The 57,671-nt window shown below is 70.9% G+C and carries 41 protein-coding genes and 2 pseudogenes (1 of these 43 running past the window's edge); 24 read left to right on the top strand and 19 right to left on the bottom strand.

The genetic code is table 11. The annotated features are described in order from the left end of the window. The 10 genes in view from P3T35_RS33880 to P3T35_RS33835 are tightly spaced (at most 60 nt apart) and all read left to right on the top strand, a layout consistent with a single transcriptional unit that may run on beyond the window. Window positions 1-1,308, top strand: partial view of a lantibiotic dehydratase gene (locus tag P3T35_RS33880; protein WP_101384296.1) — the 3' portion only. The gene continues 1,038 nt to the left of window position 1, outside the view; 1,308 of the gene's 2,346 nt are visible here — the last part of the coding sequence; the start codon falls outside the window, past its left edge; its stop codon occupies window positions 1,306-1,308. A gap of 60 nt (window positions 1,309-1,368) precedes the next feature. After that, the gene (locus tag P3T35_RS33875; RefSeq protein ID WP_101384297.1) at window positions 1,369-1,644 is read left to right on the top strand and encodes a phosphopantetheine-binding protein; all 276 of its coding nucleotides are present in this window, start codon (window positions 1,369-1,371) and stop codon (window positions 1,642-1,644) included. Window positions 1,645-1,676: 32 nt separating this feature from the next. Then, window positions 1,677-2,462, top strand: a complete 786-nt coding sequence (locus P3T35_RS33870; RefSeq protein ID WP_101384298.1) for an HMG-box domain-containing protein — start codon at window positions 1,677-1,679, stop codon at window positions 2,460-2,462. Window positions 2,463-2,489: 27 nt separating this feature from the next. Then, on the top strand, window positions 2,490-4,292 hold the full coding sequence (locus tag P3T35_RS33865) for a non-ribosomal peptide synthetase (protein ID WP_101384299.1): 1,803 nt from the start codon (window positions 2,490-2,492) through the stop codon (window positions 4,290-4,292). 38 nt (window positions 4,293-4,330) lie between these two features. Further along, on the top strand, window positions 4,331-5,290 hold the full coding sequence (locus tag P3T35_RS33860) for a TauD/TfdA family dioxygenase (RefSeq protein WP_101384300.1): 960 nt from the start codon (window positions 4,331-4,333) through the stop codon (window positions 5,288-5,290). Window positions 5,291-5,324: 34 nt separating this feature from the next. Beyond that, a complete protein-coding gene (locus tag P3T35_RS33855) occupies window positions 5,325-5,537 on the top strand; it encodes an MbtH family NRPS accessory protein (protein WP_101384301.1) in 213 nt (70 codons plus the stop codon). Window positions 5,538-5,569: 32 nt separating this feature from the next. Beyond that, window positions 5,570-11,170 (top strand): non-ribosomal peptide synthetase, encoded by a 5,601-nt coding sequence (locus P3T35_RS33850; RefSeq protein ID WP_101384302.1) that lies wholly within the window; start codon window positions 5,570-5,572, stop codon window positions 11,168-11,170. 4 nt (window positions 11,171-11,174) lie between these two features. Then, entirely contained in the window at window positions 11,175-15,776 is a 4,602-nt protein-coding gene (locus P3T35_RS33845; protein ID WP_101384303.1) for a non-ribosomal peptide synthetase, read from the top strand. A gap of 47 nt (window positions 15,777-15,823) precedes the next feature. After that, window positions 15,824-18,988: a non-ribosomal peptide synthetase gene (locus tag P3T35_RS33840; protein ID WP_180356803.1), complete on the top strand. Its 3,165-nt coding sequence runs from the start codon at window positions 15,824-15,826 to the stop codon at window positions 18,986-18,988. Next, window positions 18,985-20,328, top strand: coding sequence for an MFS transporter (locus P3T35_RS33835; RefSeq protein WP_101384305.1), 1,344 nt, complete (start codon window positions 18,985-18,987; stop codon window positions 20,326-20,328). Before P3T35_RS33840 ends, P3T35_RS33835 begins: the two co-directional genes overlap by 4 nt. Window positions 20,329-20,371: 43 nt before the next feature. Here the strand turns inward: P3T35_RS33835 and P3T35_RS33830 are convergent, their stop codons facing one another. After that, window positions 20,372-22,708, bottom strand: a complete 2,337-nt coding sequence (locus P3T35_RS33830; RefSeq protein WP_180356804.1) for a BTAD domain-containing putative transcriptional regulator — start codon at window positions 22,706-22,708, stop codon at window positions 20,372-20,374. Window positions 22,709-23,666: 958 nt separating this feature from the next. On the opposite strand from P3T35_RS33830, the gene P3T35_RS33825 reads away from it, so the two are divergent. The 4 genes from P3T35_RS33825 (at window position 23,667) to P3T35_RS33810 (ending at window position 27,219) form a co-directional block, all read left to right on the top strand. Beyond that, on the top strand, window positions 23,667-24,413 hold the full coding sequence (locus P3T35_RS33825) for a lytic transglycosylase domain-containing protein (protein ID WP_101384307.1): 747 nt from the start codon (window positions 23,667-23,669) through the stop codon (window positions 24,411-24,413). A 492-nt stretch (window positions 24,414-24,905) separates the two neighbouring features. Continuing rightward, window positions 24,906-25,085, top strand: a complete 180-nt coding sequence (locus tag P3T35_RS33820) for a hypothetical protein (RefSeq protein WP_101384308.1) — start codon at window positions 24,906-24,908, stop codon at window positions 25,083-25,085. 254 nt (window positions 25,086-25,339) lie between these two features. Next, on the top strand, window positions 25,340-26,800 hold the full coding sequence (locus P3T35_RS33815; protein WP_280709003.1) for an MFS transporter: 1,461 nt from the start codon (window positions 25,340-25,342) through the stop codon (window positions 26,798-26,800). Further along, the gene (locus P3T35_RS33810; RefSeq protein WP_101384310.1) at window positions 26,797-27,219 is read left to right on the top strand and encodes a MarR family transcriptional regulator; all 423 of its coding nucleotides are present in this window, start codon (window positions 26,797-26,799) and stop codon (window positions 27,217-27,219) included. The genes P3T35_RS33815 and P3T35_RS33810 overlap by 4 nt, the downstream gene beginning before the upstream one ends. Before the next feature lie 282 nt (window positions 27,220-27,501). Here P3T35_RS33810 and P3T35_RS33805 read toward each other — a convergent pair whose 3' ends face one another. The 3 genes from P3T35_RS33805 to P3T35_RS33795 form a co-directional block, all read right to left on the bottom strand. Then, window positions 27,502-29,028: an FMN-binding glutamate synthase family protein gene (locus tag P3T35_RS33805; RefSeq protein WP_101384311.1), complete on the bottom strand. Its 1,527-nt coding sequence runs from the start codon at window positions 29,026-29,028 to the stop codon at window positions 27,502-27,504. Between the two features lie 201 nt (window positions 29,029-29,229). Further along, window positions 29,230-30,468 carry a low temperature requirement protein A gene (locus tag P3T35_RS33800; protein WP_101384312.1) on the bottom strand — a complete coding sequence of 413 codons (1,239 nt, stop codon included), beginning with the start codon at window positions 30,466-30,468 and terminating at the stop codon, window positions 29,230-29,232. A gap of 48 nt (window positions 30,469-30,516) precedes the next feature. Next, a complete protein-coding gene (locus P3T35_RS33795) occupies window positions 30,517-30,984 on the bottom strand; it encodes a nuclear transport factor 2 family protein (protein ID WP_101384313.1) in 468 nt (155 codons plus the stop codon). A gap of 85 nt (window positions 30,985-31,069) precedes the next feature. Between P3T35_RS33795 and P3T35_RS33790 the strand changes: the two genes are divergently transcribed. Beyond that, window positions 31,070-31,213, top strand: a complete 144-nt coding sequence (locus P3T35_RS33790; RefSeq protein WP_101384314.1) for a zinc-binding dehydrogenase — start codon at window positions 31,070-31,072, stop codon at window positions 31,211-31,213. 115 nt (window positions 31,214-31,328) lie between these two features. Here P3T35_RS33790 and P3T35_RS33785 read toward each other — a convergent pair whose 3' ends face one another. After that, window positions 31,329-32,156, bottom strand: a complete 828-nt coding sequence (locus P3T35_RS33785) for a phytanoyl-CoA dioxygenase family protein (protein ID WP_101384315.1) — start codon at window positions 32,154-32,156, stop codon at window positions 31,329-31,331. Window positions 32,157-32,584: 428 nt separating this feature from the next. On the opposite strand from P3T35_RS33785, the gene P3T35_RS33780 reads away from it, so the two are divergent. Further along, window positions 32,585-33,727, top strand: a complete 1,143-nt coding sequence (locus tag P3T35_RS33780) for a serine hydrolase domain-containing protein (protein WP_280708999.1) — start codon at window positions 32,585-32,587, stop codon at window positions 33,725-33,727. A 218-nt stretch (window positions 33,728-33,945) separates the two neighbouring features. Here P3T35_RS33780 and P3T35_RS33775 read toward each other — a convergent pair whose 3' ends face one another. Both P3T35_RS33775 and P3T35_RS33770 read right to left on the bottom strand, forming a co-directional pair. Next, window positions 33,946-36,522, bottom strand: coding sequence for an ABC transporter permease (locus P3T35_RS33775; protein ID WP_101384317.1), 2,577 nt, complete (start codon window positions 36,520-36,522; stop codon window positions 33,946-33,948). After that, the gene (locus P3T35_RS33770) at window positions 36,519-37,277 is read right to left on the bottom strand and encodes an ABC transporter ATP-binding protein (RefSeq protein WP_280709025.1); all 759 of its coding nucleotides are present in this window, start codon (window positions 37,275-37,277) and stop codon (window positions 36,519-36,521) included. The genes P3T35_RS33775 and P3T35_RS33770 overlap by 4 nt, the downstream gene beginning before the upstream one ends. A gap of 385 nt (window positions 37,278-37,662) precedes the next feature. Here P3T35_RS33770 and P3T35_RS33765 point away from each other — a divergent pair, with 385 nt between their 5' ends. Both P3T35_RS33765 and P3T35_RS33760 read left to right on the top strand, forming a co-directional pair. Continuing rightward, entirely contained in the window at window positions 37,663-37,998 is a 336-nt protein-coding gene (locus P3T35_RS33765) for a hypothetical protein (protein ID WP_143677025.1), read from the top strand. Window positions 37,999-38,027: 29 nt separating this feature from the next. Beyond that, window positions 38,028-39,008 (top strand): LysR family transcriptional regulator, encoded by a 981-nt coding sequence (locus P3T35_RS33760; RefSeq protein ID WP_101384319.1) that lies wholly within the window; start codon window positions 38,028-38,030, stop codon window positions 39,006-39,008. Between the two features lie 321 nt (window positions 39,009-39,329). Here the strand turns inward: P3T35_RS33760 and P3T35_RS33755 are convergent, their stop codons facing one another. The 7 genes and pseudogenes from P3T35_RS33755 to P3T35_RS33725 all read right to left on the bottom strand — a co-directional run bounded on the left by P3T35_RS33755 (window position 39,330) and on the right by P3T35_RS33725 (window position 47,247). Beyond that, the gene (locus P3T35_RS33755; protein ID WP_101384320.1) at window positions 39,330-40,508 is read right to left on the bottom strand and encodes a M6 family metalloprotease domain-containing protein; all 1,179 of its coding nucleotides are present in this window, start codon (window positions 40,506-40,508) and stop codon (window positions 39,330-39,332) included. A 33-nt stretch (window positions 40,509-40,541) separates the two neighbouring features. After that, window positions 40,542-41,825: an alpha/beta fold hydrolase gene (locus P3T35_RS33750; protein WP_280708995.1), complete on the bottom strand. Its 1,284-nt coding sequence runs from the start codon at window positions 41,823-41,825 to the stop codon at window positions 40,542-40,544. Beyond that, window positions 41,822-42,874: an ABC transporter ATP-binding protein gene (locus tag P3T35_RS33745; protein WP_101384321.1), complete on the bottom strand. Its 1,053-nt coding sequence runs from the start codon at window positions 42,872-42,874 to the stop codon at window positions 41,822-41,824. Before P3T35_RS33745 ends, P3T35_RS33750 begins: the two co-directional genes overlap by 4 nt. Before the next feature lie 41 nt (window positions 42,875-42,915). Then, a pseudogene (locus tag P3T35_RS33740) lies at window positions 42,916-43,683 on the bottom strand (ABC transporter ATP-binding protein); the annotation flags it as partial. Continuing rightward, the gene (locus P3T35_RS33735) at window positions 43,680-44,672 is read right to left on the bottom strand and encodes an ABC transporter permease (RefSeq protein ID WP_101384323.1); all 993 of its coding nucleotides are present in this window, start codon (window positions 44,670-44,672) and stop codon (window positions 43,680-43,682) included. The gene P3T35_RS33735 and the pseudogene P3T35_RS33740, both read right to left, overlap by 4 nt. Next, window positions 44,669-45,568 carry an ABC transporter permease gene (locus P3T35_RS33730; protein ID WP_101384324.1) on the bottom strand — a complete coding sequence of 300 codons (900 nt, stop codon included), beginning with the start codon at window positions 45,566-45,568 and terminating at the stop codon, window positions 44,669-44,671. Before P3T35_RS33730 ends, P3T35_RS33735 begins: the two co-directional genes overlap by 4 nt. Then, window positions 45,565-47,247 carry an ABC transporter substrate-binding protein gene (locus tag P3T35_RS33725; protein WP_280708992.1) on the bottom strand — a complete coding sequence of 561 codons (1,683 nt, stop codon included), beginning with the start codon at window positions 47,245-47,247 and terminating at the stop codon, window positions 45,565-45,567. The genes P3T35_RS33730 and P3T35_RS33725 overlap by 4 nt, the downstream gene beginning before the upstream one ends. 1,077 nt (window positions 47,248-48,324) lie before the next feature. Here P3T35_RS33725 and P3T35_RS33720 point away from each other — a divergent pair. After that, window positions 48,325-49,956 carry a restriction endonuclease fold toxin-2 domain-containing protein gene (locus tag P3T35_RS33720; RefSeq protein WP_143676946.1) on the top strand — a complete coding sequence of 544 codons (1,632 nt, stop codon included), beginning with the start codon at window positions 48,325-48,327 and terminating at the stop codon, window positions 49,954-49,956. Between the two features lie 33 nt (window positions 49,957-49,989). Then, on the top strand, window positions 49,990-50,370 hold the full coding sequence (locus P3T35_RS33715; protein WP_101383030.1) for a hypothetical protein: 381 nt from the start codon (window positions 49,990-49,992) through the stop codon (window positions 50,368-50,370). Between the two features lie 266 nt (window positions 50,371-50,636). On the opposite strand, the gene P3T35_RS33710 is transcribed toward P3T35_RS33715, so the two are convergent. Next, entirely contained in the window at window positions 50,637-51,662 is a 1,026-nt protein-coding gene (locus tag P3T35_RS33710) for an IS630 family transposase (protein WP_280708989.1), read from the bottom strand. A gap of 273 nt (window positions 51,663-51,935) precedes the next feature. Between P3T35_RS33710 and P3T35_RS33705 the strand changes: the two genes are divergently transcribed. Together P3T35_RS33705 and P3T35_RS33700 are read left to right on the top strand one after the other, a co-directional pair. After that, the gene (locus P3T35_RS33705; RefSeq protein WP_280708987.1) at window positions 51,936-52,811 is read left to right on the top strand and encodes an acyl-CoA thioester hydrolase/BAAT C-terminal domain-containing protein; all 876 of its coding nucleotides are present in this window, start codon (window positions 51,936-51,938) and stop codon (window positions 52,809-52,811) included. Between the two features lie 672 nt (window positions 52,812-53,483). Next, window positions 53,484-53,840 (top strand): hypothetical protein, encoded by a 357-nt coding sequence (locus P3T35_RS33700; protein WP_101383029.1) that lies wholly within the window; start codon window positions 53,484-53,486, stop codon window positions 53,838-53,840. A 185-nt stretch (window positions 53,841-54,025) separates the two neighbouring features. On the opposite strand, the gene P3T35_RS33695 is transcribed toward P3T35_RS33700, so the two are convergent. The 3 genes from P3T35_RS33695 to P3T35_RS33685 all read right to left on the bottom strand — a co-directional run bounded on the left by P3T35_RS33695 (window position 54,026) and on the right by P3T35_RS33685 (window position 56,542). Beyond that, on the bottom strand, window positions 54,026-54,856 hold the full coding sequence (locus P3T35_RS33695; RefSeq protein ID WP_101383028.1) for a nuclease-related domain-containing protein: 831 nt from the start codon (window positions 54,854-54,856) through the stop codon (window positions 54,026-54,028). 212 nt (window positions 54,857-55,068) lie between these two features. Continuing rightward, entirely contained in the window at window positions 55,069-55,791 is a 723-nt protein-coding gene (locus P3T35_RS33690) for a DUF6221 family protein (protein ID WP_101383027.1), read from the bottom strand. A gap of 73 nt (window positions 55,792-55,864) precedes the next feature. Further along, window positions 55,865-56,542 carry a hypothetical protein gene (locus P3T35_RS33685; protein ID WP_280708984.1) on the bottom strand — a complete coding sequence of 226 codons (678 nt, stop codon included), beginning with the start codon at window positions 56,540-56,542 and terminating at the stop codon, window positions 55,865-55,867. A 197-nt stretch (window positions 56,543-56,739) separates the two neighbouring features. Between P3T35_RS33685 and P3T35_RS33680 the strand changes: the two genes are divergently transcribed. After that, window positions 56,740-56,844 carry an LPFR motif small protein gene (locus P3T35_RS33680; protein ID WP_280708983.1) on the top strand — a complete coding sequence of 35 codons (105 nt, stop codon included), beginning with the start codon at window positions 56,740-56,742 and terminating at the stop codon, window positions 56,842-56,844. Window positions 56,845-56,871: 27 nt separating this feature from the next. On the opposite strand, the gene P3T35_RS33675 is transcribed toward P3T35_RS33680, so the two are convergent. Then, window positions 56,872-57,279 carry a hypothetical protein gene (locus P3T35_RS33675; RefSeq protein WP_101383025.1) on the bottom strand — a complete coding sequence of 136 codons (408 nt, stop codon included), beginning with the start codon at window positions 57,277-57,279 and terminating at the stop codon, window positions 56,872-56,874. Between the two features lie 132 nt (window positions 57,280-57,411). Between P3T35_RS33675 and P3T35_RS33670 the strand changes: the two are divergent. Next, window positions 57,412-57,573: pseudogene (locus P3T35_RS33670) on the top strand (class I SAM-dependent methyltransferase); the annotation flags it as partial. Window positions 57,574-57,671 lie beyond the last annotated feature (98 nt).

Below are 57,671 nucleotides of genomic sequence, written 5' to 3'. Positions count from 1 at the left end.
CAGGACCCGGCACGCCGGGCGGGGCAGGCCTACGGCGGTCGGCGCGTGGTGTACGAGGACACGGTCCGCGACACCGCAGTGGCGCTGGGGACCGACCTGCTCGGACAACTCGCCGCGCCGTTGGGCCTGTTGCTCGACAGTGCGCGCTGGTTCGTCGGCCAGGTGGGCGAGGCGTACGGCAGGCGCCTTATGCAGGTGTACGAGAGGCTCCGCTCGGTCTCCGCGGACGGCGAGGTGTCGCTGAACGCCGTCCTCAACGCGATGACACCTGATCTGGTCTACTCGTTCCAGGACCTCGCGCCGCCGGTCGCGGCGGTCGTCCCGGAGCTCCAGCGGCGCTGGGCGGAGATCCTTGCGGTCCCGGACGGCGTCCGCCGCCACCAGGTGTCGGCCGCCGACCTGGCCGGCCGTGTGCGTGAGCTGTTCCCGGCCTGCGAGCCGCCGTGGTCGTCGGCGGTCCACCAGTGTCCGGACATCATGATCACCGGCCGCGACCCGGAGGCGATCGCCGCCGGCGACTACGAGTTCGTCCTCGGAGAGCTGCATCTGGCGATCAACACGCAGGACAGCCCGGCTGGGATCGCGCAGTGCCCGGACCCCGGCCGGTTCGCCGCGACGGACGCGGCCGACCGCCGGACGCCGCGCGTGCTCCCGCTGCCCGCACGGGAATCCCCGGCGGTCAACTCCCGCACGTACCCTCCGGTGCTGGTCGGCCCGCAGGACCTGGTGTGGACCATGCATGCCCGTAACACCGGGACGACGGGCCGGGTCATCCCCGGCGCGTCCATGACTGTCCACCGCGATGGTGAGCGTCTGATCGTCAAGTCCCCCGAGGCGCCGGACCTGGACATCCTGGAGGTGCTGGGGGAGTACCTGTCCGGCGCCGCCATGAACGGCTTCAAACCGCTGCCGTCGGCCGCATACCGTCCCCGCGTCACGATCGACCGGCTCGTGATCTCCCGCGAGTCCTGGAGCATCGGCGTCACCGAACTGGCCTGGGTGCGGCGTTCCGACCGCGTCGAGCGGCATCGGGCCGCAGTGCGCTGGCGCGACTCGGTGGGGCTGCCGCGGCGCGCCTTCTACCGGGTCGCGGTGGAGGCCAAACCGATCTACGTCGACTTCAGCAGCATCGCGTTGGTGGAGTTGCTCGCCGCCGCGGTCCGGAGCGCGGCCGAGGACGATCCCGCGTCCCGGGTCTCGTTCTCCGAGATGCTGCCTGACCTGTCCGGACACTGGCTCCGCGACGGCGCGGGCGCGGCCTACGCGTCCGAGCTGCGGCTCGTCGCGATCGACGGCGCCGGCGCGTAACTCCCAGCCGGCGATGGCGACATCAGACTCACCGCTACCCCTGACCTAAGGACACGACACATGAACACCGCATCAGACCTGACGTCCAACGAGCCCACCGCCGAGCTGTTCGCACCGCAGGTCGCGGAGGTCTTCCAGGAGGTCCTCGGCGGCGACGCACCCGTGAACGGCGAGAGCGACTTCTTCGAGCTCGGTGGGAACTCGATGCTCGGCGCGCGCCTGGTCGCCCGGCTGCGCCAGGTCTTCGACGTCAAGGTGACGATCCGCGACGTCTTCCGGGCCAGGACGGTCGACGGCGTGGCCGAGGCCGTGGCCGTTCGAACCGCTCAGGGCTAGGGCACCGCCGGACACTGGAGACAGGTACGCGAATGACCTCAGCATCGCAGGGGTGGGACCGACTCGGCGGGGGCGGCCAGGGCGCCCTGGTCCTGGCCGTCGACTTCGACGGAAGCACCCGCCAGGAGGCCACCTTCCGGGACCTGGCCCGACTGCTGCCCGATCGGCTGGACGTGTGGCACGCGGTCCCGCCGACAGCGGATCTCGAGCACGCCGACCAGTACCTGGCCTGGTGGCTGGAGACCCTGCCGCGCTCCGGCGAGCGCGTCTCGGCGGTCCTCGGCTACTGCGCGGGCGGCGTGTACGCGGCGGCGCTGTCCGACGCGATCGAGCTCAGGCAGGAGGTTCGGCCCGAGGTCGTCCTCTTCAACCCGGGATCGCCGAACACGGCGACCCTCAGCCGCGATCTGTTCGGCGCGTTGGGGTCGATGACCGCGCTGAACGAGGACGAGCGGCAGCGGTTCCGGCAGCGCGCGGAGGAGATCGTCGAGCACTGCGCCGGCGACTTCGCGGCGCTGGCCGACGAGTTCTGCGCCGTCTACGTCGACGCCAGCCGGATCGCGTTCGAGCGGTGGGGCATCGAAGGCGAGGTCGGCGACGAGCTCATGGGTCTGTTCCGCGCCTACACGCGCTACCTGTCGGCGGCGCGCCAACTGGAGCGCCGGCCGCGGTGGGTGGACGCGTTGTCCCTCAACTCGGCTGACCACGAAGGCGGTTTCACGGGTCGTGAGACCTCGTTCGACAGCAGCCGCGCCGATCTGCTGCGCAGCCCGGCCGTCGCCGCCGCCGTCACGGCCACGCTCACGGTCAGCAGCTGAAAGGCCATCACCATGTCAACCCGAACCATGTCATCCCGACTTCCGACGGACGTGCGGCGAACGGTCCCCGAGCTGTTCGCTGAGCAGGTCCGCGCGACTCCCGACGCGGTCGCCGTCGTCCATGACGGCCGCGAGCTGACCTACCGGGAACTCGACGACAGGGCGGCCCGGCTCGCCGGAGTGCTCGCCGCCAAGGGCGTGGGGCCCGGCGCGCTCGTCGCCGTGATGCTCGACAGGTCGACCGACATCGTCGCCGCGCTGCTCGCGGTGCTGAAGACCGGCGCCGGGTACGTGCCGATCGCCATCGACGACCCGGCCCGGCGAATCGCGCACGTCCTCGCCGACTCCGCCGCGCCGATCGTGGTGGCGTCGGGCGAGGCCGCTCGCACCGTGCTCGCCGGCACCGACACCGGGGCCCGCGTCCTGCACCTGGAATCTCCGGAGACCGAAGGACTGCTGGACGCCTGCGACCCGGCTGGATCGGTGTACTCGGCGTTCTCGACATCCGCGGCCCCGCCGCCCGAAGACGACAGCACCGCCTACGTGATCTACACGTCCGGCTCCACAGGCATGCCCAAGGGCGTCGTGATCGAGCACGGAGCCCTGAACACCTACCTCGACTACGCGCGCACGCACTACCCCGCCGCGGCCGGCCGGACCCTGCTGCATTCCTCGGTCTCCTTCGACCTGGCCGTGACGAGCATCTTCCCCCCGCTGATCGCCGGCGGATCGGTCGAGGTCGTCGATCTGGTCTCGCTGGCCGACGGCGGTGCCCTTCCGCCGGGATTCCGCAAGCCGAGCTTCCTCAAGGTCACGCCGTCGCACCTGGCGCTGCTGCGTCGGCTGCCCGGTGAGTGTTCGCCGAGCGAGCAACTGGTGATCGGCGGCGAGGCCCTGCTCGGCGCGGCGGTGGAGGCATGGCGGGCGGCACACCCCGGGGTGAGCGTCGTCAACGAGTACGGCCCCACCGAGGCGACCGTCGGCTGCTGCGTGTACGTGGTCGAACCCGGTCGCCGGTTGGAGCCGGGAGCCGTGCCGATCGGGCGCGCCATCGAGGGCACCCGGCTGTACGTCCTCGACGACGCCCGGCGGCCCGTCCCCGATGGCGAGATCGGCGAACTGTTCATCGGCGGGGCCCAGTTGGCGCGCGGATACCTGAACCGTCCGGCGCTCACCGCAGAGCGGTTCATCGACGATCCGTTCGGCGAACCGGGCCCGGGGAGGACGTACCGCACCGGCGACCTGGTCCGGACGCGGCCGGACGGCGAGCTCGAGTACCTGGGCCGGGCCGACGACCAGGTGAAGGTCAACGGCTACCGGGTCGAGCTCGGCGAGATCGAGGCGGCGCTCGCGGGGTCCCCGCTGGTGGACCGGGCCGCCGTGGTGCCGAGCCCGGACGACGCCGGCAACACCCGGCTCACGGCCTACGTCGTGGGCGCGGCCCAAGCCGACGTCGACGCCGTCGAGTTGCGCCGGTTCCTGGCGAAGACGCTGCCCCAGTACATGGTCCCGGCCGTCTTCGTACCGATGGCCGATCTCCCGCTCACGGCCAACGGGAAACTCGACCGCGCGGCGCTACCCGGGCCGGAGACGGCCGAGCCCACCCGGTCCGGGGTCGGGCCGATGACCCCGGAGCAGGAACTGCTCTGCCGGATCATCGGGGAGACCGTCGGCGCCGAGGAGGTCGGTATCGACGACGACTTCCTCGCCCTGGGCGGCACGAGCATCGCCGCCGCCCGCGTGGTCACCCGCGCCCGCAAGGCCGGACTGCAGGTCGGTCTGATGGACGTGCTGCGCAAGCGCACCGTCCGGGACATCCTCGCCGACTGACCGGTCCCCGGTCTCCCGTTCAAGGAACAGGACTCTCCATGCTCCGCACTGAAGGCAGCACGCTCGGCGGCGTGCCCGCCGACGTTCACGACAACGGCCACACCGCCGCACTGGTCTACGATCTCGCCACCGTCGAGGATCCCCTGGAGTGGGTCACCGCCCACCGGGAGCCGCTGCGCGCCGCGCTCCGAAGCAGCGGGTTCGTCCTGCTGCGCGGCGCCGCGGGCGATGTCGGGGCGTTCCACGAGGTGGTCAGCGCGGTGGGCGGCGACCTGCTCGAGTACACCGAGCGCTCCACCCCGCGCAGCGCGGTCAGCGGCAACATCTACACCTCCACCGAGTACCCCGCCGACCAGGCGATCCCGATGCACAACGAGAACTCCTACGCGAGCCGTTGGCCGCAGCTGCTGTTCTTCTCCTGCCAGACCCCGCCCGCGACCGGCGGCGCCACCCCGATCGCCGACAGCCGGTCGGTGCTCGCCCTGCTGCCCGCGGATCTGCGGGCGCGCTTCGCCGACGGCGTCGTCTACACCCGCACGTACCGCGACGGGCTCGGCCTGAGCTGGGAGGAGGCGTTCCAGACCGCCGACCGCGGAGCGGTCGAGCAGTACTGCACCCGCCACGGCATCGAGTTCGAGTGGGTCGAGGACGGGCTGCGCACCCGGCACCGCCGGCCGGCCACCGCCCGGACCGCGCACACGGGTGAGGAGGTCTGGTTCAACCAGGCCAACCTGTTCCACGTCTCGAGCCTGGAGCCCGAGGTGCGCGAGGCCCTGCTCGGGGTGTACGAGGAGGCCGACCTGCCCCGCAACGCCTACCTCGCGGACGGCGGTTCGATCACCGATGAGGACCTGATGACGATCGCGTCGGTCTACGACCGCGTCGCGCTGGCGCTGCCGTACGGGCAGGGCGACGTCCTGATGATCGACAACATGCTGATGGCTCACGGCCGCGAGCCGTACACCGGCGACCGCCGGATCCTCGTCGCGATGAGCTGACCGGTCGCGACACCCCGACAAGAAGGAGGAAGCCATGGCCGACGGCCATGAGGCGCAGTTCAAGGTAGTCGTCAACCACGAGGAGCAGTACTCCGTCTGGGCCGCGGACCGGCCGAATCCGCCGGGGTGGTTCGACGAGGGGACGGCGGGTTCGAAGCAGGACTGCGTCAAGCACATCGAGCAGGTGTGGACGGACCTGCGGCCGCGCAGCCTGCGCGACCGGATGGCCGCTGCGGCGGACGCCTGATCCTGTGATCTTCTGAGCGAGGCTGATTGGTGATGGCGATGAATCAACGGTTCCGGCCGACCCCCGAGCAGTTCCCCGAGGCCGATCTGGATGCGGATGGTCTGGACAGCGTCCTCGACCGGTACCTTCCGGACACGGTCGTGGACATCTATGCCCTGTCGCCGCTGCAGGCGGGGATCCTCTTCGAATCGACGCACCGCCCGGGCAACGGGAACTACTTGACCCAGACGGTGTTCGAGATCCGGGGCCGGCTTGACACCGAGGCGTTCATCGCCGCGTGGCGGTACGTCATCGATCGGCACCCGATCCTGCGGACGACCTTCGTCACGGACGGCGTCACGCACCCCGTCCAGGTCGTCCACCGGGGCTTCCCGCTGCCGCTGCGGACCCTGGACTGGCGCGGCCGCGATGACGAGGCGATACACGCGGCGACGACCCGGCTGCTCCTCGACCGGCGCCACCGCGGCATGGACCTGGCCGCCGCGCCGCCGCTGGCCTTCGACCTGATCCGGCTCGACGGCGAACGCCGGCTGCTCGCCTGGCACCAGCACCACATCCTCATGGACGCCTGGAGCGGATCCATCGTCCGGGGCGAACTCGGCGCGGCCTATTCCGCGTTGGCCGCGGGCTCGCTCCCCGACCTTCCCGAGCCAGTGCCGTTCGGCCGCCACGTCGAGTGGCTGCGGCGGCGCGACGAGCAGGCCGACGAGGACTTCTGGGCGGGCCTGCTGGGCGGTTTCGACTCGCCGACGACGCTGCCGTTCATCGCCGCTGCCGCGCGCGAGGCGAGTTCGAGCAGCGCGTCGGTCGTCCGCACCGTCTCCCCGGCCCTCACCCAGCAGGTGGCCGAACTCGCCCGGCGCCACCACTGCACCGTCCACACGGTGGTGCAGGGCGCCTGGGCGATCGCGCTGAGCCTGTACAGCGGACAGCGGGACGTGTGCTGGGGCACCATCCTCTCCGGCCGCTCCGCGGACCAGGCCGACCTGGAGCGGATCGTCGGCCTGCTGATCAACACGGTGCCGGCCCGGGTCACGGTCGATGCCGACGCGGTCGTCGCGAACTGGCTTGCGGCGCTGCACTCCTCCCTCAACGGGATGCGCAAGGCGGAGCACATCGGCATCGCCCGTATCCAGCGGCACACCTCGGTGCCCAGCGGGACGCCGCTGTTCGAGAACCTGTTCCAGTTCGTCGACCTCCACCAGGATGCCGATGCGGAGGCCACCGGGCTCGATCTGCAGGTCATCCGGAGCTACGAGCAGACCGGATTCCCGCTGGACCTCAGCGTGGTGGCCGGCGACGAACTGCTGCTCCACCTGACCTACGAGCCCTCGCGGGTGAGCGCGGCCGACGCGGAACGCGTCCTGGGGGTCTACGAGTTGATCCTCGGGCAGCTGGCCGAGCGGCCCGAGGCCCGCATCGGCGAGCTCGAGGTCCTCACCGCCGCCGACCGCCGGGAACTGCTCGACTGGGGTCTGGGCACCCTGGGCAGCACCGTCGAGACCACGGTGCCAGAGCTCTTCGCCGCCATCCTGCCCACCGTCTCCGACGCGACGGCCGTCGTCGGGGTGGACCGGACCATGACCTACGCCGAACTCGATGACGGCTCCAGCCGGTTGGCCCGGGTGCTGCGCGCGCGGGGCGTGGGGGCCGACACCGTCGTCGGGGTCGCGATTCCCCGGTCGGCCGCCCTCATCATGGTGCTGCTCGCGGTGTTCAAGGCCGGTGGCGCGTACCTGGCGCTCGATCCGGTCGCGCCGCCGGAGCGCAACCGGCTGCTCGTCGGTGACAGCGGGGCCGAGGTCATCGTGGCCACGACCGAGTCGCTGGCCGGGATCGGTGCGGCGGCGCAGGGACGCAGGGTCGTCGTGCTCGACGACCCCGAGGTCCGGGCACTGCTCGCCGCGGAATCCGCCGAGGCGTTGGCGACGGCCGCGCATCCGGACTCGTTGGCGTTCGTGACCTTCACCTCGGGTTCGACCGGGGTCCCGAAGTGCGTCGGCATCACCCACCGCAACATCGTCCGGCTGGCGCACCGGCAGACCTACCTGTCGTCCGGCCCCGGATACACCGCCCTGCACACCGTCCCGCTCGCCTTCGACGTCTCCCTGGAGGAGATCTGGGTTCCGCTGGTCAACGGCGGCACCGTCGTCGCGCCCGCGCCCGGGCGGCTGGACGTTCCCGAGATCGCGGCGCTGATCCGGGAGCACTCGATCACCAGCTTCAGCCCCACCACGGGGCTGTTCCACCAGATCGCCGAGCAGGACATGGCGGCGTTCACCGGCCTGCGGCAGCTGCTCATCGGGGGCGACGTCGCGTTGCCCGCGCCCTGTGCGAGCGTCGTCCGCGCCCATCCGGAACTGACCCTGATCAACGCCTACGGCCCGACCGAGAACACCTGCGTCACGACCGCGGCGGTGCTCGGCCCCGAGCAGGGGCCGCGGGTGTCGATCGGTGGTCCGATCTCGGGGACGTCGGTGTATGTGGTGGATGAGAACTTCGATCCGGTGCCGGTGGGTGTGGTGGGGCAGTTGTGTACGGGTGGTGCGGGGGTGTCGCGGGGGTATCTGAATGATCCGGGCTTGACGGCGGTGCGGTTTGTGCCGGATCCGTTCAGTGCGGTGGCGGGTGCGCGGATGTACTGCACGGGTGATGCGGTGCGGTGGCGTGCCGATGGGCAGTTGGACTTCGTGGGTCGGATCGATCGGCAGGTGAAGGTCCGTGGTTTCCGGATCGAGCCGGGTGAGGTGGAGGCGCGGTTGATCGCGCATCCGGAGATCGCCGAGGCGGTGGTGGTGGCGCATGCCGACGGGGGCCACAAGCGTCTGGTGGCGTACCTGGTGGTGCGCGGTGGTGTCGAGGTGCCGGTGTCGGTGCTGCGGGCCCATGTGGGGCAGGCGTTGCCGGAGTACATGGTGCCGCAGGCGTTCGTGGTGGTGGAGCGGATCCCGTTGACCGCCAACGGCAAGGTCGACCGCGACGCGCTGCCGGCCCCCTCGCCCGCGGAGGCGGCCGAGGACGGCGGTGCCCGTCGTGCCCCGGGTACCGAGGCCGAGAAGGTGCTGGCGGAGGCGTGGTGCCAGGTGCTCGGCCTGGCCGAGGTGGGAATCGACGAGAACTTCTTCGAGCTCGGCGGCGACTCGATCATGGCGATCCGAGTGGCCTCCAAGGTCCGCCAGGCCGGCGTGATCCTCAGCTCCGGTGATGTGTTCGACCATCAGACCATCGCGGAGCTCGCCGAGGCCGCCGGGGCCGGTGGCGCGCCGGTGCGGGCGCAGCAGGGGCCGGTGACCGGCGAAGTCCCCCTGACTCCGATCCAGCACTGGTTCCTCCAAACCCACGGCCCCGAAAGCCACTTCAACCAGTCGAAGTTGCTGCGCTGGCACGACAAGGCCGACCCCGAGGCGCTGCGCGACGCGCTGTCCGCGCTGGCCGGCCACCACGACGCGCTGCGGCTGCGGCTGGAGGAACGCGACGGCCGCTGGCACCAGTACCTCGCACCGGTCGACGACACCGACCTCCTCGAGATCATCGACGCTTCGGCGTGGCCGCAGGCCCAGCGCGAGGAACTGGCCGAGGCGGCCGGGGCGCGGGCCCAGGCGGGCCTCGACCTCGTGACCGGCCCGATGATGCGCGCGGTCCTCTTCGACCACGGCGGGACCGCGCCGGACGAACTGCTGATCGTCGTCCACCACATGGCGGTCGACATCGTCTCCTGGAGCTTCCTCGTCGGCGATCTGGCCGCCGCGTACACGAGCGCCGTGCGCGGCGAGCCCGTCGAACTGCCGAGCAAGACCACGTCGTTCAAGGAATGGGCGGAGCACCTGCAGCGGTACGCGGCCGGCCCGGCGTTCCAGAAGGACGCGGAGTACTGGACCCAGGCCCGCAGCCGGACCACGCCGCTGCCCCGCGACGCGGCTTCCGGGTCGGACCCGGCGGGGACCGGCCGGGTGGTGGTCGAGCTGGACCTTGCCGAGACCGACGCGTTCCGCGCCGCGACGAGGCGCACCACCGGCCGGATCACCGCCGCCGAACTGCTGCTCGTCGCGGCCGTCCCGGCGCTGCACGACTGGGTGGGCGGCGGCGCCGTGGCCCTCGACGTCGAGATCCACGGGCGCGAGGCGTTCGCCCGCGACCAGGACGTCGCCCGGACCGTCGGCTGGTTCACCGCCGTCCATCCGATGACCCTGCACCTCACGGCTGGTGACAGCCTCGGCTCCTACGTGGCGCAGGTGCGGGACCAGACCCAGGCGATGCCCAACCGCGGCATGGGCTACGGCGTCGCCCGCTACCTCGCCGGCCCCGAACTCGCCGCGGCGGTCAGCTCCGACGCGGAGATCGGCTTCAACTACATCGGCGAGGCGGGTGACGCACCCGGCGACGGCAGCTTCCCCTTCACGGACCTGCCCCGCACGCTCGGGTCGGAGGCGCCGGCGGACTTCGCGAGCTCCTATCCGCTGGAGGTCATGGCCGGGATCATCGACGGCCGGCTCCAGGTGACGTGGCTGTACGCGGCCGACGCCTTCGACCGTCAGACCGTGCGGTCCGTCGCCGAGAACCACCTCCGGGAACTGCGGCGCTTCGTGAACCAGATCTCGCTCTGGGACGCGGACCAGGCCGAGCCCGAGGAGTGGCTGCGGCGCATCCATCCGAAGACGCCGCTGCTGATCGGACCGATGGTGCGCTACCGCGTGCCCGGTCTGAGCGTCGCCACGATCACGGATGGCGAGATCACGGCGTGGGGGAGCGGCGTGACCGCGGCCGGCGGCTCGGTCCCGGTGACCGAGCACACGGTCTTCCAGGTCGGGTCGGTGGCGAAGCACCTCGCCGCCATCGCGGTGATGCGGCTCGCCCGCGACGGTGTGCTCGGGCTCGACACCCCCGTGAACGAGCTGCTGCTCGAGCAGCGCGTCGACACGCTGGACCCGGCCCAGCCGGTGACGGTCCGTCATCTGCTGTGCCACAGCGCGGGACTGAGCTCGGACGAGGACGCGGAAGGGCCGCTCGTCGCCGTCAGCCGACCGGCGGGCTCCCACTACGAGTACAGCCTCGCGAACTACACGCTGATCGAGCGGATCATCGCCGACGTCACCAACCTCGCGTTCCCGAAGGCGCTGAGGACTCTGGTACTCGATCCCCTGGGCATGGACGACACGGTGTTCCTGCCCGAGTTCCCCACCGGGGCAGGGGACGCCGTCGCCGTCGGGCACACCGCGACCGGGCGCCGCTACGGGCGCGGTCGGCGTCCCGCCCACGCGGCGGCGGCCGAACTCGTCTGGATGTCCGCCTCGGACCTGGCCCGGGTCGGTCTCGAGCTCCACCGCGCGCTGACGCAGGACCGGGGAGCCGTGCTCAGCCGTTCGGACATCGAGCAGATGCTCGACGGACTGCGGACCGGTTACGGGCTCGGCACCTCCGTGAAGACCGTGGCGGGCAGGCGGTGGATCGGACACCCCGGCGACGGTCCGGGATTCCGCAGCGTCTACGCCGTGGATCCGGTGTCCGGCCACGGCTTGGTGATCCTCGCCAACGGCGACGGCGCCACGCCGCTGCTCGAAGATCTGCTCGCCGAACTGCGGGTCGACCTGGTGATGCGCGCCCAGGGCCCGCTCATGACTTGGGACAGGGGATAGCCCGATGACCGGTGTCGAAAGCGTCGCGAGCCGGGAGCTCCGGGTCGGCGGCAAGACGATCGACCTCGCCGCCAGGCTCGCCCGGCGCGCGATCCCGCGCCGGGCGGGCGCGGACGCCGTGCTCTCGCCGATCCAGCGCGGAGTCTGGGCGGCCGGGCAGCTGGCCGCCGACGAGGGCCTCTACACCATGACCGAGCTGTCGTGGCTGCGCGGAGCGCTGGATCACGAAGCCCTCCGGCAAGCCTTCACGGACCTCGCACGGCGCCACGAGACGCTGCGGACGACCTTCGCCGGCGAGGACCCGCCGCGCCAGTCGGTCGCCCCTCAGGCCTCGGCGGCGGTCGACTTCGAGGTCATCGACCTGAGCGCCGACGGCGGAGCAGCCCGCGAGCACGCAGTGGGGGCGCTGACACGCGAAGGCGCCCGCCCGTTCGACCTCGCCGGCGGGCCGCTGTGGCGGGTCCGGCTGGCCCGCACCGCGGCGGACGAGCACCTGCTCCTGCTGGCCATGCACCACCTGATCGGTGACGAGTGGTCACTCGGCGTCCTGCATCGTGAGCTCGACGCCTGCTACACGGCCCGGGTGACCGGCGCCCCGGTCGAGCTTCCGGCAGTCCCCGTCCAGTACGGCGACTATGCCGAGTGGCAGGCGGCCCGCCTCGACTCCGAGCCGGGCGAGCGCGATCTCGGGTACTGGCGCGATGCGCTCGCGGGCATCCCCCACGTGCTGGAGCTGCCGACCGACCGGCCGAGGACCTCGGCGCGCTCGCCCAGGGGCCACCGCGCGGAGTGGACGATGTCCGCCGAGCAGAGCCAGCGGTTCCGCGATCTCGCCGCCGCCGCAGGCGCCACGCCGTTCACCGCGATGGTCGCGCTGTTCGCCACGGTCCTGAGCCGGCATTCCGGGCAGTCGGATCTGGTGATCGGCGCCGCGGTCTCCGGCCGCCGGCGCACCGAGACCGAGGGGCTGGTCGGCCTGTTCGCCAACCTGGTGCCGATCCCGGTCCGGCTCGGCGCCGCCGCCACCGTCGAGGACGCCGTGCGGCACACGGCGAGAGCGTTCCTGGGCACCCTGGACCATCAGGACATCACGCTGGAGCGCATCGTCTCCGAGCTGGGCGTGCCCCGCGGTGGCTCGCGGATGCCGCTGTGCCAGGCGGTCGCGGACTGGGTGGACACCGAGGCAGGCGGCTGGTCGCTGGCGGAGGTCGCCGCCGAGCCGGTGCCCGCCGACCTCGGCTCGCTGAAGAACGACCTGATGCTCGTCGGGCTCGGCCGGGGCCCCGTGATCGAGTTCGAACTGATCGGGGAATCTGGGCTGTTCGAACCGGCGACGGTGGGGGTCCTGATGGACCACTTCCGGCAGGCCGTCGAGCAGGCCATCACCGATCCCGCGGCCGCGCCGGCGGGCTTGCGGCTGGACTCGGCCGCTGAAGCCGATCGGATCACCGCGTGGACGGGGTCGGTGCACTGGGACCGATCGACCGGGACCATCGGCGAGCTGTTCGCCGACGCGGCGGCGCGGTACCCGGACGCCGTCGCACTGACCGGGGCCGGTGGCACCTTCGACTACGGCGAGCTCGACGCGCAGACGAACCGGGTGGCCCGGCTGCTACGTGGCCACGGGGTGACCGCGGATTCCGTCGTGGGGATCGCGGTTCCGCGATCGGCGCAGACGGTGGTCGCGTTGCTGGGAGCCCTGAAGGCCGGCGGTGCTTATCTCTTCCTGGACCCGGCCGGACCGGCCGAGCGTGCCGCCGGCTATGCCGCGGCCAGCCGGACCGAGGTCATCGTGGCCACGACCGAGTCGCTGGCCGGGATCGGTGCGGCGGCGCAGGGCCGCACGGTCGTCGTGCTCGATGATCCAGAGGTCCAGGCCGCGCTCGCCGCGGAACCCGCCGATGCGCTGGCGACGGCCGCGCACCCGGACTCGCTCGCGTACGTCAGCTTCACCTCGGGTTCGACCGGGGTCCCGAAGTGCGTCGGCATCACGCACCGCAACATCCTGCGGCTGGCCTACCTGCCCGACTTCCTGGCCCACGGCCGGGATGAGACGTTCATCCAGCTCGCGCCGCTCAGCTTCGACATCTCCGCCATCGAACTGTGGACGAGCCTGCTGCAGGGCGGGCGACTCGTGATGCCGAGGGCAGGGCAGCTGGACATCCCCGAGATCGCGGCGCTGATCCGCGAGCACTCGATCACCAGCCTGGTCACCACGACCGCACTGTTCAACCAGTTCGTCGAGCACGATCTCGAAGCGCTCGCCGGCCTTCGGCAGGTCGCGATCGGTGGCGACGTGGCCATGCCGAGCGCGTTCGCGGCGGCGCTCGCCGATCCGGCGACCCGCGAGGTGGCGCTGGTCCACTGCTACGGCCCGACCGAGAACACCGGTACGACGACCAGCGTCGTCATCAAGGACGCCGTCGATGCGCGGATACCGATCGGTGGTCCGATCTCGGGGACGTCGGTGTATGTGGTGGATGAGAACTTCGATCCGGTGCCGGTGGGTGTGGTGGGGCAGTTGTGTACGGGTGGTGCGGGGGTGTCGCGGGGGTATCTGAATGATCCGGGTTTGACGGCGGTGCGGTTTGTGCCGGATCCGTTCAGTGCGGTGGCGGGTGCGCGGATGTACTGCACGGGTGATGCGGTGCGGTGGCGTGCCGATGGGCAGTTGGATTTCGTGGGTCGGATCGATCGGCAGGTGAAGGTCCGTGGTTTCCGGATCGAGCCGGGTGAGGTGGAGGCGCGGTTGATCGCGCATCCGGAGATCGCCGAGGCGGTGGTGGTGGCGCATGCCGACGGTGGTCACAAGCGTCTGGTGGCCTACATCGTCGTGCGGGGTGGTGTCGAGGTGCCGGTGTCGGTGCTGCGTGCTCATGTGGGGCAGGCGTTGCCGGAGTACATGGTGCCGCAGGCGTTCGTGGTGGTGGAGCGGATCCCGTTGACCGCCAACGGCAAGGTCGACCGCAAGGCGCTGCCGGCGCCGGTCCTGGCGGAGGAGGCCGGTGCGGATCGCCCCCGCCGGGCCCCGCGTACCCGGACCGAGGAGGTGCTGGCGGAGGCGTGGTGCCAGGTGCTCGGTCTGGCCGAGGTGGGAATCGACGAGAACTTCTTCGAGCTCGGCGGCGACTCGATCATGGCGATCCGAGTGGCCTCCAAGGTCCGCCAGGCCGGCGTGACGCTCACCTCCGGTGATGTGTTCGACCACCAGAGCATCGCGGAACTCGCGCAGGCCGCCGGAACCAGTGGCGCCCCGGTGCGGGCGCAGCAGGGACCGGTGACCGGCGAAGTCCCGCTCACCCCGATCCAGCACTGGTTCCTCCAAACCCACGGCCCCGAAAGCCACTTCAACCAGTCGGTGCGGCTGGAGTGCGCCGAGCAACTGGACTCGACGTTGCTGAGCGACGCGCTGTCCGCGCTGGTCGGGCACCACGACGCGCTGCGGCTGCGGCTGGAGGAACGCGACGGCCGCTGGCACCAGTACCTCGCACCGGTCGACGACACCGACCTCCTCGACATCGTCGAGGGCGCCGGCCTGACCGCCGACGAGGCAGAACAGGCGCTGCTGGCCGCCGCCGAAGCCGCCCAGGCGTCCTTCGCTCTCGCCACCGGACCGCTGCTGCGCGCGGTGCTGCTCGAAGCGGACGAAGGCCCCGACCAACTGGTGCTCGTCGTGCACCACTTGGCGGTGGACACCGTGTCCTGGGACATCCTGCTGCAGCACCTCGGTCTCGTCTACGGCCAGCTCGAAGCCGGTCGGCAGCCGAGCCTCCCCGCCAAGACGACCTCGTTCCAAGCCTGGGCAAGCGCGGTCGCCGCCCGAGCCCGATCCGAGGAGTTCGCCCCGGCAGCCGAACACTGGCGTGCGCTCGGCACCATCCACGCGGGCGAACTGCCGCACGGTGAAGGCGCCGGCAGCAACCTGGCCGCCGACGCAAGGACCGTCTCCGGCACCTTGGACAGGGCGGCGACGGAAGCACTCGTGCGCCGATCGGCGGCGGTCCACCGCACCGACATCAAGTCCGTGCTGATGACCGTCCTCGTCCGGACTCTGGCGGACTGGACGGGGAGGCGGGAGTTCCGGATCGACACCGAGGGCCACGGCCGCGACGCCCTGGGCACAGACCTCGACGTGTCGGCCACCGTCGGGTGGTTCACCGCGGTCTACCCGGTGCACGTGCGCCTGCCGGAGGGAGACGACCCGGTCGCTCAACTGCTGGACGTCCACCGGCAGTTCTCCGGACAGCCGGTCGGCGCCGGGTACGGGATGACCAGGTACCTACGCGACGCGTCCGAGCCCTGGACCGCGTCGGACCTCTGCTTCAACTACCACGGGCAACTCAGCTCGGGCTCGGAGGACGGCCTGCTCCGGCGGGCTCGGGGTGAACGCGGCGCGGAGTTCGCGCCCGGTCTCCCGCGCCCCTACCGGTTCGATGTGACGGCGCTCGTCGCGGACGGCGAACTGCGACTGCACTGGGGGTATCCCGGCCGCGAATGGGAGGCGTCCGCCATCCAGGAGCTGGTCGACCGGTTCCTCGGGCACGCCCGCACCCTGGCGATGAGCTGCGGGCTCGGCGCCGACCCGGAGGAGGAAGAAGCACCGTGACACCGCCCCGGACGCCGAATGCCCAAGTCAACGCCCAGGAAGGGACCATGACGAACCTCGTCCGGCTGTCCAAGAGCCAGCAGCAGCTGTGGTTCGCCGAGCAACTCGGTGCGCACCCGGCCGGATACCTCGTCCCACTGCCGCTCCGCTTGGCGGGACCGCTCGACGTCGGCTCGCTGCGCTCCGCGCTGTCGGCCCTCGTCGCACGGCACGAACTGCTGCGGACCTCGTTCCGCCTCATCGACGGCGAGCCGTGCGGCGTCGTGCGGCCGGCCGACCGGTTCAGTCTGGCCACCGAGGACGCCACGGACGCGCCGGACCGCAGGAGCATCGAGGATCACGTGCTCGCCGAGGCGACGGCACCGCTGGACGTCGCCGACGGCCTGCCGATCCGCGCCCGGCTCATCCGCCTGGCCGACGAGCTCCACCTGCTGTTCGTCACCGTCCACCACCTGGCCTTCGACGACTGGTCGCGCAACGTCCTCTACGCCGACCTGGCAGAGCTCTACAACGCCGCCGTCACGGGCCGCGCGGCGAACCTGGCCCCGCTGGAGATCTCGTACGCGCAGTTCGCGGCGGCGCGGGAGGACGAATCCCGGGACGAGAGCAGCTCGGAACACCTCGACTACTGGCGCCGGCAGCTCGCCGGCCTCGACCCGTTCGAACTGCTCCCGGAGCTGCCGCGGCCCGCGCACCGGTCCGGTGCCGGGGACGTCACCGGCTTCGTGATCCCGCGTCCGGAAGCCGAGCGGCTTGCCGGACTCGGCCGGTCCGTGGGCGCCACACCCGCCATGGTGCTGTTCGCGGCGTGCCAGATCGTGCTCCGGCAGTACACCGGCCGCGACGACGTGACCGTGGGCACCGCCGCCGCGGCACGGGAAGCGGCCGAGACGGCCTCGATGATCGGCCCGCTCCTCACCATGCTGGTGCTGCGCGGTGACACCTCCGGTGATCCGACCTTCGCCGAATCGGTCGAGCGGATGCGGGACCTCGTGCTCGATGCCTTCGAACACGCGCAGGTCCCGTTCCCGCTGCTCGTCGAGGAACTCGCCCCCGAGCGCGACCCTTCCAGGACACCCCTGTTCCAGATCATCGTCGGCTACGGCAGCGGCCGCCGCTTCGCGCCCGACCTGGCCGGGCTGACCGTCACCGAACTGCCGGTGCCGGGCGTGGGATCCAAGTACGACCTCGGCATCTGGTTCGACCACCGCGTGGACGGCGCGATAGCCGTGGACGTCGCCTGGGACGTCAGCCTGTACCGGCCCGAGACGATGCGCCGGTTCGCCTCGCACCTGGAAACCGTCCTCTCCCAGGTCGCCGAGGACGCCCAGCGTCGGATCGGCGACCTGTCACCGGACTCCGAGGCCCGACGAACCCTGGCGCGGTTCTCGGCGGGACCCGACAGGCCCGCGTCCCAGACCGCTCTGCACGAGCGCTTCTCCGCCCAGGCCGGTGAGACACCGGACGCCGTCGCGCTGGTGCTCCCGGACGGCACGGCGACCACCTTCGCCCAGCTGAACCGGCAGGCCAACCGGATCGCGCACCGTCTGCGCGCCTCGGGCGTCGGCCCGGAGACGCTGGTGGGCGTCCGCGCGGAACGTTCGATGGAGCTGGTGGCCGCCCTGTACGGCGTCCTCAAAGCCGGGGGCGCCTATGTCCCCCTCGACCCCGAGCATCCGCGGGACCGCCTCGCCGATCTCCTCGAGGACACGGCCATGCCGGTGATCCTGACCCAGGGGCGGATCACCGAAGCGCTCCCGCCCACGAACGCGCTGATCCTCGACCTCGACGATCCGGCGCAGTGGGCCGCCTGGCCGGACAGCGACCCGGCCGCACCCTGCGACCTCGACAATGTCGCCTACACCATCTCCACATCGGGCTCGACCGGGCGTCCCAAGAGCGTGGTGCTCTCCCACCGCAATGCGGTCGAGCGGCTGGACTGGTTGCAGGCGAGGTACCCGCTGCAGCCCGACGACGCCTTCCTGCAGCGCTCCTCGCTGAGCTTCGACGCCTCGGTCCTGGAGTTCTTCTGGCCGCTGACCGTCGGCGCGCGCCTGGTCCTCCCCAGCCGCGACGGCCACAAGGACACCGGCTACCTTCGCGACCTGATCCGGAGCCAGGGCGTCACCGCAGCCCAGTTCGTGCCGTCCATGCTGAGCGTTCTCCTCACCGAGCGCGGTATCGAGGAATGCACGACACTGCGGCTCGTCGTGGCCTGCGGCGAAGAAGTACCCGTCGCCACGGCGCAGGAGCTCCTTCGCAAACTCCCGGGCTGCGAGCTGTACAACGGCTATGGCCCGACCGAGGCCACGGTCTGCGTGAACTGGTGGCAGTGCACGCCCGAAACGCTGGCCGACCTGAGCGTGGTGCCGCTCGGAACGCCGTTCGGCAACACCGCCACCCACATCCTGGATGCCGATCTGCGGCCGGTACCGCCGGGCGCCGTGGGCGAGTTGTTCATCGGCGGCACGGGCGTGGCCCGCGGCTACCTGAACCGCCCCGGCCTGACCGCCGAACGGTTCCTCCCCGACCCCTTCTCCGCCCGCCCCGGCGCACGGCTGTACCGCACCGGGGATCTGGTACGGCTGCGCCCCGACGGCGAGAGCCTGGACTTCCTCGGACGGGCCGACCACCAGGTGAAGGTCCGCGGATTCCGCATCGAACTCGGTGAGATCGACGCGACCCTGTGCGCGCACCCCGACGTCCGGGAATGCGCGACGACGGTTTCGGCGGTCCCGCCCGGCGACTCCAGGCTCGTCGCGTACGTGGTGGCCGCGGATGGCGCCCTGCCGGAGCCCGATGCCCTGCGGTCCTTCGCGGAGCGGCGCCTGCCGGCCCACGCCGTGCCGAGCGCGGTCCTCCTCGTGCCGGAGCTCCCCAGGATGGCCAGCGGCAAACTCAATCGGGCGGCGCTGCCCGCGCCCGACCTGTCGGCACCCGGCGCGGGTGACGGCGAACCGCGCAACGCGTTGGAGGAATGGCTCTGCGGCCTCTGGTGCGACGTACTCGGGATCGCGCACGTCGGAATCCACGACAACTTCTTCGGCCTCGGCGGCCATTCGCTGCTCGCGATGCGGATGGCGAACCGGATCCGTGACGATCTCGCTCTGGACTTCCCGATGAGTCTGCTCTTCGAGAGCCGGACGGTGGCCGCGATGGCGCCCCGGCTGGCGGAGTTCCTGCTCGCCGACGAGGCAGAGGCACACGGATGAGCAACCTGCCCCGACGCCGCCGCACGGGGTTGTCGGGCCACAGGGACTTCCGCTCGCTCTGGATCGCCGACACGGTCAGCCAGTTCGGGGTGCAGGTGTCCGTGCTGGCGATGCCGCTGGTGGCCGTCCTGTACCTGCACTCCGGACCACAGGCTGTGGGCGTGCTGGTCGCGATGGAGTTCCTGGGATCCCTGCTGATCGGGTTGCCGGCCGGGGTGTGGTGCGACCGCGGCCGGCGGCGCCCGATCATGGTGTGCGCCGACCTGGTGCGCGCCGTGCTGCTGGCGTCGGTACCGCTCGCGGCCTGGTGCGGTGCGCTGACGATCTGGCAGCTCTACGCCGTGGCGCTGGCTCAGGGCTTCGCCACGGTCTTCTTCGACGTCGCCTATCAGAGTTATCTGCCTACCCTGATCCCCCCCGGAGACCTGGTCGAAGGGAACACGAAGTTGCAGGCCAGCGCCTCGGTCGCGCAAATGGCCGGGCCGTCGGTGGCCGGCGTGCTGGTCCAACTGCTCACCGCACCAGTGGCGATCACGGCGAACGCGGTGAGTTTCGGCCTGTCGGGCCTGTTCATAGCGAACATCCGGCAGACCGAGCCCGCGCCGTCCCGTCCGGAGAAGCCCAGACTGCTGCGGGACGTCCGAGAGGGACTGGGGCTGGTCCTGCGCGATCCGATCCTGCGCACGATCGCCGGAGCCACCGCCGCGGTCAACTTGTTCATGTCGGTGTTCGCGGCGGTCATCACCACGTTCCTGGCTCACGATCTGAGGCTGTCCGCCGGACTCATCGGCGTACTGATGACAGCGGGCAGTGCCGGCGGCCTCGCCGGCGCGCTCGCCGCCCCCGGCCTCATCCGACGGGCCGGCCTCGCCCGCGGGGTGTGGCTGCCGCCGCTCGTCGGCTTGCCGCTCGGGCTCCTCATCCCCCTGACCCACGGCGGGATCGGGCTCATCGCGTTCGTGGTCGGGTGGCTCGGCTGCTCGTTCGCGATCGTGGCCTACAACGTCGCCCAGGTGAGCCTGCGCCAAACGCTCTGCCCGGACGGGGCGTTGGGCCGGATGAACGCCACCATGCGCTTCCTGACCTGGGGAGTCATGCCGCTGGGCGCGCTGCTGGGCGGAGCACTCGGTGCCGGAGTCGGAGCACGGTCGACGCTGTGGGCGGCTCAGCTCGGCGAGCTCCTGGTACCGCTGATCCTGATCGCCTCCCCGCTGCGGCGAATCCGCGAGCTGCCGGCCGGTGGGCAAGAACCGACCCCCTCCCGCGACAGGGAACCGTCCGCCGTTGATGGTGTCCGCCAGCCAGTCGCGCATGGCGGGCATCCGAGCGGTAGCGGGTGACGGCGGGCCGCCGTCACCCGCTCCACATACCACCGCCCCGGTTCTACGGGCGGTGTGCGGCGGACATCGGGCGGATGTCGGCGCCTGCGAGGCTGGTCCGGAGGATCACCCGGTCGTCGCCGTCGCGGCGGGCAGCGGCCGCCCGCCGGCAGCGCTCGGCGGCCTCGCTCAGCCGGGTGGCCTGGACAGCCAGGTTCCCGCGGATGAACTCGGCCCGGCCCAGCGAGTGCCGGTCGGCGCGGTCGGTGGCCGCGGCGGAGACCGCCGCCGCGGCCACCGCGAGCCGCTCGTGGCGCGGGTCCGCGTCGAACGGGCAGAGCGCGATCAGCAGGTCGGCGGCGGTCCGCAGGTCCTGTGCCGAGGTGGCGGCCGTCGTCGCGGCCAGCACCGCGGTGATCGCCGCGTCGAACTCCTCGGCCACCCAGCGGGCGGCCGCGCGCGGGGAGTCGAAGCGCAGCCCGGGCACCGCCGGGGTGCGCAGCGCCGGGCCGATCGGGTCGCCGGGCACCATCTGCAGGAAGGCGGCGGTGGCAGTGGCGAGCAGGAAGTCCAGCTGCCTGCTCAGCGCGGTGGCGGACTCCACCGCGCCGCCCGGAGCGGGGAGTTGGGAGGCGAAGACGCGCAGGAGCTCGTGGTAGCGGTACCGGCCGGCGTGGGTCTGGGTGACCATGCCGGCGTCGACCAGCGACTCCAGCAGGTCCTCGGCCCGGCGCCGGTCGACGCCCAGCACGGCGGCCGCGGCCGGTAGGCCGATGTCCGGTCGGCTCACCGCGGCGACCACCCGGAATGCCGTCGCCTGGTCCGGCGTCAACTGCCGGTAGCCCCAGTCGAAGGCGCTGGCCACCGCGAGGTCGCCGAGGCTCAGTTCGGCCATCCGGTGCTGTTCGGCGGCCAGTCGGTCGGCGAGCCGGGCCACCGTCCAGGACGGGCGGGAGGCGAGCCGGGAGGCCACGATCCGGATGGCCAGCGGGAGCCGGCCGCAGTAGCGCAGCAACTCGCCGGTGGCGGCCGGGTCGGCGCAGACCCGGCCGCCACCGGCGGCCTGCGCCAGCATCTCGGTGGCCTCGCCCACGCTGAACACATCGAGGTCGATCTGGGCGGCGGTGGCCAGGCCGAACAACCGGGCCCGGCTGGTGATCAGGACGGCGCAGTGCGCGGAGCCGGGCAGCAGCGGGCGGACCTGGGCGGTGTCGCGAGCATTGTCCAGCAGGATCAGCACGCGCCGGCCGTCGAGCAGCGAGCGGAACAGCCGGGAGCGGTCCTCCAGGGTCTCGGGTACGGCGTTGGGGGCGATCCCCAGCGCGGTGAGGAAGCTGGCCAGGAGCACGCTGGGCTGGGCCGGTTTCGGCTGGTCGCCGCGCAGGTCGGCGTAGAGCTGGCCGTCGGGAAACCCGGCGCGCAGCCGGTGCGCGACGCGCAGGGCGACGGCGGTCTTGCCGACGCCGCCCATGCCGCAGACGGCCGCGATCGGCAGCACGGTGTGGTCGGCGGTGTCCTGCACGACCCGGCCGAGCGCTGCTTGCAGCGCCGCGAGTTCCTGCTCGCGCCCGGTGAAGTCGGGGATGTCGGCGGGAAGTTGGGCCGGGACCGGGGTGGACCGGGCGGGGCTGCGGCCACCGGTGGTCGGCTCGGGCTCGGGTGCGGCGGTGCCGACCAGGGCCGGGTCGTTGCGCAGGATCCGCTGGTGCATCGCGCGCAGTTCCGGCCCCGGGTCGATGCCGAGTTCGGCAGCGAGCAGCCGGCGGACCCGCTCGAAGACCGCGAGCGCGTCGGCCTGCCGTCCGCTCTGGTACAGCCCGCGCATCAGCAGCACGTACGGGCGCTCGCGCAGCGGGTGCTCGGCGGTCAGCTCGCGCAGCGCCGGGACAGCGCGGCTCTGGTCCCCCAACTCCAGCTCCAGGCCGCACTTCTCCACGAGCAGGCTGATCCGCAGATCCTCCAGGCGGGCCCGCTGCTGCTCCGCGAACGGCCCGGGCACCCCGGCCAGCGGCTCCCCGAACCAGAGGTCGAGCGCCTCGTCGAGCAGCCGCCGGGCCCGCGCGTGGTCCTCGCCCTTCCTGGTCGCGGCCAGCGCGGAAGCGGCGAGCGACTCCACCCTCACGGCGTCAACGTTCTCGGCGGGCAGCACCATGCGGTAGCCGTCGCCGAGCGAGGTGAGGATCGCCGGGGCGCTGCGGTCGCGTTCGAGTTCCTTGCGCCACCGCCAGGCATACGTGCGCAGCATGGCGGAGGCACTGTTGGGCGGCGTCGCGCCCCACAAGGCCGTGATCAGCTCGCCCGCACTGGCGGCCCGTCCGTCCCGCAGCAACAGGGCCGCCATCATGGCCTGTTGCAACGGCGATCCGACCGGCAGCGCCACCTCCCCGTGATGGGCTGCCACGGGCCCGAGCATGAGGAATCGAATAGGCTGGGTCACCATTGACAGTCCCCTAAAATAGTGAATCACTGCGCGGCGCTCACGCCCCCGTCACCCCCGGACACGCGTTGGGCGCACAGGTACAAACGGATCGGCAAGAACATCTGGTTCGGCGCCTCCCGGGCGCTCCGTCGGTGCGGAGGTCAGCCGCCCACGGCGGATTCGGCCCACAGTGCGGAACCGTCTGCTCCGTGTTGGCAGCGGCTGAATTCCGCCGCTGCCAACACGGGCCCCATACGGTGTCCATGAGTACTACCGGTGCGCGCGGAAGACCGGCAAGCCCGCCTGCAAGGGGCACTCCTTCAAAGCCGTATTCCCAAGCTCTGGAGATCCTGGTCACCGAACGCCGACGCCTCGCCGCCCTTGCCGATGTGACGATTCGTCCGTTCGTGATGACGTGAGCATCACGCCGTGGGGCGTGGACGATACGTTGTCATGGGCATCCGCTCTTCGCGCGTATCGTCCCCCACGCGCTCCGGGCGCACCCCGATCGCCGCCCTATGACCGAGATGCTGTGGCATCCAGCCGCAGCTCACGGCTGGCGTATGCGAACGATCCGCCTGGGTCCCGGCCTTCGGCTGGAGTCGGGCGGATCGTCAGCAGATCGGACCGGGTGTCGTCCGACGAAGGACCGATCTCAACTGCGGGGGCTGATGTGAGCTTCGCCATGCAGTCGGGGGTTGCGGACCCATGTCCGGTTGCGGCATTGTGAAACTTCTGTCAGGCCCCGTGTACGGTCCGTGTGTTGAGCGTCAACTGAATACCGATGGTCCGTACGCCGCCCGAACTCCTTGCCCGCACCGGCTCGTCCGGCACCCGGGCGCCGGGCCAGTGCCTCCCGTGACCAGCACAGGTGGAGGCCAGTGACCAGGGCATGTTGCGTCCTCACGGTCACACGGGGTCGACACTGGAAGGAAAGCATGTGACTCGGATCTCGGTCCGGGGAGTTGCTGTGGCCTCTGCCACCGCCGTCACCGCCGTGGGTGCCGTCGTGGGTGTCTCGTCGGGCAGCGAGGGCGCTACGCCCCAGTCGGCCGATGTCGCGGGAGCCACCCTCCTCGCGGACGTGCCGTCAACCGCCCAGGCGCAGACCATCAGCGACAACTTCGCCGTCCAGTCCTCGGCTCAGCAGCAGTCGGCCGACCTCGCCGCGCAGAAGGCCGCGCAGGAGGCCGCCCGGCTGAAGGCCGCCGCCGACGCGCAGGCCAAGGCCGATGCCGACAAGGCGGCCGCCGACGCCGCCGCGGCTCAGAAGGCCGCCGCCGACGCGAAGGCCAAGGCCGACGCCGACGCCGCCGCCGCGCAGGCTGCCGCCCGCGCCGCGGCCAAGTCGCAGCTCGCCACCACCACGGACTCCGCGCCGCCCGTCGGCTCGTACACCGGGGGCTCGCCGCAGTCGATCGCGGCCGGGATGATGGACAGCACCCAGTTCCAGTGCTTCAGCAACATCGTCACGCGCGAGAGCGGCTGGGACATCACCGCCCGCAACGCCTCCTCCGGCGCGTACGGCCTGGTGCAGGCGCTGCCCGGTTCCAAGATGGCCTCGGTCGGATCGGACTGGCAGACCAACCCCGCGACCCAGATCAAGTGGGGCCTGGGCTATATGAACGCCACCTACGGCAGTCCGTGTGACGCCTGGTCGTTCTGGCAGGTCCACCACGCGTACTAGCCTGATCCTTGATCAATCGCACCTTCTATGAACCCCTGACCGTCACCGCCGCTTGACGAAACCATCGGGGCGCCTCTTCACGCGCACGTGGGAGGCGTCCACGCGGGCGCGCGTCCAGTTGACCGGTCCGGCCGCGTTCAACTCGGCCAGGACTATGCGGTGCAGGGCACGCACCACCCCCGCCCCCTGCCAACGCCGCAGGGGGCGCCGGCATGTGCGCCCGGCTGCAGCGGCGATGGGCAGCAGACCGCGGGGAGCGAGCCGGCGGACCGGGGGAGTGCCGGTCGCGACATGGCCCTGCGCGTGCGCGGCGGCCTCGCCACCCGCCTGGTCCTGCACCGGCGTTGAACCGTGTTGTCGGCACGGAGCGACCCGTGCCGACAGCGTTCACACTCCCTTCGACCGAACGGTGAGGCCGGGAGGTCCGGGGGCAATCTCCACGACGCAGCGACCGACGGGACGTCCGACGAGTCGTGGTGCCCCTTCCCCTCCTTGCTGAACAGGCATGCCGAGCAGGCCGACCGGGAGAGCTTCGGCTGGATGGCACAGCACCGGTTGCTCGACGGGTTGCCCGAGCGGGCGGAACGGCTGCGGGGTCAGCGAAGCGGTGCCCTCGCCGCGCGGACCAATCCCGCGGTGGGCGCGGAGATGCTGCGGCTGCTGGCGGACTGATAGGTCTGGCGCTTCGCCTTCGACGACAGGTACGGCGAGGACCCTGAGCGCGGCGGACTGCCGGGCCTGCTGGCCCGGACGGCCGCCCTGCCGGCGCGGGTGCCGCTTCTCCCGGAAGTGAGCGCCAAGCCGTGGTCCCATCCCGGGGGCCGGGTGGAGCCACCGTGCTCCGACCTGGCCCCTTCGCGTTCCGGCCCCGAAGGTGGTTGTATAGTCTTAACTATTGTGACTATATAACCAATGGGGGAGGGGCCGTGGCTGAGCCCAGTGCACAACGGCGGACGCTGATTCTGGCGATCTGCTGCATGAGTCTGTTTGTCGTCGGCATCGACAACACCATCGTCAATGTCGCGCTTCCCGCCATCCAGCACGACCTGAACGCCTCTGTGGCGGGGCTGCAGTGGGTGATCAGCGGCTACACCGTGGTGATCGCCAGCCTCCTGCTACTCGCCGGCTCGACCGGCGACCGGCTCGGGCGGCGGCGCACCTTCCAGATCGGCCTGGCGCTCTTCACCCTGGGCTCGCTGCTCTGCAGCTTGGCGCCCCGGCTCGGCTGGCTGATCGCGGCCCGGGTGGTGCAGGCCGCCGGCGGCTCGATGCTCAATCCGGTGGCGATGGGCATCATCACCAACACGTTCACCGAGCCGCGCGAGCGGGCCCGGGCGATCGGCGTCTGGGGCGCGGTCGCCGGGGTGAGCATGGCGCTCGGGCCGGTCGCCGGCGGTCTGCTGGTCGGCAGCGTCGGATGGCGGGCGATCTTCTGGATCAACCTGCCGGTGGGCCTGGCGGCGATGGCCCTCGCCCAGCGCTTCGTGCCGGAGTCGCGGGCCGCCAAGCCGCGCCGCCCCGACCCGCTGGGCCAGGTGCTGATGGTGCTGCTGCTCGGCCTGCTCACCTTCACCCTGATCGAGGCGCCCGACGTGGGCTGGGCCGCGCCCCGGACCGTCGCCGGGTTCCTGGTCGCCGCGGTGGCGGGGGTGGTCTTCGTGCTCTGGGAGTCGCGTTGCGCCGAGCCGCTGATCGACCCGCGGTTCTTCCGCAGCGTGCCGTTCGCCGGTGCCACGGTGATCGCGGTCAGCGGCTTCGCCTCGCTGGCCGGCTTCCTCTTCCTGAACACCCTGTACCTGCAGGACGTGCTCGGGTACAGCGCGATGAAGGCCGGCCTCTACGTGCTGCCGATGGCCGTGATGGCGATGGTCTTCTCGCCGGTCTCCGGACGGCTGGTCGGCGGCCGGGGCCCGCGTCCGCCGCTGCTGGTGGCGGGGGCGGCGATGGCGGTCAGCGGGCTGCTGCTCACCGGGCTCTCCGACCGCACGCCGGTGGCGCAGCTGATGGCGGCTTACGTGGTGTTCGGGATCGGCTTCGGCATGATCAATGCGCCGATCACCAACACGGCCGTCTCCGGCATGCCGCGCAGTCAGGCCGGCGTCGCGGCAGCCGTCGCCTCGACCAGCCGGCAGACCGGGCAGTCACTCGGGGTCGCGGTGATCGTCTCGGTGGTGGTCTCCAGCGTGCACGGGCCGCTGCGGTCCGGTTTCGCGACGGCCAGTCATGCCGGCTGGTGGATCATCGTGGGCTTCGGCCTGCTGGTGGTGGTGCTCGGTATCCTGTCCACCAGCGCGCGGGCGGTGCAGACCGCCACCCGGGTCGCCGAATCCCTCGAACCGACGGACCACAGGACGCCGAGCTCCCCGACCATGAACAGCACAGCATGAACGACGACGCGCACCGTGCCACCGCCATCCGGATCTTCCAGAGGATGGCGCACCTCGTGCTGGAGTCCGACAACCGCCAGCGCGAGGTGGTGGAGGCCACCGGGCTGAGCTTCGGCCGGACCAGGGCGCTGCGTCGGCTGGCCAAGCGGCCGATGCGGATGAGTGAGCTGGCGGCCGAGCTGGTGGTGGACAAGCCGTACACCACGGTGATCGTGGACGACCTGGAGCGGCGCGGCCTGGTGGTCCGTTCCACGGCGCCGGACGACCGGCGGGCGAAGGTGGTCACCGTGACCGACCAGGGCCGTGAGATGGCCCAGTTGGCGAACGGGATCCTTGCCCGGCCGCCGCAGGCGCTGGTCGCGCTGCCAGCGGCCGAAATGGCGGCGCTGGACGCGCTGGTGGCCAAGCTGGCGCCATGAGCTGACGCAGCGTCGGCCGCAACGAGCGGGACGGCCGGAATGACCAGGGCAACCAGAACCACTGACCCGCCCGCCCGCTACCGTTGCCCGGCTCGACCTCCATTGCGGTCGAGCCGGGCAACGGCCTTTCGGTGGAACCGGTCTTTGACGGGACTCACGGCGGTGGCCGCCGCGGACTCGGCTCGCCGAGCACGTCGTGTCGGCGATCGCCATGATCCGCACCCGCCCTGCGGCCAGGGTCGCCCCGGCCGCTGGGCTCGGTGCCCCGTCGCTGTCGGAGCGTCAGACGGCCGGCTTGGCGGTGAGCAGGGCGGTGATCTCATCGGCGAGGTGCGGTCCGAGCTCGCCCCAGCCGTCCTTGTAGCCGTAGACGCCGGCCAGGGTGCGGGCCTCGTAGTCGCCGTTCATGATCTCGATGTCGTCGGCCGTGATGAGGCCCGGGTGGGCGACGCCGAGGGCCGCCGAGACCTTGGTCAGCTCCCTGCGCAGGGTGCGCAGGTAGACCGCGGCCCGGGTGGCCTTCGAGGTCGGGTCGAGGCCGCGGGCCAGCCAGGGGTTCTGGGTGGCGATGCCGGTGGGGCACTTGTCGGTGTGGCACTTCTGCGACTGGATGCAGCCGATCGACAGCATCGCCTCACGGGCCACGTTGATCATGTCGGCGCCCAAGGCGAACGCGACCGCGGCGTTCTCGGGCAGGCCGAGCTTGCCGGAGCCGATGAAGGTCAGGTCGTCGGTCAGCCCCAGCTCGGCGAACGTCCCGTAGACCCGGGAGAAGCCCATCCGGAACGGCAGCGCCACCGAGTCGGCGAAGATCCGCGGCGCCGCTCCGGTGCCGCCCTCACCGCCGTCGATGGTCACGAAGTCGACACCGCGGTCACCACGTGCCATCAGCGTGGCCAGCTCCTGCCAGAAGCCCATTTCCCCGACCGCGCTCTTGACCCCGACCGGCAGACCGGTCTCGGCGGCCAGCAGCTCGACGAAGTCGAGCATCGAGTCGACGTCGCTGAACGCGGTGTGCCGTGACGGGGAGGCGCAGTCCTTGCCGACCGGGATGCCGCGGATCTCGGCGATCTCCGGGGTCACCTTGGCGCCCGGCAGCATCCCGCCCAGCCCCGGCTTGGCGCCCTGGGAGAGCTTGATCTCTATCGCCTTGACCGGCGCGCCGGCGACCACCTCCTTGAGCTTGTCGAGGTTGAAGGTGCCGTCCTCGTTGCGGCAGCCGAAGTACGCGGTACCGATCTGGAGGACGATGTCACCGCCGCTCCGGTGGTACGGCGAGAGGCCGCCCTCGCCCGTGTTGTGCATCGCGCCCGCCAGCGCCGCCCCCTTGTTGAGCGCCGTGATGGCCGCGCCGGAGAGCGAGCCGAAGCTCATCGCCGAGATGTTCACCACGCTCGCCGGCCGGAACGCCTTGGCGCGCCCGCGCGGCCCGCCCAGCACCTTGGCCGAGGGGAGCGGGGCCTGCGGGTCGTGCGCGTCGGGCAGCGCGCCGGCGAACGTGCGCTGCTTCAGGTAGGCGTGCCCCTGCACGTGCTCGACGTCGACCTCGGTCCCGAACCCGAAGTAGTTGTTCTCCTCCTTGGCCGACGCGTAGATCCAGGTGCGCTGGTCACGACTGAAGGGGCGCTCCTCCTCATTGGAGGTCACGATGTACTGCCGCAGCTCCGGCCCGATCGCCTCCAGCAGGTACCGGGCGTGGCCGATCACCGGGAAGTTCCGGAGCAGTGCGTGCCGCTTCTGGATGAGGTCGCGGGCAGCCACCACGGCCACTGCTGTCGCGGCGACGGCGCCGATTCTCCGGGCGTGCATGAACGTTCCTCCTCGATTCACGAGTCCACCGTCGTGCGGCGGACTCGTGGTGCCGTGTTGGGCGTGGCCTTGGGCGACGAGCACGGCCGATCAGGCGTCAGCGTCCCCCGAAGAATGCGGAACGATAGTAGGCGGCCACCCGTCTTGGCCTGTGGTCAGGGTGGTGGTCCGGTTCGCGGAGACCCGGATCGCCGGACGGGTCTACCCCCGGGCGGCCGTCCCCTGATGGCGCAGGCGGTAGGCCACGGCGAGCCCCCACGGAATCGCGAAGAGCGCGACCAGGCTGACGCCGAGCACCGGCGGCGCCGGGTGGGCCGCGCCGAGCGCGAGGCAGGCGAGGGCAGCCGCCGCGCAGGTCCGTGACAGCGGGCGGTAGAGGTCCGGCTTGGTGCGCCAGGCCTGGAGGGCGGCGGCGACGAGCATGGTGCCGGCGAGCACCACGGCCGCGCCGCCGCACAGCACCCAGGAGGTGGCGGCGGGGGTGCGGGCGGCGTGGGCGTGCCCGACCAGGCTGACCATCGCCGTGCCCATGGCGGCGATCGCGGCCGTGAGCGGCAGATGGGCGAGCATCCATTGGGCGGTGGCCGCGGCTGACCGCCGGGGCTCGCGGTGGCCGGCGAAGTCGAAGTACGTCCACCAGGCGCCGAATCCGACCACGACGGCGATCAGCCCCACGGTCAGGGTGAGGGCGCTGACCGGTTCGGCCGCGAGGCCGCTCACCACGCCGGTCACGGTCTCACCGAGGACGATGATGATGAGCAGCCCGAACCGTTCGATCAGCGCGTCGGTGATGCTGAGCGCGGCGACCGTGACCGGTGTGGCCGTCAGCAACAAGGCGGCGAAGCCCGCCAGGTAGGCGACATCGAGCAACCCCCAGGTCCAGATCCGCGTGGTGGCGGGGAGCGGGGCACTCAGGATGAGGACCGCGGCGCACAGGGCGCTCCCGGCGATGTAGAGCCCACTGGAGCGGCGGAATTCGGGGCTGTCGCCCAGTGAGGCCAGCAGCCACAGCAGTGTCAGCACCGCGAACAGGACTCCCGCCGTGACGGCGAAATCCGCACCCCGGGCGCCGCCCGCCTCGGGGATGAACGCACCCAGTGGGACCAGGATCAGGATCTGCAGCAGGAAGGTGCTGCGGGCGCGGGCGTCCTCATGCCCGTGCAGTTCGTGGTGGAGGCTCCCGTTGAGCCAGGTGATCCACACCAGTGCGAAGACGGCGCTGTATTCGCCGATCCCGCGCCAGGTGAGCTGCCCCGCGAGGTGGTGGGCGGCCTGGGCGACCAGGGCGACCACGACCAGGTCGTAGAAGAGCTCGAGCGGGCCGACGACGCGTTCGCGCGGCTGCTCGCCATGGGCGCGCGGCGGCTGCCACAGCTGGCGCCGCAACTGCCTCCAGAACGTGGGCTCCCCCGCTGCGGCGCGGGCGTCGTCGTCCTTCATCCGCTGTCAACTCCCCGCCGGCGGCCACTACTCGACCGCCTCGCGGCTTCAGGGCGCGCAGGGGCGGGTCTCGGTCCAGTCGACCATCAGGCGGCGCTCGGCGAAGTACCACTCGCCGCCCTGCTTGACGAATTCGTCGAGATAGCGGATGGACGCGATCATGATGGTGCGCTCGTCGTCCTCGCCGAACGAGACGTGGTGGGCGAGGCAGTAGCTCTCGCCGGTCGCACGGTCGCCGGCCAGGGAGACGGTGCTCTGGCCGTTGAAGTGGGTGGTGGCCCGGTAGCTGTTCAGGTTGTCGAAGACCGGGGCGAGGGCCGCGCGCCCGTGGAGCTCCTGGGTGGGCTCGGCCGCAGTGGCGTCCATGTACACGAGGAAGCGGGTGTCGTCGGTGAACAGCGCCATCTGGCCCTCGGCGTCGCGCCGGTCGGCGCAGTGCGCGTAGGCGTCGATCAGCTCACGGATGGCCAGCCGGTCAGCGGCTTCCTGGGGTGAGATCGAAGTGTGGGAGGACATGGCAGCTCCCTCATGAGCCTATGTGTCATCTGTATAAGAGCATTGTTCGCGGACCGCCGCACCGCGGGCCGGGCCGGGCGCCAAGGTGCTCGCCGAACTGGCCGGCCTGATCGCCGACGGACACCTCGACGTGCCGATCGCGAACGTCTACCCGCTGGCGCGAGTCCGCGAGGCCTACACCGAGCTCGAACGCCGCCACACCCACGGCAAGATCGTTCTCAGGCCCTAGCCGTGCCGACCACGGCAGCCCTTCGACGAGCATCACGCCCTCACCTCCTCCTCAACCGATCCGGCCGCCGCGGCTTGACCTGTCAGGCGATCAAAACGGGCACCGGGCCTGACGGTCAGTGGGCGGCCCCGGTCCAGGTGTCTCCGCAGGGCCCGCCGCCGGTGGCCTCGGCGAGGTCGACGTCACTGCCGTTCGGGTCGACCAGCGGCAGGTACCAGCCGGCGATCTCGGTGCTGCTCTGCGGGACGTAATGGAAGATCAGCGAGCGCCGGAAGCGGTCCGTGGTGGTGTTGGGCAGTGATCCGTGGACTGCGCTGCCGTGGAAGAACAGCACGTCGCCGGGCCGCATCTCGCTCTGCACGACCGGCAGCCCCGCCGGCGCCCGGACCAGCCCACTGGTGAACGACTGCCCGGGGTCGGCCTCCTCGGGGCAGACGATCTCCATGGTGTGACTGCCCGGCACCACACGAAGTGCGCCGTTGGCAGCGTCGCACGCGTCGACGGCGATCCACGCCGCGATGCACGTCTCCGGGTGGGCGCGCAAGAAGAAGTTGTCCTGGTGCAGAGCCTGACCACGGGCCGACGGGGGCTTGAAGTAGAACATCGACTGGGCGCCGTAGGCCGGGCCGACCAGGGCGGTGACCAGCCCGAGCAGGCGCGGATCGGTCATCAGCGTCCGGGCCAGGCGCCCGATCTCCAGATCCGGGCGGCGATGCGGGTTCATGAAACGGGGATAACGGGCGAGGACGGCGTCCTGCGCCACCTCTTCGACGGCACCGACCGCGCAACGGTCGGCCTCGACCTGAGTCATGAATGCCGAGCGGATTACGTCGGTCTCGGCGACCGGGAGCACCGCGTCGACCTGGACCACACCGTCGCGGTCGTACCGGTCGCGCAGTGCGGCGGGATCGGCCGCCGAAGCGGAGAGAGTGCTGTTCGTCATGCCTCCATCGTCTGCACCGGACCCGGGTCGGGGTACCGCCGAACCCGTCGTCCTCATGGATGATCCTCCTGTGCCCCCACCTCCTGGCGCGGTGACCATCGCCTCCCGGACCGAGCGCGTGCTCTGCGGCCGGCTCGACGAGGATGCCACCTACCGCACCATCAGACCCGGTGGCACGACCGACTGGGTGTTGTTCACCGGGCGGTCGGCGCCCAGCACTGGGGACTGCGCCGCAACACGCTGTTCGCGATGAACGCCGTCGAGGAGGCCGTCACGGTGGGCACCGCGCTGGGAGCACGGTCCCGGTCGGCGGCCGTCCTGGTCCTGCGGTCCCATTCGGGTTCTCCTTCCCCGCTCCGACGATCCGCGCTGGGCGCACTGATGAGCTGGAGAGCAGAGAATCCAGCCACCGGAAGGAACCGTCCCTCATGGCCAGGCCGTCCCACCCGCCGTTCCGCGCCGCCCGTCGAACCGCGACGCTCCTCGCCGCGCTCGCCGCGACCACCGCTGCCCTGAGCAGTCCCGCAGCCCTGGCTGCCACCCCCGCCCCCGTCCAGCAGAGCATGAACACGCTGGTCCACAGCGACGGCATGCCCGCCGCACTGGCGGCCGTCACCGGCCGCGACGGCCGCAGCCGCAACTACGCCGCCGGCGTCGGCGATCTGGCCACCGGGGCCCCGGTCCCGCGCGACGGCCAGGTGCGGATCGGCAGCAACACCAAGACGTTCACCGCCACCGTGATCCTCCAGCTGGTCGGGGAGGGCAAGGTAGGTCTCGACCAGCCGGTCGAGACCTACCTGCCGGGGCTGCTCCGCGGCGACGGGATCGACGGCCGCCGCATCACGGTCCGCGAACTCCTCCAGCACACCAGCGGATTGCCCGAGTACCTGGCGGCCATGGGCGACATCCTCGCCGACCCGCACCGCTACTACGAACCCCGTGACCTCCTCGACTTCGCCCTCACGCAGAAGGCCGACTTCGCCCCGGGCACGAAGTGGGAGTACTCCAACACCAACTACATCGTCGCGGGCCTGCTCATCGAGAAGGTGACCGGCCGACCGGTGGGGGAGGAGATCACCACGCGGATCATCGACCGCCTCGGCCTGCGCCACACCTATGTCCCGGCCCAGGGGGAGCTGACGGTGCGCGGGCCCCACCCGGAGGGCTACGAGCGTGCGACACCGGGTGGCCCCTGGAAGGACGTCACCGAGTTCGATCCCTCCGCCGGCTGGTCCGCGGGCGAGTTGGTCTCCACCAACAGCGACCTCAACCAGTTCTTCACCGCCCTCATGACGGGCAAGCTCCTCGGCCCGGCCGAACTCGCCCAGATGCGCACCACCGTCCCCGCCGACGAGGTCGGCCCCGGCACCCGCTACGGCCTCGGCATCATGAGCCGCCCGCTGACCTGCGGCGGGGTGTACTGGGGCCACGGCGGCGACATCCCCGGCTACCGCACCCGCGGCGGAGTCACCGACGACGGGCGCGCCGTCAGCATCAGCGTGACCACCACCCCGGATGCCGCGTCCGCCCCGCACGTGGAAGCCGCGGTGGATGCCGCCCTCTGCGGATGAGACGGCGCGGCCGGCTGCTCCCCGCGAGGGGCGCAGCCGGCCGGCACCGGGTGACCCGGCACCGGGCGACCCGGCGCCGGGCAGCGCGGCCGCGTACGGCCGGTCGGCGGCTGCCGGCGAGTGGACGAGGACGACACCGAGGCCGGCGGACCGGCCTTGAAGTGCGCATCGCAGATTGATCGGGTCAGCCGAGCCGGCGGATCATCAGAAGTCGGTACCTAGCCGATTCCCGCCCCGTCCTGCGGGCTGGGCAGCCGCTTGCGCTGCCGCCGCCGTCGGCCTTCCGCTGTGACCGGGTGGCTTCGCAGGAGCGCCCGCGTGGGCAGGCCGGTCGCGGTGAGGCAGAGCAGGACGGCTCCGACGGCCAGTGGTATCGCCAGGCCCGGCGGGACGTACGGTCGGGTGCCCGCGACGCCGCGGGCGATGGGGACGAGGGTGGTCCAGGCGATCGCCCCGCCGACCGTCAGGCCGGCCGTGGCGACCAGCAGTGCCTCCCAGCGCATCATGCCGCGCACTTGACGCCGGGTGGTGCCGGCCAGCCGCAGCAGCGCGACCTCGCGGCGCCGGTCGAGCACCGTCATGACCAGCGTGTTGGCGGCGTTGACCGCGGCGAACCCGCCCAGGACGCCCGCCATCACGGTATTGGCCCAGGCGTTGAGCTCCGTCATCCGGTCCGACTGGGCGACGAATCCGGCCCGGTCGGTGACGGTCGTGCCCCCGCCCAGGCCGTTCAGCCCGGCCGCCACGGCCGCACGATCCGCGCCCGGCGCGTCGGCGACCAGTACCTGGCTGCCGTATCCGGCCGTGACGTGCGCGGCGACTGCCGCCTGCGGCAGCAGCACCTGGCCGAGGCCGAGCCCGCGATCATAGGTGGCCACCACGGTGGGCTTCACCGTGGTGCCGTCCCCGAGCCAGAGTGGTACACGGTCGCCGGTTCGCACCCCCAACTCGTCGGCCAGGCCCGCGTCCAGGGCGACGGTGTCGGTGGCGCGGCCGAGGTCGGCGAGCGAACCGCTGCGCACCGCGAGGTCGAGCACCCGGGGCAGCCTGGCCGGGGCCCCGTCGACGCCGAGCGCGGTGGCGGAGTCGATGGCGTGATCGTTGGCGAAGAGCACGGAGGTGCGCAGCACACCCACGGCGGCGTCCACGCCGGGTAGTTGGGCCGCCCGCTCGGTGGTGCCTGCGGGCAGGCCGGGGCCGGTGGAGCCGAGCACCTGGTCGGCGGTGATGCCGGTGCGGATGTTCTCGCCGGCGGCGTGGGCGATGGTGCTCTGGAAGACCAGCAGGGTGCCGCAGAACGCGGTGACCAGGACGATCGGGGTGATCGCGGAGGCCAGTCGGCGGGCGCTGGCCCGGGTGTTGTCGGCGGCCAGCGAGCCGGGCGCGCCGCCGGCCCGCAGCGGGGCGCCGAGCACGGCGGCGGCCAGCCGGGCCACCCAGGGGCCGAGCAGGGCGACCGCCATCATCAGGCACATGACGACGCCGAGCGCGGTGTTGGCGGCGTTCGTGCCGTCCAGCGTGGCGGCGAAGACGGCGGCCACCACGCCGCCCGCGGCGAAGAGCAACCCGAAGGAGGTTCGTACCGCGCCGGGTCGGCCCGGCTCGATGGCGGCCTGGCCGAGAGCCTGGCCGGGGCGCAGCCGCGACGGGCGGCGGGCGGCCAGGAAGCCGGCGGCCAACGCGGCCAGCGTGCAGGTGACAACGGCGGCGACGATCGGCAGCGGGCCGACGTCGAGCCGCACGCCGGGCGGGACCGCACCGCGCGACACCAACTGGTCGAACCACCAGCGGGCGAGGGCGAGTCCGGGCAGGGCGCCGAGTGCCCCGGCCACGGGGGCGAGCAGCATCGCCTCGGTGGCGATGGTGCGGCGGATCTGCCGGGGGGTGGCGCCGATGGCGCGCAGCAGGGCGAACTCTCGGGCGCGCTGACCGGTGGCGAGGGCGACGGTGCTCATGACGACGAAGACCGCGGTCATGGTGGCGTACCCCCCGAAGGAGCCGCCGATGCCCACCAGCAGGGTGCGGGCCTCGCCGATCTCGGGCTGCTCGACGGCGCCGCGGCCGTCCCCGGTGAACACCTCGGCGGCGCCGCCGACGGCCTGGCGAACCTGGGTGGCGAGTGCCTGGTCGGTCATGCCGTCGCGCGGCTGGACGGCGATCGCGTCGATGCGGCCCGGGTGGCCGGAGATCCGGTCGGCGGTGGCGTCGGCGAACCAGGCGGTGGGGCCGGTGGACTGTCCGGCGGCCAGGCCGCAGACGCGGTAGCTGCCGGTGCGGCCGGGAGCGGTGAGGGTGAGGCTCGCGCCGGGCGAGAGCTGGAACGTGCGCGCCGTGTCGGCGTCCAGCACCACCTCGTTCGGGCCGGGCGCGTGGCCTTCGACGAGCCGGTCGGCGGGGCCGGCGATGCCGAGCGCGGCGAAGGCCCGGCCGGTCAGCGCGGGGTGGTCGCTGCCGGCCGGCAGGGGGAAGGCGCTGTCCGGGCGGGCCGCGGCCACCCCAGGCAGTCCGGCGATCCGGCCCGCCAACGCGGCGTCCAGGCGGGCCCGTTCGGGCACCGACTGGGTCACGGTCTCGGTGTTTTGGCCGTCCCTCACGGTCATCCTGACGTCCGGGTCGGCGGCGATGACCACCGGCGTGTCGGCGTACCGGACGGGCGGTAGCTTCGCGGTCAGGCCGGTCTGCAGCAGGATGCCGCAGGCCGTTATGACGGCGGCTCCCAGCAGCAGGGCGATCAGGGTGCCCGCGAAGGCGGCGGGCCGGAAGCGCACGGAGGCGCGGGCCAGTCCGTTCGTCACGCCGCCACACCCACCGGGCGGGCGGTCAGCGCGACCATCCGGTTGGCGACGGTCTGCGGGTCCGGGTGGTGAAGTTGGTCGGTGATCGCGCCGCCGACGAGGAACAGCACCCGGTCGGCCGCCGAGGCCGCCACGGGGTCGTGGGTCACCATGACGACCGTCGCGCCCAGCGCGTCCACGGCGTGCCGCAGCAGGCTCAGCACCTCGTGCGCGGTATGGGTGTCCAGCGCGCCGGTGGGCTCGTCGGCGAACACCACGTCCGGACGGGTGATCAGTGCCCGGGCGATCGCCACGCGCTGCTGCTGCCCGCCGGACAGCTGGTCCGGCCGCCGCCCGCCGTGCTCGCCCAGACCCACCCGGGTCAGCAACTCCCGGGCCCGCGCCCGGTCCTGGCGCTTCCCGGCGAGCCGCTGCGGTAGCAGTACGTTCTGTTCCACCGTCAGAGACGGCAGCAGGTTGAAGGATTGGAAGACGAAGCCGATCCGGCTGCGGCGCAGCTTGGTGAGCTGGTTCTCGCTCAGCCGGGTGATCTCCTCGCCGCCGAGCCGGATCTCGCCCGCGTCCGGGCGGTCCAGGCCCGCCGCGCACTGCAGGAACGTGGACTTGCCGGACCCGGACGGGCCCATCAGGGCGGTGAAGCTGCCGTGGCTGAGCACCAGGTCGATCCCGCGCAGGGCGTGCACCGCCTTGTCGCCACGGCCGTGGGTGCGGCGCACCCCGTGCAGCTCGATCGCGGGGTGCGCCGGCCGGTCCACGGAGGAGGGGGCCGCTTCGTACCCAGTCGCGGCGGGCTCGTTGGCGGCGGTCACCTTCCTCGGGTTGCTGGTCGCGAACCCGGTCAGGGCGCGGATCACGATCTCCTCCTGGGGTGGGGTGGTTACGAGGCGGCCGAGGATTCCCGGGCCCGACTCCAGCCCATCACCTGGCCGGCGCGTTCTCGTCCGAGCGCGGGACGAGAACGCGTGGGGGACCGGGGTCCACCGGCAGGTGGGAACCAGGACCCTGCTCCTACCCCAGGCTCCGCCTCAGGGCCCGGTGGCCTCCAGGCGTGCCCAGTGCCGGCGGTGGGACCCCGATCGGCGGGACCCCCAGCACGCCCCAGGCAGCGGTGGCACCAGCGATGTTCCGCTCTACCCCACGGTGAAGACCGGCAGCGGCCCGATCGCGACCGGGTCCGCCTCGGGTCCCTCGATCATCGCCGGGGCCAGCGGCCCCGTGGCCTCCGGCCGGCTGCTCACCCCGCTGGGCAACGGCCGGTTCGAGATCACCAGCGCCGTGAACGGCCTCGCGCTCACCGAGAACACCAAGAGCTACTTCGCCGAGGCCAACCCCTGGACCGGAGATGTCAACGAGCTTGTAGGTGTGGTGTTTTCGGGACCATCCGGGCTGGTTGTCGAGGATGTGGCGGACGGGGGCGAGGTCATCCGAGGGTCTGCGGGTTCGATGGCCGGGCCATTACCGACGCACCCCTATTGATATGGGCCTGAGCTCCATACCATCTCGCCATGGAGCTCGAATTCCGGCACCTTCGGATCATCTGCAGCATCGCGGACAGCGGCAGTCTGACGCGGGCCGCCGCGTCGTTGCGGCTGACCCAGCCCGGCCTCAGTGCCCAGTTGACGCGGATCGAGCGGGTCCTCGGTGGTGAGCTGTTCAGCCGCGCGCAGTCGGGTGTCGTCCCGACCGCGTTCGGGGAGGTGGTCCTCAGCCGCGCGCGAGCGGTGCTGCCGACCGTCGATGAGCTGCTGGAGGTCTCCGCTCTCGCTGCGCAGAAGGGCTGTTCGCCGCACCGCTTCCGGCTCGGCTCCGTCAACGCTCCTCTGCTCGGCGGGTTGATCACGGCGATCAGGTTGCACCATCCGGAGGCCGAGATCAGTTCGCGGGGCCAGGGATGCACCGTCCCGCTCGTCGACGACATCGCCGGCGGCCGTCTCGAAGCGGCGGTGGTGGGCGACAGCCCCGGTTACCAGCTCGCGCTCCCCCCAGGAGTCACCGCCGAGCCGATCGCCACCGAGCCGCTCTTCGTGGCACTGCCGGCAGCCCATCCGCTGGCGGCGCTGGAGGAGGTCAGGCTGGAGGACCTCGAGGACGAGGACTGGGCCGCTCCTCGTCCGGACAACGACCGGATCCGTGAGTACTGGTCCAGGACCCTGCTCGTCATGGGCCATCGCATGCGCGTCGTCCACGAGGCGGAGGGCCGGCTCCTGCTGGACGTCGTCCGCAACGGCCACGCGGTGAGCTTCTGCCAGGCCACGTTCGAGGAGGTGCCGGGCATCGCCGTACGTCCGATTGCCGGGAATCCGCTCTGGTACCGGCATTTGCTTGCCTGGCATGAGGAGGGGCCGCTGGAACCGTTGGGCCCCTCGCTCGTGCGGAACGTCACCGAGGCGTACCAAGCGGCGTGCGCCCGCAGCACGGTCTACCAGGGCTGGCTCGAAAGGCACGACGGCGCCGCACCACCACAGCGCACGCAGCCGGCGTGCTGAGCGGAAGTTCCGCGGCGCTACCCGGGCACCACTTGTAGGTCCAGACGGTGTCGGTGGACGCGTCGGAGGCGTTCACGTAGACCCGGATGCGGGCGGTGTCGTCCTGGAACCACTGGCCGGGTTGCCAGGTCTGCATGTCCAGTGTGGTGCGGTTTCCGGTGGGTGCGGCGGCGTTGGGGTTGGTGACCACCCCGAGTTGCGAACCCGGCCGGCCGCGCCCTCGCGGTCGGCCGACCGGGTGTACTGAGCGGTCCCGCGTACTGTCGGCAACTGCCGCCGTTGCAGCTTCACGACGCGAGCTGATGGGTGGTCACGCCGGATCTACTGCTTGGTGATCCTGACGGTGTCCGAGAGCGGCCCTCGGCGCAGCACGTCGATCCGGACCCCCGTCGTGGGGTCGCTGAAGGACTGGCCGGGCTGATAGGCGGCCATGTCGAGGGCGGTGCAGCCGGTCGGCGCGGTGGCGCCCGGGTTGCCGTTGACCACCTGGACGGGTCCGTAGCCGGTCTGGGTGGAGGTGTCGACCTTGTAGATGAGCACACCGGTGGAGCAGGCGTTGGCGTCCCCGGCTATGGCCCGGCGGGATTCGGCGACGTACGCCGTGCTCTCACCGGTGCGGATCACGGCGATCTTGGTGCCGCCGGGGCGCTCGACGGCCTCCAAGCGGGCGGTGCGGCTGCCGGAGGCGGGCAGGCAGGCGACCTGGCGGTCGTCGATCCAGCCGAACTTCCAGCGCTCCCAGCCGGTGTGCTGCGGTGCGGGGCCGGCGATGTTGCCCATCAGGTCCCAACCGCCGACGTAGGGGTGCACGTCGGTGCCGGTGAAGGCGTACAGGTCGGGCAGGCCGAAGGTGTGGGAGGTCTCGTGGTCGGCGACCTTGTAGCCCCAGTGGTACATGTCCTGGCCGAAGGTGATCGCCCACTTGATCCGGGTGCCGTTGACGGTGATCCCGGCGGTGGTCGGGTCGTAGAGGTACGTGGGGGAGAAGGCGATCGCGGAGGCGGTCTTGGTGGGGACGATGTAGAGCATGTCGTACTTCGAGAAGTCCGTGTACGGTGCGGCGGCCTGGACGGCCTGCTTCACGTACAGCTCCTGCTGGTCGAACGTGATGCCGCGCTGGAATCCGTACGAGGCGGAGGTCTGCGGCATGGTGATCCATCGCTTCAGTGGATCGATCTCCAAGTGGAGTCTGCCGTAGGAGTCCTGCTTCATCCAGTCCTGCGCGGGGGCGAGTTCGCGGTAGTAGTCGTCGAGGGAGCCGGTAGCCGGTGCGTCCGGGAAGTCGACGAACAGCATCAGCACGTGCTTGGTGCCGAGCGGCTGCTGGAACTGCGTGTAGTCGGTGTTGTGGCCTTCGTCGGTCCAGCCGGTTTGTCCCGGCAGGGCGCAGTCGGAGGCCGGCGCGGCAGTGCCGGGCCGGGCGGTGTCCGCCAGGGCCGGGGTGGCGGCGGTCAGCGTGATGGTCAGCGCCAAGGCGGCGGTGAGCGGGCGGAGTTTCATGGCGTTCCCTTTCCGAGAATATCTGACGACGCGTCAACTGCGGTCGGCGGCAAGGTTCATCAGGCGGGCGAGGACGCGGTCACCGGAGGCGGTGACACCGTCGTGCTCCCACTCGTTGGTGACCCAGGCGCGCAGCGAGCCGACCGCGCGGGCGGTGCGCAGCGACAGGCCGGCGTCGACGTACATGTCGTCGTGGTAGACGGCGGCGGCGACCGGAACCCGGTTGGCGGCGAGCCGGGCCGGGTCGTACAGGGCGGGCCAGTCGGTGCGCTCGGCGAGCAGGTGGACGGCCTCGGCGAACGGGCGCAGCCCGGTGATCTCCTCGAACATCCACGGGTAGAACATCTCGCCGGTGAACAGCAGGGGGTCGGTGTCCTCGGCGAACTCGGGGCGGGTGGCCACGGCCCGGGCGGCGGCCCAGCCGGTGGCGGCTCCGGGGCAGCCGTAGATCGACTCCTGGAGGGCGGCGAAGAGCGGGTTGTCCGTGAAGCCGGTCAGATGCGCCACCTGCTGAAGGAAGGTGGCCGAGAGCGCGCCGTCCGGGTCGAGGGCCTCGTCGAAGAGCCAGTGCAGGCGTTCGAAGCCGTCGCCCATGCCGAGGGCCAGTCCCAGGGTGCGCAGCCGCCGGACCGTCAGCCGGTCGCCGTCGGGGAGGTGGACGGCCCGCTGGTCGAGCAGGTCGGCGATCCGGCGGACCAGCCGGCGATCCTCGGGGTAACGGGCGTAGTAGGCACCGACCTTGTCCCGCACGCGGGGGTAGGTGGCGGCGTAGACGTCTTCGGCGGTGGCGTCGAGGCCGGGCAGGCCGCCGGTGACGTAGCAGGCGCGCAGGCCTTCGGGGGCGAAGGAGAGGTAGCTGAGGGTGACGAAGCCCCCGTAGCTCTGTCCGAGGGTCTCCCATGGCTCGTCGCCGCACAGTTGACGGCGGATCAGTTCCGCGTCGGCGACGATCGAGTCGGCGCGGAAGTGGGCGAGGTGGTCGGCCAGCGCGCCGGCCGAGGGGGACTGGGCAGCGGCCCGTGCGGTGAGCGGCGTGGAGCGGCCGGTGCCGCGCTGGTCCAGCAGCAGCACCCGGTGGGTCTTGAGCGCGTGGCCGAGCCAGCCGGCCGTGGCGTTCAGCGGGCGGGGGGACTTCCCGCCCGGCCCACCCTGGAGGTAGAGCAGCCAGGGCAGCCGTTCGTCGGCCCGCACGGGGTCGACGACCTCCCGGGCGAACAGCTCGATGGTTCCCCGCCCGGGTTCGGTGTGGTCGAGCGGCACGTCGAAGACGTGGTCGGTCACGGCGAGTCCGGGCAGCCGGTACTGGGCGCGGATCACGGCGTCCTCTCGGGGTAGTGGCAGGCGACCTGCTGTCCGGGGGCGATCGTCCGCAGCTGCGGGCGTTCGGCGGCGCAGAGTTCGTCGGCCTTGGGGCAGCGGGTGCGGAACCGGCAGCCTCCCCCAGCCTCCGGCCGGGAGGTACCCCCGCGGCGGACGAACGGGCTGGGCGGGTCGCCGTGGAGCACGATCCTCCCCCGGCTACCGCCGGGAGGTGCCCCCATCCGGGTAGCCTCCAGGTCCGGGTCGGGCAGTGGCACGGCGGACAGCAGGGCGTGGGTGTACGGGTGGGCCGGGTGGGCGAACAGGGTGTCGCGGTCGGCGGTTTCGACGATCGAGCCGAGGTACATCACGGCGATCCGGGTGCTGATCTGGCGGACGGCGCCGAGATCGTGGGCGATGAACAGGTAGCTGAGTCCGTACTGATCCTGCAGGTCCTTCAGCAGGTTGAGGATCTGCGCCTGGACCGACACGTCGAGCGCGGAGACCGGCTCGTCGCACACCACCAGCTTCGGACGCAGGGCCAACGCCCGGGCAATGCCGATGCGTTGGGCTTGTCCGCCGGAGAACTCGTGGGGATGGCGGTCGGCGTGCTCCGGCCGTAGGCCGACCCGGGCCAGCAACTCCTCGGCCGGCTGGTCGGGTTCCAGCCCCTGGTAGCGGTAGGGGCCGGAGAGGATCTGACGGACGGTGTGCCGGGGGTTGAGCGAGGAGAAGGGGTCTTGGAAGACCATCTGCAGGTCACGGCGGACCGGGTGCAGGGCCGTCGCTCCCCCAGCCCCCACGGGGGGCTGGGAGGTGCCCCCATGCCCGGCGAGATCGCGCCCGGCGAAATGGATACTGCCCGAGGTGGGCCGCTCCAGGCGGGTGATCAGTTTGGCGACGGTCGACTTCCCGCAGCCGGATTCGCCGACCAGGCCGAGGGTTTCGCCGGGCCCGACGACCAGAGAGACCCCGTCGACGGCCGCGATGTGGCCGGCCAGCCGTCGGGTCAGACCGTGGCGTACCGGGAAGTGCTTGACCAGGTTCCGTACTTCGAGAAGGCTCATTCTGCGGCTCCGAGGGTGGGCAGCCGGTCCGGCAGGGGGCCGTCGATGCGCGGAACGCAGGCCAGCAGGCCCCGGGTGTACGCCTGTTGCGGCCGGTGGAACACGTCCCGTACCGGACCGCGTTCGACCGCGCGACCCTGGTGCATCACCGTGACCTGGTCGGCCAGGCCGGCGACCACGCCCATGTCATGGGTGATCAGCATGATGGCCGTGCCGGTCTCCTCCCGCAGCTCGCGCAGCAGTTGGAGGATCTGCGCCTGGACGGTGACGTCCAGCGCGGTGGTCGGCTCGTCGGCGATCAGCAGGTCGGGTTCCAGGCACAGGGCCATCGCGATCATCACGCGCTGCCGCATCCCGCCGGAGAACTCGTGCGGATAGCAGCGGGCCCGCCGTTCCGGCTCCGGGATGCCGACCCGGTGCAGCATGCGCACCGCGATCCGGTGCGCCTGCTTGCGTCCGGCGCGGTGGTGCGCCCGGTACGCCTCGGCGATCTGGAACGCGACCGAGTAGTACGGGTTGAGGCAGGACAGCGGATCCTGGAAGATCATCGCGATCCGGTCGCCGCGCAGCCGGCGCAGCGAGCGCTGGTCGAGCGCGGTCAACTCCCGCCCGTCGAAGCGGATCTCGCCGCTGACCCGGGCGTCGCGCAGCAGGCCGAGCACGGCGAGGCTGGTGACCGACTTGCCGCTGCCGGACTCACCGACCACGCCGAGCACTTGGCCGGCGTCCAGGTCGAGGTCGAGCCCGTCCACGGCGCGAACGCCGGAGCGGAACTCCACGGCCAGGTCACGTACCGTCAGCAGGGTCATCCGAGTGCCCTCACTCTCGGGTCGAGGACGGCGTACACGAGGTCCACCAGCAGGTTGGCGAGGACCACGAAGGCGGCCGCGAACAGCGTCACCCCGAGGATCACCGGCTGATCGGCCGAGGCGATCGCGTCAGCCGCGAGCTTGCCGACGCCCGGCAGGCCGAACACCGACTCGGTGATCAGCGCGCCACCGAGCAGCGCGCCGAGGTCCATGCCGAAGATGGTCACGATCGGCATCAGGGCGGGCCGCAGGGCGTGCCGACGCACCACCGTGAGCTCGGGCAGGCCCTTGGCCCGGGCGGTGCGCACGTAGTTCTGCCCGAGGCTCTCCACCATCTCGCCACGGGCGACCCTGGCGTAGATCCCGGCGTACAGCATGGCCAGCGTGATCCACGGCATCACCATCGACTGCGCCCAGCCGACCGGATCGGCGGTGAACGGCACGACCTGCGGGTACGGCAGCAGCTTGAGCTGCACCACCAGCAGGTACTGCAGCACCAGGGCGGTGAAGTAGATCGGCAGCGAGACCCCGCCGAGGGCGGCCGTCATCGCCGCCCGGTCCCACAGGCTGCCACGCCGCAGGGCCGAGACCACGCCGGCACCGACGCCGACGGCGAGCCACAGCACGGCGGCACCGATGGCGATCGAGAAGCTGACCGGCAGCCGGCTGGTGAGCGTCTGCCACACCGGCTGGTCGGTCTGGAAGCTGAACCCCAGGCACGGGACAGGGCAGTTGACGGCCTGCGCGCCGCTGCCGTAGGTCCGCCCCGAGACGATGCCGGCCAGGTAGTCGCGGAACTGGACCAGCGGCGAGTGGTTCAGCCCGAGGGTGGTGCGGATCTCGGCGATCCGCTCCGGGCTGCACGCCTTGCCGCAGGCGCCCTGCGCGGGGTCGGCCGGCATCAGGTAGAAGATGGCGAAGGTGGCGGCGCAGACCACCAGCAGGATGGCCGCCGTGACGGCCAGTCTGCGCAGCAGGTAGAGGATCATCGAGGCCGGCTCCGGGGGTCGAGCGCGTCGCGGACGGCGTCACCGAGCACGTTGAAGGCGAGCACGGTGACGAACAGGAAGGCACCGGGGATCAGGAAGTAGGCGGGGTCCGCGGCGTACCAGGGCACGGCGGTGGCGATCATCTGACCCCAGGAGGGGGTGGGGGCCTGGACACCCACACCGAGGAAGGACAGGCCGGCCTCGGTGGCGATGTAGCCGGGGATCGACATCGTGGCCACCACCAGGACCGGCCCGGTCAGGTTGGGCAGCACCTCGCGCAGCAGCAGCGCCCGCCGTGAGGCGCCGAGCACCCGGGCGGCCGCGACGAACTCGCCCCGCGCGAGCACCATCGCCTGTCCGCGCACGATCCGGCCGACGTACGGCCAGCCGAAGAAGCCGAGGACCACGACCAGGAGCAGCCGGCGGTCCACACCGGGCGCCGCCGAGATCAGAGCGATCATGAAGATGAGGCTGGGGAAGGACAGCAGCAGGTCCATGGTGCGTCCGATCGCGGTGTCGACCCACCCGCCGAAGAACCCGGCGACCAGGCCCAGCGCCGTTCCCAACACTACCGACAGCGCGGTGGCGAGCACGGCGATCAGCAGTGACACCTGTGCGCCGTACACCACCCGGGCGAGCACGTCCCGGCCGTTGACCGGCTCCACGCCCAGCCAGTGCCGGGTGCTGATCCCGCCTGCGGCACCACGCGGCAGGCCGCCGAGCGCCGGGTCCACCGCGTCGCTGTGGAAGGCCGTCGGCGAACTCCCGGCGACCCAGGTGATCAGCGGCGCGGCAACCGCGACCAGGACCAGCCCGGCCACCACGGCCAGCGCGATGGCCGCCGAGCGCTGGGCCAACAGTCGTCGCAGCACGGTCACTTGAGGCAGTACGGTCACTTGCGCAACCCCAGGGAGACCAGGTCGAGCCGGCCGACGTAGGCGATGTGCCCGTACGCTCCGGCGACCTTCGGACCGACGAGGATCGGCGCCTTGTCCCACAGGAACGGCACCACCGGGGCGTCCTTCATGATCTGCTGGGCGAGCTGCCCGTACGCCGCCTGGGCCGCCGCCGGATCACCCATGGCGGCGATCTTGTCGATCTGCGCGTCGACGGCCGGGGAGTCGTACTGCGAGTAGTTGTTGTTGCCCTGACCGGTGATCAGACGGCCGTCGAACACGATCGGCAGGTACGTCGACGCGCCAGGCCAGTCCGGGGACCAGCCGGCGATCACCAGGTCGTGCTCCTGGGAGGTGTTGCCGACCGTGCTGTAGAACGCCGAGGAGCTGATCTCGTTGATCTTCACGGTGATGCCGGCCCGGCCGAGCGAGGCCTGGACCGCCTCGGCCTGCGCCTTGCCGGCAGTCGAGGCCGGGGCGTCGAGGGTCAGGGTGAGGCCGGAAGCGTGGCCCGCCTCGGCGAGCAGCGCCTTGGCCTTGTCCGGATCACCCTTGCCGTCCTTGCTCGGATAGGGGTCCTCGGCCTGGTAGCCGAGGGACGGCGGCAGCAGGCTCGTCGCCAGGTCGCCGGCGATCGGACCGCCGCGAGTGGTGCGCAGGGCGTCCTTGTCCAGCGCGTACGCGATGGCCTGGCGCACCCGGATGTCGTCGAGCGGCTTGTGCTTGGTGTTGATGCTCAGGTAGCGGGTGTTGATCGAGTCGCCGGTGACCAGCCGGCTCTTCAACTGCGGATCGTTCAGCACCCGCCCGACCGAAGCGGGACCGATCGGCTCCAGCGCGACCGCGTTCGCGTCCTCCCCCTGCCCGGCGATCAGCCGCTGGTCGACCACCGCCGCGTCCAGACCGAGGTCGATGACGACCTTGTCGGGCAGGCCCTTGCGGACGGGGTCGGTCGCCGGGTCCCAGCTGGTGTTGCGGACCAGGGTGAGCTGCTTCTTCGGCTCGAAGCCGTCGATCTTGTACGGGCCGGACGAGAACGGCCTGGAGTCGTAGTTGACGCCGGTGTCCTTGTCCTGCGGCACCGGCGCGAACATCGGCAGCGACGCCGCCGAGCCGAAGTCGGCCACCGGGCGGTTGAGATGGAAGACGACGGTGCCGCTGTCCGGGGTCTCGATCGAGGCCAGCCCGGCGGGGTCCTTGTAGGGCCCCTTGTACGACTCGCCGCCGGCCAGCCACGTTCGGGCGTACGGCGGCCCCTCGGGCAGCTCGGCGGCGAAGGTCCGCTCCACTGCGTACTTGACGTCCTTGCTGGTGATCGGGCGGCCGTCCTCGAACTTCACCCCCTGCTTGAGGGTGAAGGTCCAGGTCTTCGCGCCGTCGCTGGGCCGACCTGTGTCGGTGGCCAGATCCGGCACGATCTTCCCGCCCGCCTGACCCGGCGCGGCGGCGAAGGTGGTCAGCGTCCGGTAGATCAGCCGGCTCACGTCCTGTGAGGACGTGACGTAGTTGCGCGCCGGGTCAAGGTGCTCCAGGTCGAGGGTGGACAGCACGTGCAGGGTGCCGCCCTTCACCGCTGCCGCGCCCGTCACGGTGGAGCCGTCGCCACCGCCCGTACAACCGGCCGCCGACAGCAGCCCCAGGGCGGTGCCGAGGGCCAGCCCGACTCTTCGTTGTCTCACGTCTCCTCCATGCATGATGTGACATTTCATGCGTGGGAGAAGATTGGCTGACCGACGAGCCCTCCAGAAGATCCCAGAACTCCATCACATCGCGTTATGGAGCTCCGGCAGGGACAGCGGCGACCTGCCCTTGCCGTGGTGGGGGGGGCGGGGGGGGGGCCCCCCCCCACGACAACCCACCCGAACGGTGAGTCGCGGCCTCGACACGAAACGCTACCTCCGCAGCCCTGGCGGACAGCGCCAAAAGGCCCCCCGTGCAAACGCGGGCAAAAGACGGCCGCGAATGTCTCGTTTGTCCACCCTTCTCGGAAGTCTGCGCCAGCACACCGACCTCCCCGACCTTCGGCCGCGGGCCGGCGCTGGGTTGTGCGGCGTGAGCGCGACAGAGGCAGGCACCGCATCCGACGGACTCGGCGACGACCGGACGCTGCTCCGCCGACCGACACCCAGACCTACTGCGCCCGCGCCGACTGGTCCCGGCAGGCCCTAGATGTTCTGACCCGTGACGCCGTCTCCCCGTCCATTCGGAACGCTACGGGCCACACTGCCTGAGCCGAGACCGGCCTGGGCTTCGGTCACTGTCACCGGGATAAACGAGAGACAGAGGTGCAGATAACTGTGCAACCCTTCCCCAGCAAGCCCGGAGAGCCGACTCGGGCCACCACACCTTCCAGGAGACCCCGACCGACGACGGTCAAGCACAGTGGCAGCTGGGTGTGCGGCGACCCTTTCGCCATACCAAGGGAGACCCGCAGGTCAGCGACTTGTTGTCATCGCCACCGAAAAGGTTTAGGCAGCTTGGCATATGCCAAGAGTGATCACTTAGAACGCGCAATCGATTACGATACGTAGTCAAATGTGATGCAGATCACAGAAGTTGAGATGCGTCAGCCACATCCCCTACCTGCTGTTCGACTTGCTTTCCACTGCCCGGCTCCAACACCGAGTGGTGCGAACCCGGGTGGCCGGCCGCCAGCAGGACGGCGATTTGCGGCCCAGTTCCATAGGAACCACTACCGTCACCTCGACGTGTTACGTTCAGGAACCGGTCGTGTACAGCAGCCGAGGGGGATCGTGATGGCAGGCGGATTCCACGTCGTACCAACAGACATGCTCATCGCCTCAGCAGGCTTCACTGATCTTCAGAACTGGGCGTCCCTCCAGATCCATCGCGCCCTGATCGGCTCGATGGACGACGCTGCCGGCATGGCCGGCGACGACGATGCCGGCCACTCCTTCGCCGCCAAGTACGACCCCGCCGCGCACGCCGTGGTGACCGCGGTCGGACGAGCTGTCGCGCAGCTAGGTGGCACCGCCAACGGCCTGTACTCGATGGCGATGAACTACATCAAGACGGACGCCGATGTCGCGGCGAACCTGATGCAGCCCTACGAGCTGCCGGCTTCCAGCAACCCGGGCTGCGACGAGGAGCCACTCAATGTGCAGATCCCCTCGGCGGTCGGCCACAACAACTCCGCCGTCGACGAGATCATCGCCCAGTTCTGGCCCCAGGGAGACCCCGGAAAGCTCCGCCAGGCCGCCTCAGACTGGAAGAAGCTGGCCCAGCTAGTCAGCACCCTCGGTCTCGAATGCGACAAGCGGGTCCAAACCGTCACCGCGTCCAGCACCTCATCGGCCGTCGACGGCTTCGCCGCGTCCTGGGCGAAAATGCACGACGGATGCGCCACACAGGGCCCGCTGCTGAACACCATCACCAACGCCGCCTACAAGCTCGGAACCGCATGCGAGTCCTACGCCCAGGCCGTCGACGACCTGCGCTCCAAGCTGGAGGAACTGGCGGGTGGCGCCGCTATCGTCGCGGGCGTCGGGATCGGCCTGACGCTCTTCACGTTCGGCGCCTCGGACGCGGCCGCGGCCGGTGGTGAGGCGGCCATCGCGGCGGAGGCCGGTACCGCGGCCGCCGCCATGGCCACCGAGCTCGAAGGCAGTGCCGAACTCGCGGTCCTCGCCGAGGCGGAGGCCATCGTCAACGAGGCCGCCGCCGGCCTGTCCCCCATCGTCACGACCGCCGCGGTCACCGCTGCTGGAGCCACCGTGGCTATCGCCGGCGCGCCGGCGGCCGTGGCGACCACACCAGCACCGGGCCCGCCACCCGGCCCGCCACGAGCCCCTGGCCCCAGCGTGCTCGGCCCGATCCCCCCAGACCCGAACTCCCCGTTCAAAGACCTCTCACCCGAACAGCAAGCCCAGTTCCGGCAGTGGATGCAGCAGATGGGCGCCGACGGCCGCACCACACCCAAGGTGATGCCCCCACTGGTCAACTCGAAGGGAAAGCCGACCAAGCCGTCGGTCATCGACGCCCGCGCCTACCAACTGCGCATCTCCGGCGACACCGAATACAGCCTGTACACCACCGAACTCAAGGACAACGGCAGCCAGTGGGCGGTCGATGCCGACGGCGTTCGTCCGCAAGACGGGGCGATCGTCGAAGCCAAGTACGTCAACCAGCAACCCGGCAACTGCTCCCCGTACCGCTTGAACAACTCGGACGGCGTTATCCCCTTCCTGTACGAGGACAACGAGAAGAAGCAGAGCTGGGAGATCGCGCGCTACGGCTCCGCGATCAACGACCCACGCAACCGCGTCAACCACCTCGAGATCGATACCAACGATCCAAAGGCAGCCGCCTACTTCGAGGCGATGCGGCTAGCGAACGGCGTGCCAGGCCAAACCCGCATCGTCCCATGACCATCGCCCCGGAAGGATCGAGAGGAAACGCCGATGTCAGGTAGCTACTACGTGCGGCCCGATGAAAGGCAAGGCGCACGCTGGGACTTCACCACGGACGAACTCACCCGAACCGTCACCGAACTCAACCCCGACGCCACCGCGTCCGGGTCGTCCGGGCCTGATGCAACGATCGAAATCCAGGTCCGTGGGCAGGTGCGTGACCACAGCATCCTCTACTTCGCCGACAGGCCGGTATTCGTGTTCCCCGAGCAGGACGAGCTCGACGTCCCCGCCTCGATGGTGCTCCAGCTGCTGCAGCGCCTGGCGCCGGATGCGGAGACGCTCTGGTTCTCGGACTTCGACGGCGTGGTCCATCCGCTCCAAGTGAACGGCAGCGTCGATGACTTCGTCGACGACCTCCTTTCCGAGTAGCGCACCAGTAGGAAGTGCCATCGGCAAAGCCGCCCGCTACCGTCTCACCTGCGGTGCTGTCCCACGCGCCAGGCCATGCGTCGCCGGTGCTTAGTGGTCGGCTCCGGAAGTCCTTCGGGGGTTGATCATGCGGCGAGGCGGAAGGAGGATTCTTCCTGGTGATCGGCGGTGCGCCGGTCGAGCCTGGCCAGCAGATCGTCCAGGTCGGAGGTGGTGAACTTCCACTGGAACGGCTGTGCCGTGGCGTTGTAGCGGTCTTCGAAGGCTCAGAGCCGGTCCCCGACCTGGGCGAGGTCGGTGAAGTCGTTGGGTGAGACGACCTTGCGCTGGACGACGGAGAAGTAGATCTCCACCTGGTTCAACCACAAAGCATGGATGGGGGTGTGCACCATCACCGCGTTCGGGAACGCGATGATCAGCCGGTCGGCGGCCTTCTTGCCTCGGTGGGAGGAGCCGTTGTCGACGATCCAGAACACACGCTTGGCGCTGGCATAGGGCTCCTGGCTCATGACCTGGGTGACCAGGGTCATGAACGGTTCGATCCCGGTCCTGGGCTCGGTACGGCCGAACACCTTTGCGTAGTGGACGTCGTAGGCGGCCAGGTACGCCAAGGCGCCTCCGCGACCGTAGGTGTGGTTCACGCGCATCGCGCGGGCCTGCCCGGGGGCGAGGGTCGGGTGGCAGCGGCAGCGGGCCTGGATAGAGGTCTTCTCGTCCGCGCTGATCACGTACTCGTCCTCACCGAGCGGTTGGCCCTGCCAGGTTCGGGCGTACAGGTCCAGGACGCGCTCGGCCCTCGCCCGGAAGTCGGGGTCGGTGATGAAGATCCATGAGCGGTGCCGCCAGGGCTTGAGCGCGTCCTCGGCGAGCCAGCGGCGCACAGTGGAGGCCGCCACGAACGTAGCGATGCCCCGGGCCATAGCCTCATTGGCCAGCTCTGGGCACGACCAGCGCGACAGCGGCACGCCGGTTTCGACGGGCAACTGGCAGGCCAGCGCCTTCACCTGGGCGGCCTGCAGCGCGCTGAACGCGGAAGGGCGACCGGGGCGGTTGCGGTCGGTCAGCCCGGCCAGGCCCTGCTCGGCGAAGCGGCCTCGCCACCTGCGCACCGTGTCCAGATGCAGGCCGGTCTCCCGGGCGATGCGCGCGTTGGAGCGTCCACGCGCCGCGTGCAGAACCACCTGTGCCCGCAGACGCAGCCGATACTCGGTCTTGTGGCCGTAGGCCATCTTCTTCAGCCGCTCGCGGTCCGAGGCGGTTGGAGATATCGGGCGGGCCGGAGCAACGGGCATGAGGCGAGGACCAATCGGGAGAAGTGGATCACGACAGCCCGTAGCTTGCTGTGCTCGGTCCCCGGCCCACCCGGCACCATGGCGGTCGTGCCCACACCGCCGGATCACACCAGGCCCCCCGGAGCGCCGACTTGGAGGGCACGCCCGCACGGCTTGGCCGCAGCCGAGTACCTATACGTGATGTCTGCACGCAGTGCGGGCCCACACGATGGGGCCCGTCGGGGTGCCAATAGCCTCTCTTCATGTGAGTTCCCTGCCGAGAGAGGAGACACCGTGATCGTCGAACACGAGTTGACGGCCCCTTGGGAGGCGGTCTTGATGGAGCCGACCGCGGGCAACGGCACGGGTGTCGTTGTACTGGCCGGATCGAGCGGCCGCGTGGACCGCCAACGAGCGAGGCTTCTCGCCGAGCAGGGTCTCCTCGTCCTGGCCATACGCTGGTTCGGCGGACCAGGGCAGCCGGCGGGGATCTGCGAGGTGCCTCTGGAGACGTTCGTCGCGGCCGTCGACCTGCTGAAGTCTCGTGGAGCGCAGCGCGTCGGCATCCTCGGCTGGTCCAAGGGTGCCGAGGCCGCGCTGCTCACCGCGGTCTACGAGCCGCGCGTCAACGCGGTGGTGGCCATCTCTCCGACGTCGCTGGTCTGGTGCAATGTGGGGCCGGGGCTCGACGGGCGGGACCGGCCTTTGAGGTCCTCCTGGACCTGGCAGGGGCAGCCGCTGCCCTTCATCCCGATGGACGGCGACTCCTGGCAGCCTGTGGAGCAAGGCGACGGTCCGGTGGCGATCCGCGGCTGGTACGAACTCAGCGAGCGGACGTTCGCCCGACGTCTGGACGCCGCCGCGATCCCGGTGGAGAAGGCGTCCGCCGACATCCTGCTTGTCGCCGGCGGCGACGACGCGATGTGGCCTTCCCTGCGGTATGCCGAGCAGTTGGCCGCGCGCCGCCGAACAGCCGACGCCCCGGTCCACCTGGTGACCCGCGACGACGCTGGACACCGGCCGCGCTTCCCGGGTGAAGGCCCCGCCGCACCCTCGAAGACCTTTGCATACGGAGGGACAGCCCGCAGCGACGCCCTGCTTGGCGAAGCAGCCTGGGCACCCATCCTCGGCCTGCTCCATCCGGGGCAGACCAAGGCCAACTCCAGGTGATAGGTGTCAACATCGTCGTGGTGTTACTGCCGGGCGGGCTTGCGCGCGCGAGGCGTCGGGGCCTACGCGTAGCAGACTCCGACGTCAACCCCCGAAGGACTTCCAGGCTCGACCACTAAGCGCCGTGCCTGAGGAGGACGGGCCGTCGTGAAGCGCTGCCAGCCGCTGCATCAGCCCCCGCGGCCCCGCGTCGACCGCCGCGGGCCGCATCCGGCCGCCACCTGCCCGTGCCCTTGAGGCGCAGGGTCCCGACTGATGGGCCACAGCGGGGTTCTGGCGGCCTTTCAGGGCCCGGCTGGAGGCGGAACAGCTGCCCGGCCCTGTGAAGCCGCCTACGGGCGCATAGCGGCGCTGCGCCCCACGGGCGCGTCCACTTCTCGGGGATGCCCTTGCGTGACCTGGCACCTACCCAGATAGACCTGCACGCACGGCAACTGTAGACAATGTCGGCGCTCAGCACGTCCGCGCGGGTGAACAGGCTCCCTTTGCAGGCCGCGCCGCCCCAGCCGTCAGGCTCTGGTCTGGTCGCCGCTGCGCGGCTACCCTCATACCCAAAGGCGATCCAGCGCGACAAGCGCTGCGATGTCGGCACTCCGCACAACGGACCATGGGGGGCTCTGCATGAGACTGAGATTCGGGCGCCGCACAGCAATGATCGCAACAGCCGCAGCAATGAGTGTCGGCACGCTCGTCACGATGGCGGGAAGCGCTTCCGCTGCCGATACCGTGCCGATCAGCGTCGGCCACTATGTCGGCCTCTACAACCAGCCCAACACCACCGGCGGCAAGGTTTACTACAACGGCTACCAGTTGCCCGATGTTCCCCCGGGTGGCGCTATCGTCGCCCAGTGCTGGACCGTCGGCCAGGCTATCGGCAACTACGGCGACACCTGGTACCGCACGAACGAGGTGGACTGGAACGACGGCTACGGATGGGTTACGGGTCTACCCACCGCCTACGTCTTCGCCGGGTACGCCGACGGCAACGCCCGTAGCGTCAACCGGGATCCGAACATCCCTCAGTGCTGATCCATGACGCCAAGCACGTGCCGAAGCAATCCTTGACCCGGCGTAGGCAAGGGTGAGTCGGACGGGGCGGCGGTCGACCAGGACCGCCGCCCCGTCCGTGGCTTTGCCGTACCAGTGGGAGCCGAAGACGCACACCACGCCCGCAGCCCGGAAAGACGGGAGCGCCTAACACCCCGCGCCCATGACTAGTCGACGTACGGCTTGAACTCCCAGGCGATGTGCGCGGCCAAGTCGCTCCTGTGGCGGCGGTCCTTCCGTGACTCCCGAACGAAGCTCAGCAGCCGCTCCGGGCTGACAATGTGCACATTCAGGCAGCGCAGGTACGGGCCCCACAGCGGCGCCCCGTGGATGACCATTACCGGCTCCGGAGTGCCGAGCATGTCGTTGCTGGACCATTCGATCTCCGTGAGGAGTTTGCGGACCTCCTTGGTGCAGTCCCACTTGCCGTACGTCAGCGTCATCTCGTGATCGGTGGGCCTGACCTTCGCCCCCGGGACCGGCTTCCAGTTCTTCGAGTCGATGACGAGGAGTTGCCCCTGGGGGCCGATAGCGATGTGGTCCAGGTTCGCCCGGTGCCCCGGGATGCTTCGGTCGTTGAGGATCGTCCATCCTTCGGCCTCGAGGGGCTTGAGGATGCGGTAGGTGGCTTCCTCGCCCTCGGCGCCGCGCTCCCAGCGGTCGGCCGCCTTGAGGTCCTCGGCAGTGGGCGGGACGTGGTACGTCTTCGGTTCGCTCCAGCCCGCGACGGGGCGCTTCTTGGCCGCGGCGTATGCGATGGTGGCGATGGGGACCGCGAGTAACTCGAGGAGGATGCCGAGGTCGGCCGCGTAGGCGATGAGGAGCCATACGAGGGTGTAGGGGGCTGCGACGGCGGCGCACTTCGCTGGGCGGCGCATGGTGTAGATGCGTTCCGGCTGGGTGGTGCCGGTCGTGCCAGCGCGGAGCCGTGCGGCTTCGCGGCGTGCGCTGGCTCCGGGGGTGTTGGGCTGGATGGTGCGCTGCGGGGTGACGGTCACAGCGGCAGTTTGTCAGCAGCGAGTGACAGATGGTGACTGAATTTCCTGGACGCCACTGAACGAGCCAGGAGGGCGGTCTGACGGTCGCTCAGGGCCGGACAGCGACCCGATCCTGCGAGGCCGCCTACGGGCACGCAGCGGCGCGAGATGAGGCATGCCGCCAGCCAGCCCAACAACCAGCCTGCAAAGATATCGGCGATGGTCGTCGGCGGCTAGAGCAGCCCCTCGTTCTCAAGCGCCCAGTCGAGCGGGACCCCATTCTCCGGGTAGTGCTTGATGATGGGGCAGTGACGCGCCAGCTCGGTGTAGCCGTGCTTCCAGTCACACGCGAGATCCGCGGCCAGCCCGCCGAACCTGTCCAGGTCGAGGTGATCGGCTGGTTCAACAAGAAGCAGTCCTACCTCAATGCGCCGCCCCTCGCTTCGAACCGGACAGCGATACAAGCGGTTCTCGAAGCCCACGACCGATGTCGCCAGGCCAGCCGCCGTCTCGCCTTGACGTGCAGCGACAGCCTTCCTCAGGTGCGCCTGGACCGCTTGCTGCCACCCGTTGAAGGCAATCGAGTTCGCGTAGCCATCTGGCACTGGGATCACGTGTACCCGATTCAGTCGAGGCGAAGGATGCCTCAAGTCCTCACTCCTTCTTGATTCTCGGACGAGCGTGGCGGGCCCGTTCAGCTTGAGACGCCATTCCTCACGGTAGTCGGGGTGTTCGGCATAGGACTGCGCGAGGACGCGAAGTGCGTAGGCAAGGCCGACCGAACGAGGGTCTGACGGGTCCATCGCTGCGTGGTCTCGCGCGAGCATGTCGATCAGATCGAGCATGGGTAGGTGGCTGTCAAGGATGGCCTCGGCGCCGAAGACCCGCGCAACGTAGGCGTAGGCGTGGTTGTCCTCCAAGTTGCGTGCACGGAGGAACCGTAGGAGATCGTCCATGGGCCTCATCTTCGCCTGCCGGCGCGGCCTCAGGGTCGACTCAGGGCGGGCGTCCACCGCGGAAGACGGTAGGTCAGGCGCCGTCACTGGAGTCGCCGCCACCGCCGGCCTTGACGCCGAGTCGGGCCAGGGCCGTCGTCCAGTCGTTGGCGATGGCCTGCTGCGCCGCGGCGAGCTGCACCTGGCTCTTGCAGACCGCGGAGTGCAGCGCCGACTCCACAGCGTCCTTCGGGTTGTTCGGACCCTTGCCAGCGACGTGGCCCGGCGATGGGGGTTCCACCCACAGGTTTCGGGCGTCGTCTGGGTCTCCGCCGAGCTGCAGCGAGATCAGGTGGTCGTACTCGGCATCGCCCATCGCGCCCGTGTAGCCGTAGCTCCGCGCGTTCTCCGTCTTCTCCCGGTTCGTCACCGACACCGGTGGCCGGATGCCGGAGGTGTAGCCGCCCGGCCGGCAGATCGTGTCCTTCAGGTTCGCCTGGGTGACGGCGGGGCTCGTCGCACCCGGCGTGCACGCCGGATCCGGCAGCGGCTGCCCGTCCGCCGTGTGCCGGTAGTGGCAGGAGCCCGGCGCGGGCTGCGGCTGGACGGTGTACGAGGCCTGCGGGCCCGGGCCGACTGCCAGCGTCCCGGCCGCGACACTCGCCGGGGGCGCCGCCGGGCCTTGGCCGCCGGCGTGCGACGAGTGGGACGGGCTACAGCCGGCCGCCAGCAGGACAACAAGAACAGCAGCGGCAGGAACACGATGACGCACGATCACTCCGGGGTGCAGGGCGATGGACCGCCGAGCATTCTCCCAGACGCGCTTGCTGCCCCGCTGATTTGAACTACGGGCCCGGCTGGTAGCTCAGCGTGTTGGCGATAAGGGCGCGAGCCTGAAGTGCCGGACGGCGAGTCGAGGCGCAGGCTGGAAACGGTAGAGGCGAGGCGGCAGCAACCGGAGTAGCAGCCATGTTCCAAACGATCGCCGACGTTTTCCGCGCGGTGGGCAACGCCATCGCCACCGTGGTAGCGGCACCTTTCAAGCTCATCGCACGACTTTTCGGCGGGGGGTAGCCCCGACGACGTGGCCCAGCGGTACCGCTAACTAGGCCGGCGACCCGGCGCCTTCCTGGAGGCCGCCTTCTTCGCCGGCTGCTTGGCCTCCGCCTTCGGGCGGTCCTCTTGGGCCTTCGCGACAGCGGCCTCCAGCACGGCGAGCAGGTCGCTCACCCCGCCAGCGGGCGGCAGCACCCGCGCCTCGGGGGCATGCGGTGCCGGGAGGCCGGCGAGTTTCGCGTCGACGACCTGCTCGAGGGCGTGCGTGTATTCGTCCCGCTCATCCTCGATCCGGAAGTCCGCGCTGACCGCGTCCATCAGCTGCGTGGCCAACTGCACCTCTTCGGGGCGCAACTCCAGCCTTGCAGGGGCGACGCCTTCGACCGGCCGGACCTCGTCGGGCCACAGCAGGGTCGTCATCAGGATGGCGTCGCCGCGGACGGCGAGTGCCACCAGGCTGTCACGGGTGCTTCTCTGAACTACGCACGCGACATGACGCCTGGAGCGGCGTTCAGCGCTGCCGGCGCGGCCTCGTTGCAGGCTTAATCGCTTGCCGTGAGGTGGCAAGAGGCGGACACTACCGCGGTGTTCACAGATGCCGATGCTGCCGCCCTGTACGACGCGCTTAACCCGTGGGATCCGGACCACCGCCCAGGGGACGCCTTCTACTTTCCGCTTGTCATGGGCGCCCAGTCCGTCCTGGACGTCGGGTGCGGCACCGGCACCATGCTGCATCTGGCCCGCGAACGCTGTAGGTGCCAAGAACCACGTCCGTGCTGGTCAGTTGACATGTGGGCGCTGTCGCGAGGCCGGCCGGTCCAGTGACAGCGAAGGTCTCGCTCGCT

It is taken from the genome of Kitasatospora sp. GP30 (genome assembly GCF_029892145.1).
Classification (GTDB): domain Bacteria; phylum Actinomycetota; class Actinomycetes; order Streptomycetales; family Streptomycetaceae; genus Kitasatospora; species Kitasatospora acidiphila.
The sequence above is the reverse complement of the archived record's forward strand: the minus strand, read 5'-3'. Positions and strand labels throughout refer to the sequence as shown.

Coding starts and splice junctions, on each gene's coding strand:
- P3T35_RS33875 (WP_101384297.1), top strand. CDS start 1,369: ATGAACACCGCATCAGACCTGACGTCCAACGAGCCCACCGCCGAGCTG.
- P3T35_RS33870 (WP_101384298.1), top strand. CDS start 1,677: ATGACCTCAGCATCGCAGGGGTGGGACCGACTCGGCGGGGGCGGCCAG.
- P3T35_RS33865 (WP_101384299.1), top strand. CDS start 2,490: ATGTCATCCCGACTTCCGACGGACGTGCGGCGAACGGTCCCCGAGCTG.
- P3T35_RS33860 (WP_101384300.1), top strand. CDS start 4,331: ATGCTCCGCACTGAAGGCAGCACGCTCGGCGGCGTGCCCGCCGACGTT.
- P3T35_RS33855 (WP_101384301.1), top strand. CDS start 5,325: ATGGCCGACGGCCATGAGGCGCAGTTCAAGGTAGTCGTCAACCACGAG.
- P3T35_RS33850 (WP_101384302.1), top strand. CDS start 5,570: ATGGCGATGAATCAACGGTTCCGGCCGACCCCCGAGCAGTTCCCCGAG.
- P3T35_RS33845 (WP_101384303.1), top strand. CDS start 11,175: ATGACCGGTGTCGAAAGCGTCGCGAGCCGGGAGCTCCGGGTCGGCGGC.
- P3T35_RS33840 (WP_180356803.1), top strand. CDS start 15,824: ATGACGAACCTCGTCCGGCTGTCCAAGAGCCAGCAGCAGCTGTGGTTC.
- P3T35_RS33835 (WP_101384305.1), top strand. CDS start 18,985: ATGAGCAACCTGCCCCGACGCCGCCGCACGGGGTTGTCGGGCCACAGG.
- P3T35_RS33810 (WP_101384310.1), top strand. CDS start 26,797: ATGAACGACGACGCGCACCGTGCCACCGCCATCCGGATCTTCCAGAGG.
- P3T35_RS33805 (WP_101384311.1), bottom strand. CDS start 29,028: ATGCACGCCCGGAGAATCGGCGCCGTCGCCGCGACAGCAGTGGCCGTG.
- P3T35_RS33800 (WP_101384312.1), bottom strand. CDS start 30,468: ATGAAGGACGACGACGCCCGCGCCGCAGCGGGGGAGCCCACGTTCTGG.
- P3T35_RS33795 (WP_101384313.1), bottom strand. CDS start 30,984: ATGTCCTCCCACACTTCGATCTCACCCCAGGAAGCCGCTGACCGGCTG.
- P3T35_RS33785 (WP_101384315.1), bottom strand. CDS start 32,156: ATGACGAACAGCACTCTCTCCGCTTCGGCGGCCGATCCCGCCGCACTG.
- P3T35_RS33780 (WP_280708999.1), top strand. CDS start 32,585: ATGGCCAGGCCGTCCCACCCGCCGTTCCGCGCCGCCCGTCGAACCGCG.
- P3T35_RS33760 (WP_101384319.1), top strand. CDS start 38,028: ATGGAGCTCGAATTCCGGCACCTTCGGATCATCTGCAGCATCGCGGAC.
- P3T35_RS33755 (WP_101384320.1), bottom strand. CDS start 40,508: ATGAAACTCCGCCCGCTCACCGCCGCCTTGGCGCTGACCATCACGCTG.
- P3T35_RS33745 (WP_101384321.1), bottom strand. CDS start 42,874: ATGAGCCTTCTCGAAGTACGGAACCTGGTCAAGCACTTCCCGGTACGC.
- P3T35_RS33735 (WP_101384323.1), bottom strand. CDS start 44,672: ATGATCCTCTACCTGCTGCGCAGACTGGCCGTCACGGCGGCCATCCTG.
- P3T35_RS33720 (WP_143676946.1), top strand. CDS start 48,325: ATGGCAGGCGGATTCCACGTCGTACCAACAGACATGCTCATCGCCTCA.
- P3T35_RS33715 (WP_101383030.1), top strand. CDS start 49,990: ATGTCAGGTAGCTACTACGTGCGGCCCGATGAAAGGCAAGGCGCACGC.
- P3T35_RS33710 (WP_280708989.1), bottom strand. CDS start 51,662: ATGCCCGTTGCTCCGGCCCGCCCGATATCTCCAACCGCCTCGGACCGC.
- P3T35_RS33700 (WP_101383029.1), top strand. CDS start 53,484: ATGAGTGTCGGCACGCTCGTCACGATGGCGGGAAGCGCTTCCGCTGCC.
- P3T35_RS33690 (WP_101383027.1), bottom strand. CDS start 55,791: ATGGACGATCTCCTACGGTTCCTCCGTGCACGCAACTTGGAGGACAAC.
- P3T35_RS33680 (WP_280708983.1), top strand. CDS start 56,740: ATGTTCCAAACGATCGCCGACGTTTTCCGCGCGGTGGGCAACGCCATC.